Source organism: Chromobacterium sp. INPA-IVC (genome assembly GCF_059047085.1).
In genome coordinates this window covers 56,686-112,839 of record NZ_JBTNLS010000001.1, presented here as the reverse complement: position 1 = coordinate 112,839, position 56,154 = coordinate 56,686, and the positions used below count along the sequence as shown (strand labels likewise).

Annotated in this window: 53 protein-coding genes (2 of these 53 cut by a window edge); 24 read left to right on the top strand and 29 right to left on the bottom strand. The window is 65.8% G+C overall.

Going from position 1 to position 56,154, the window contains the following annotated elements; genetic code table 11:
• From ACX17K_RS00530 to ACX17K_RS00515, 4 genes are all read right to left on the bottom strand, one after another.
• On the bottom strand, window positions 1-922 hold the 5' portion of the coding sequence (locus ACX17K_RS00530) for a GGDEF domain-containing protein (protein ID WP_493773240.1). Its footprint begins 131 nt before the window's first position; 922 of the gene's 1,053 nt are visible here — the first part of the coding sequence; it begins with the start codon at window positions 920-922; its stop codon lies off the left edge, out of view.
• A gap of 272 nt (window positions 923-1,194) precedes the next feature.
• Complete coding sequence (locus ACX17K_RS00525; protein WP_347372221.1) at window positions 1,195-3,144, bottom strand: helicase-related protein; 1,950 nt, start codon at window positions 3,142-3,144, stop codon at window positions 1,195-1,197.
• Between the two features lie 168 nt (window positions 3,145-3,312).
• Window positions 3,313-4,497 (bottom strand): acetyl-CoA C-acyltransferase, encoded by a 1,185-nt coding sequence (locus ACX17K_RS00520; RefSeq protein WP_493773239.1) that lies wholly within the window; start codon window positions 4,495-4,497, stop codon window positions 3,313-3,315.
• A complete protein-coding gene (locus tag ACX17K_RS00515; protein ID WP_070978159.1) occupies window positions 4,497-4,904 on the bottom strand; it encodes a MerR family transcriptional regulator in 408 nt (135 codons plus the stop codon). The genes ACX17K_RS00520 and ACX17K_RS00515 overlap by 1 nt, the downstream gene beginning before the upstream one ends.
• A gap of 135 nt (window positions 4,905-5,039) precedes the next feature.
• On the opposite strand from ACX17K_RS00515, the gene ACX17K_RS00510 reads away from it, so the two are divergent.
• From ACX17K_RS00510 to ACX17K_RS00480, 7 genes are all read left to right on the top strand, one after another.
• A complete protein-coding gene (locus ACX17K_RS00510; RefSeq protein WP_493773238.1) occupies window positions 5,040-5,888 on the top strand; it encodes a 3-hydroxybutyryl-CoA dehydrogenase in 849 nt (282 codons plus the stop codon).
• A 40-nt stretch (window positions 5,889-5,928) separates the two neighbouring features.
• Window positions 5,929-7,431 carry a CoA-acylating methylmalonate-semialdehyde dehydrogenase gene (locus tag ACX17K_RS00505; RefSeq protein ID WP_493773237.1) on the top strand — a complete coding sequence of 501 codons (1,503 nt, stop codon included), beginning with the start codon at window positions 5,929-5,931 and terminating at the stop codon, window positions 7,429-7,431.
• A 53-nt stretch (window positions 7,432-7,484) separates the two neighbouring features.
• Window positions 7,485-8,645, top strand: coding sequence for an acyl-CoA dehydrogenase family protein (locus ACX17K_RS00500; RefSeq protein WP_493773236.1), 1,161 nt, complete (start codon window positions 7,485-7,487; stop codon window positions 8,643-8,645).
• A gap of 82 nt (window positions 8,646-8,727) precedes the next feature.
• The gene (locus ACX17K_RS00495) at window positions 8,728-9,510 is read left to right on the top strand and encodes an enoyl-CoA hydratase (RefSeq protein WP_046166478.1); all 783 of its coding nucleotides are present in this window, start codon (window positions 8,728-8,730) and stop codon (window positions 9,508-9,510) included.
• 28 nt (window positions 9,511-9,538) lie between these two features.
• The gene (locus ACX17K_RS00490; RefSeq protein ID WP_493773235.1) at window positions 9,539-10,657 is read left to right on the top strand and encodes an enoyl-CoA hydratase/isomerase family protein; all 1,119 of its coding nucleotides are present in this window, start codon (window positions 9,539-9,541) and stop codon (window positions 10,655-10,657) included.
• 28 nt (window positions 10,658-10,685) lie between these two features.
• The gene (gene mmsB / locus ACX17K_RS00485; RefSeq protein ID WP_493773234.1) at window positions 10,686-11,576 is read left to right on the top strand and encodes a 3-hydroxyisobutyrate dehydrogenase; all 891 of its coding nucleotides are present in this window, start codon (window positions 10,686-10,688) and stop codon (window positions 11,574-11,576) included.
• A 127-nt stretch (window positions 11,577-11,703) separates the two neighbouring features.
• A complete protein-coding gene (locus tag ACX17K_RS00480) occupies window positions 11,704-14,229 on the top strand; it encodes an alpha/beta hydrolase family protein (protein ID WP_493773233.1) in 2,526 nt (841 codons plus the stop codon).
• 57 nt (window positions 14,230-14,286) lie between these two features.
• On the opposite strand, the gene rsgA is transcribed toward ACX17K_RS00480, so the two are convergent.
• Window positions 14,287-15,312 (bottom strand): ribosome small subunit-dependent GTPase A, encoded by a 1,026-nt coding sequence (gene rsgA, locus ACX17K_RS00475; RefSeq protein ID WP_493773232.1) that lies wholly within the window; start codon window positions 15,310-15,312, stop codon window positions 14,287-14,289.
• Between the two features lie 423 nt (window positions 15,313-15,735).
• Here rsgA and ACX17K_RS00470 point away from each other — a divergent pair, with 423 nt between their 5' ends.
• On the top strand, window positions 15,736-16,089 hold the full coding sequence (locus tag ACX17K_RS00470) for a hypothetical protein (RefSeq protein WP_493773231.1): 354 nt from the start codon (window positions 15,736-15,738) through the stop codon (window positions 16,087-16,089).
• A 42-nt stretch (window positions 16,090-16,131) separates the two neighbouring features.
• Here ACX17K_RS00470 and ACX17K_RS00465 read toward each other — a convergent pair whose 3' ends face one another.
• The 20 genes from ACX17K_RS00465 to rpoE all read right to left on the bottom strand — a co-directional run bounded on the left by ACX17K_RS00465 (window position 16,132) and on the right by rpoE (window position 31,795).
• Window positions 16,132-16,980, bottom strand: coding sequence for a carcinine hydrolase/isopenicillin-N N-acyltransferase family protein (locus tag ACX17K_RS00465; protein WP_493773230.1), 849 nt, complete (start codon window positions 16,978-16,980; stop codon window positions 16,132-16,134).
• A gap of 99 nt (window positions 16,981-17,079) precedes the next feature.
• Window positions 17,080-17,547, bottom strand: a complete 468-nt coding sequence (locus ACX17K_RS00460; protein ID WP_493773229.1) for a GNAT family N-acetyltransferase — start codon at window positions 17,545-17,547, stop codon at window positions 17,080-17,082.
• 206 nt (window positions 17,548-17,753) lie between these two features.
• A complete protein-coding gene (locus tag ACX17K_RS00455; RefSeq protein WP_493773228.1) occupies window positions 17,754-18,521 on the bottom strand; it encodes a competence/damage-inducible protein A in 768 nt (255 codons plus the stop codon).
• A 4-nt stretch (window positions 18,522-18,525) separates the two neighbouring features.
• Entirely contained in the window at window positions 18,526-19,002 is a 477-nt protein-coding gene (locus ACX17K_RS00450) for a hypothetical protein (protein WP_231162149.1), read from the bottom strand.
• A 1-nt stretch (window position 19,003) separates the two neighbouring features.
• Entirely contained in the window at window positions 19,004-20,092 is a 1,089-nt protein-coding gene (gene nagZ, locus ACX17K_RS00445; protein ID WP_493773227.1) for a beta-N-acetylhexosaminidase, read from the bottom strand.
• Window positions 20,093-20,202: 110 nt separating this feature from the next.
• Window positions 20,203-20,580: a holo-ACP synthase gene (gene acpS, locus ACX17K_RS00440; RefSeq protein WP_046156340.1), complete on the bottom strand. Its 378-nt coding sequence runs from the start codon at window positions 20,578-20,580 to the stop codon at window positions 20,203-20,205.
• The gene (locus tag ACX17K_RS00435; protein ID WP_231153882.1) at window positions 20,577-21,140 is read right to left on the bottom strand and encodes a metal-dependent hydrolase; all 564 of its coding nucleotides are present in this window, start codon (window positions 21,138-21,140) and stop codon (window positions 20,577-20,579) included. Before ACX17K_RS00435 ends, acpS begins: the two co-directional genes overlap by 4 nt.
• Window positions 21,140-21,868 carry a pyridoxine 5'-phosphate synthase gene (pdxJ, locus tag ACX17K_RS00430; protein WP_493773226.1) on the bottom strand — a complete coding sequence of 243 codons (729 nt, stop codon included), beginning with the start codon at window positions 21,866-21,868 and terminating at the stop codon, window positions 21,140-21,142. The genes ACX17K_RS00435 and pdxJ overlap by 1 nt, the downstream gene beginning before the upstream one ends.
• A gap of 27 nt (window positions 21,869-21,895) precedes the next feature.
• Window positions 21,896-22,633 (bottom strand): DNA repair protein RecO, encoded by a 738-nt coding sequence (recO, locus tag ACX17K_RS00425; RefSeq protein ID WP_231153880.1) that lies wholly within the window; start codon window positions 22,631-22,633, stop codon window positions 21,896-21,898.
• A complete protein-coding gene (locus tag ACX17K_RS00420) occupies window positions 22,630-22,905 on the bottom strand; it encodes an antibiotic biosynthesis monooxygenase family protein (RefSeq protein ID WP_166440775.1) in 276 nt (91 codons plus the stop codon). The genes recO and ACX17K_RS00420 overlap by 4 nt, the downstream gene beginning before the upstream one ends.
• Window positions 22,905-23,798, bottom strand: a complete 894-nt coding sequence (gene era, locus ACX17K_RS00415; protein WP_021478027.1) for a GTPase Era — start codon at window positions 23,796-23,798, stop codon at window positions 22,905-22,907. The genes ACX17K_RS00420 and era overlap by 1 nt, the downstream gene beginning before the upstream one ends.
• On the bottom strand, window positions 23,795-24,505 hold the full coding sequence (gene rnc, locus ACX17K_RS00410; protein ID WP_186009472.1) for a ribonuclease III: 711 nt from the start codon (window positions 24,503-24,505) through the stop codon (window positions 23,795-23,797). The genes era and rnc overlap by 4 nt, the downstream gene beginning before the upstream one ends.
• A gap of 7 nt (window positions 24,506-24,512) precedes the next feature.
• On the bottom strand, window positions 24,513-24,872 hold the full coding sequence (locus ACX17K_RS00405; RefSeq protein ID WP_046167077.1) for a DUF4845 domain-containing protein: 360 nt from the start codon (window positions 24,870-24,872) through the stop codon (window positions 24,513-24,515).
• Between the two features lie 40 nt (window positions 24,873-24,912).
• Window positions 24,913-25,884: a signal peptidase I gene (gene lepB, locus ACX17K_RS00400; protein WP_046167078.1), complete on the bottom strand. Its 972-nt coding sequence runs from the start codon at window positions 25,882-25,884 to the stop codon at window positions 24,913-24,915.
• On the bottom strand, window positions 25,885-27,678 hold the full coding sequence (gene lepA, locus ACX17K_RS00395; RefSeq protein ID WP_493773225.1) for a translation elongation factor 4: 1,794 nt from the start codon (window positions 27,676-27,678) through the stop codon (window positions 25,885-25,887).
• Between the two features lie 156 nt (window positions 27,679-27,834).
• Window positions 27,835-28,074 carry a glutaredoxin family protein gene (locus ACX17K_RS00390; RefSeq protein WP_021478032.1) on the bottom strand — a complete coding sequence of 80 codons (240 nt, stop codon included), beginning with the start codon at window positions 28,072-28,074 and terminating at the stop codon, window positions 27,835-27,837.
• Window positions 28,071-29,483 (bottom strand): DegQ family serine endoprotease, encoded by a 1,413-nt coding sequence (locus ACX17K_RS00385; protein ID WP_493773224.1) that lies wholly within the window; start codon window positions 29,481-29,483, stop codon window positions 28,071-28,073. Before ACX17K_RS00385 ends, ACX17K_RS00390 begins: the two co-directional genes overlap by 4 nt.
• 262 nt (window positions 29,484-29,745) lie before the next feature.
• Window positions 29,746-30,642: a MucB/RseB C-terminal domain-containing protein gene (locus ACX17K_RS00380; protein WP_493773223.1), complete on the bottom strand. Its 897-nt coding sequence runs from the start codon at window positions 30,640-30,642 to the stop codon at window positions 29,746-29,748.
• A 68-nt stretch (window positions 30,643-30,710) separates the two neighbouring features.
• Window positions 30,711-31,193 (bottom strand): sigma-E factor negative regulatory protein, encoded by a 483-nt coding sequence (locus ACX17K_RS00375; protein ID WP_493773222.1) that lies wholly within the window; start codon window positions 31,191-31,193, stop codon window positions 30,711-30,713.
• Window positions 31,194-31,195: 2 nt separating this feature from the next.
• Complete coding sequence (gene rpoE, locus ACX17K_RS00370) at window positions 31,196-31,795, bottom strand: RNA polymerase sigma factor RpoE (RefSeq protein WP_021478036.1); 600 nt, start codon at window positions 31,793-31,795, stop codon at window positions 31,196-31,198.
• 244 nt (window positions 31,796-32,039) lie between these two features.
• On the opposite strand from rpoE, the gene prpB reads away from it, so the two are divergent.
• The 6 genes from prpB to ACX17K_RS00340 all read left to right on the top strand — a co-directional run bounded on the left by prpB (window position 32,040) and on the right by ACX17K_RS00340 (window position 39,154).
• On the top strand, window positions 32,040-32,918 hold the full coding sequence (gene prpB, locus ACX17K_RS00365) for a methylisocitrate lyase (RefSeq protein WP_493773221.1): 879 nt from the start codon (window positions 32,040-32,042) through the stop codon (window positions 32,916-32,918).
• Between the two features lie 49 nt (window positions 32,919-32,967).
• The gene (gene prpC / locus ACX17K_RS00360; protein WP_493773220.1) at window positions 32,968-34,116 is read left to right on the top strand and encodes a bifunctional 2-methylcitrate synthase/citrate synthase; all 1,149 of its coding nucleotides are present in this window, start codon (window positions 32,968-32,970) and stop codon (window positions 34,114-34,116) included.
• 55 nt (window positions 34,117-34,171) lie between these two features.
• Entirely contained in the window at window positions 34,172-34,738 is a 567-nt protein-coding gene (locus tag ACX17K_RS00355; RefSeq protein WP_347372240.1) for a putative glycolipid-binding domain-containing protein, read from the top strand.
• A 13-nt stretch (window positions 34,739-34,751) separates the two neighbouring features.
• Complete coding sequence (acnD, locus tag ACX17K_RS00350) at window positions 34,752-37,355, top strand: Fe/S-dependent 2-methylisocitrate dehydratase AcnD (RefSeq protein WP_493773219.1); 2,604 nt, start codon at window positions 34,752-34,754, stop codon at window positions 37,353-37,355.
• A gap of 56 nt (window positions 37,356-37,411) precedes the next feature.
• Window positions 37,412-38,602, top strand: a complete 1,191-nt coding sequence (prpF, locus tag ACX17K_RS00345; protein WP_493773218.1) for a 2-methylaconitate cis-trans isomerase PrpF — start codon at window positions 37,412-37,414, stop codon at window positions 38,600-38,602.
• A gap of 201 nt (window positions 38,603-38,803) precedes the next feature.
• Window positions 38,804-39,154: a cupin domain-containing protein gene (locus ACX17K_RS00340; protein ID WP_493773217.1), complete on the top strand. Its 351-nt coding sequence runs from the start codon at window positions 38,804-38,806 to the stop codon at window positions 39,152-39,154.
• A 22-nt stretch (window positions 39,155-39,176) separates the two neighbouring features.
• On the opposite strand, the gene ACX17K_RS00335 is transcribed toward ACX17K_RS00340, so the two are convergent.
• On the bottom strand, window positions 39,177-40,253 hold the full coding sequence (locus ACX17K_RS00335) for an NAD(P)-dependent alcohol dehydrogenase (RefSeq protein ID WP_493773216.1): 1,077 nt from the start codon (window positions 40,251-40,253) through the stop codon (window positions 39,177-39,179).
• 285 nt (window positions 40,254-40,538) lie between these two features.
• Here ACX17K_RS00335 and ACX17K_RS00330 point away from each other — a divergent pair, with 285 nt between their 5' ends.
• The 3 genes from ACX17K_RS00330 (at window position 40,539) to dapA (ending at window position 42,841) form a co-directional block, all read left to right on the top strand.
• On the top strand, window positions 40,539-41,396 hold the full coding sequence (locus tag ACX17K_RS00330) for a DMT family transporter (protein WP_493773215.1): 858 nt from the start codon (window positions 40,539-40,541) through the stop codon (window positions 41,394-41,396).
• Between the two features lie 78 nt (window positions 41,397-41,474).
• On the top strand, window positions 41,475-41,861 hold the full coding sequence (locus ACX17K_RS00325; RefSeq protein ID WP_493773214.1) for a lysozyme inhibitor LprI family protein: 387 nt from the start codon (window positions 41,475-41,477) through the stop codon (window positions 41,859-41,861).
• Window positions 41,862-41,938: 77 nt separating this feature from the next.
• Entirely contained in the window at window positions 41,939-42,841 is a 903-nt protein-coding gene (gene dapA / locus ACX17K_RS00320; RefSeq protein ID WP_493773213.1) for a 4-hydroxy-tetrahydrodipicolinate synthase, read from the top strand.
• 79 nt (window positions 42,842-42,920) lie between these two features.
• On the opposite strand, the gene ACX17K_RS00315 is transcribed toward dapA, so the two are convergent.
• A complete protein-coding gene (locus ACX17K_RS00315) occupies window positions 42,921-43,421 on the bottom strand; it encodes a YajQ family cyclic di-GMP-binding protein (RefSeq protein ID WP_021478047.1) in 501 nt (166 codons plus the stop codon).
• Window positions 43,422-43,551: 130 nt separating this feature from the next.
• Here ACX17K_RS00315 and ACX17K_RS00310 point away from each other — a divergent pair, with 130 nt between their 5' ends.
• Window positions 43,552-44,187: a LysE family translocator gene (locus tag ACX17K_RS00310; RefSeq protein WP_493773212.1), complete on the top strand. Its 636-nt coding sequence runs from the start codon at window positions 43,552-43,554 to the stop codon at window positions 44,185-44,187.
• A 55-nt stretch (window positions 44,188-44,242) separates the two neighbouring features.
• Here ACX17K_RS00310 and ACX17K_RS00305 read toward each other — a convergent pair whose 3' ends face one another.
• Window positions 44,243-44,581: a P-II family nitrogen regulator gene (locus ACX17K_RS00305; RefSeq protein WP_011135593.1), complete on the bottom strand. Its 339-nt coding sequence runs from the start codon at window positions 44,579-44,581 to the stop codon at window positions 44,243-44,245.
• Window positions 44,582-44,728: 147 nt separating this feature from the next.
• On the opposite strand from ACX17K_RS00305, the gene purL reads away from it, so the two are divergent.
• Both purL and ACX17K_RS00295 read left to right on the top strand, forming a co-directional pair.
• Entirely contained in the window at window positions 44,729-48,688 is a 3,960-nt protein-coding gene (gene purL / locus ACX17K_RS00300) for a phosphoribosylformylglycinamidine synthase (RefSeq protein ID WP_231153822.1), read from the top strand.
• Between the two features lie 126 nt (window positions 48,689-48,814).
• On the top strand, window positions 48,815-49,792 hold the full coding sequence (locus tag ACX17K_RS00295) for an alpha/beta hydrolase family protein (protein ID WP_493773211.1): 978 nt from the start codon (window positions 48,815-48,817) through the stop codon (window positions 49,790-49,792).
• A 19-nt stretch (window positions 49,793-49,811) separates the two neighbouring features.
• Here ACX17K_RS00295 and ACX17K_RS00290 read toward each other — a convergent pair whose 3' ends face one another.
• Window positions 49,812-50,816 (bottom strand): NAD(P)H-quinone oxidoreductase, encoded by a 1,005-nt coding sequence (locus ACX17K_RS00290; RefSeq protein ID WP_493773210.1) that lies wholly within the window; start codon window positions 50,814-50,816, stop codon window positions 49,812-49,814.
• A gap of 143 nt (window positions 50,817-50,959) precedes the next feature.
• Here ACX17K_RS00290 and ACX17K_RS00285 point away from each other — a divergent pair, with 143 nt between their 5' ends.
• From ACX17K_RS00285 to ACX17K_RS00270, 4 genes are all read left to right on the top strand, one after another.
• Window positions 50,960-53,386, top strand: coding sequence for a heavy metal translocating P-type ATPase (locus ACX17K_RS00285; protein ID WP_493773209.1), 2,427 nt, complete (start codon window positions 50,960-50,962; stop codon window positions 53,384-53,386).
• A complete protein-coding gene (gene ccoS, locus ACX17K_RS00280) occupies window positions 53,386-53,556 on the top strand; it encodes a cbb3-type cytochrome oxidase assembly protein CcoS (RefSeq protein WP_021478053.1) in 171 nt (56 codons plus the stop codon). The genes ACX17K_RS00285 and ccoS overlap by 1 nt, the downstream gene beginning before the upstream one ends.
• Window positions 53,557-53,744: 188 nt before the next feature.
• On the top strand, window positions 53,745-55,046 hold the full coding sequence (locus tag ACX17K_RS00275; RefSeq protein ID WP_493773208.1) for a NupC/NupG family nucleoside CNT transporter: 1,302 nt from the start codon (window positions 53,745-53,747) through the stop codon (window positions 55,044-55,046).
• 72 nt (window positions 55,047-55,118) lie between these two features.
• Window positions 55,119-56,154, top strand: the 5' portion of a protein-coding gene (locus tag ACX17K_RS00270) for an MFS transporter (protein WP_493773207.1). Its footprint extends 278 nt past the window's final position; only the first 1,036 of its 1,314 coding nucleotides appear in the window; it begins with the start codon at window positions 55,119-55,121; its stop codon lies off the right edge, out of view.

Here is a 56,154-nt window from a genome sequence, read left to right as displayed (position 1 = left end):
CCGCGCCGATGCTGGCCGATAACGTCAAATCAGCTTGATCCGTAGCCAATGGAGACTGCAGCACGACATCCAGAATGGACTGCGCCCTTTCCTGGGCATCTGCCAAACTCAAGCCCGGCAATATCACCATGAACTCGTCACCGCCATACCTGACGACCGAGTCGTATGGCCTGAGGCCAGCTCGAATGCGCTTGGCGAACTCGATCAAGGCCAGGTCGCCGCAGGGATGGCCGAATTTATCGTTTATCTGCTTGAAATAATCCAAATCCACCATCAGCAGCGACAAGTTGCTCGCCTCCCGCTCCGCGCGAGCGATCTCTCGCCGCAGGATCTCCATGCCGGCTTCCCGGTTCCAGACATTCAACATCGCATCCAGCATGGATTTCCGGCGCACCTGATCCAGCTCCGTGATGACCTCAAGCTGCGAGCCGCTCAGTTGGCGATTGTGGAATGCCAGCTCCACCAGGCAGCCCAGGTCATGCAACATCGCTTGGTCCTCTTCCGAGAATGCTCTTGGATGATGGTCCACCAGGCAAAGGGTGCCCACGCGATAGCCTTCGGCATTCTTGAGCGAGCGGCCGGCATAAAAAATGACCGGCGGGCTCCCGGTGACAACCGGATTATCGGAAAACCGCTCATCCTTTCGCGCGTCCGGAATAATCAGCTGCCGGTCGCTCAGGATCGCATGCGAGCAAAACGAAGTATTGCGATCCGTTTCCCGCACAGGCATGCCGATGCAGGATTTGAACCACTGGCTATTCTCGTCCAGCAGGGAAATCAACGCGATGGGCGTATTGAATATCCGCCTGGCGATCCGCACGATGCGATCGAAAACCTCCTCGTCCGGAGTGGAAAGCAATTGCATGCGGCGCAATGAGGCCACGCGCTCATTCTCATCGGCAGGCAACGGGGCGATCTGCATAGCCATCTCCTTGCAATCAAATTCCTGCGGCAGCCTGCCCCGGCATCTCGCAGAACCGCTTAGGATCAAATGACATAACCTGAAACCTGCCATGCTCCAAACCCGCCGAGGGAGGCCTCCCGGCTCGCCATGGACTCGGGGAAACAGAATCAAATCGGCATTCTATTGCCTGGAGATCAGCCCGCCACCTGCGCTATCGGCTAGATAGGCTGCGCCTTGCCTCAAACAAGCAAACCGGCATCGAATGGATGCCGGCTGCCAAGTGCTTCCATTCAGCGCTGGCGCCCCGCCCCGGATTTACGCCTCATCGGTTCGCGCCCTCCCCGGCTCTTTCTCTTTTGCGCGTTCTGAGCCTGCAGCAGCGCATCGATGCGCTCGGATGTGCTCTGCATCAGCAGCTGCGCCATTTCGCCGTCCGGGAAGGTGTCCGGCATGCGGTAGCCCAGCCAGGCATAAGCAGCGTACAACTTGCAGCTGTCTTCCAGGTATTGCAGCTCGTTGCGGCCGCCGGTTCCCATCATCCGCAACAGCGGCGCGGTCTTGCTTCGCGCGCGCTGCTCGGCCCAGTCATGCAGCGCGTTGTCCAGCATCGGAATCTTGGTCGATACCGGGCACAGGCTGAAAGTGAAGCGGTCCGCCAGGCTCAGAGGCAGGCTATCCAGCCATTCCGCCTTCTCCATCTGGTCGGACAAATTAGCCGGCAGGAAGAATTCATCGTGCACATTGATGTGTTTGGCGAACAAGCCCAGCAGGGGCTTGAGCTTGGCCTCTCCGGTCGCCTGGGAAATGGCTTGCAGATACTTGAGGCTGGGCGCGACGAAGAAGCCATTGTTGGGCAACGGCTCCGCTTTCTGGCGCAGCAGCGCTCCTATGGTCTTGTGGGTCAGGCCGTCGAAACCAGCGACGTAACCGGTTTCATGCTTACCGAATCGGCCGGCGCGGCCGGCGATCTGCTTGGCCAGCGGCGCGGCGACGATGCCTTCCGCGTAGCCGTCCCACTTGCTGGCGGTTGTGAAGATGATGCGCCGGGCCGGGGTGTTCAAACCCATGCCGATGGCGTCGGTGGCCACCACCACCTGGGTTTCGCCGGCGACGAAGCGCTCGGCCTGCGCCTGCCGCACCTCGGGCGACAGGTTGCCGTAGATAGCCGACACGGTCAGCCCTTGCTCGATCACCTTGTCGCGCCAGTTCAGCACCTCGCGCCGGGAGAAGGCGATCAACACATCCCCCGGCTGCAAATTCTTCAGCGACAGCAGCGGCGCCTTGTCCATCTGCAGCGCGGTCTTGCGCTCCAACGTCCGCACTTCCAGCGTGCCGCCCACGCGCGCAACCAGCGATTCAATCGCCTCGCGCGACTCCGGCGCGCCGACCAGATAAATGGTCTGCGCCGGCACGCCGCACACCGCCGCGGTCCAGGCCGCGCCGCGGTCCGGGTCGTCCAGCAGCTGGATCTCGTCGATCACCGCCACTTCCACCTGCCGCTCCGGGTTCAACATCTCCACCGTGCTGGCGACGTGGGTGGCCTCGGGGTGCAGCTTGCGCTGCTCGCCGGTGATCAGGCTGACGGCGACGCCGGCCTGCTGCAGACGGGTGTAGTTCTCCAGCGCCAGCAGACGCAAGGGCGCGAGATAAACGCCGCTCTTGGCTTTCTGCAGATGCTCCATCGCCGCGTGGGTCTTGCCGGAGTTGGTCGGCCCCAATACCGCGATGAAGTGGCGCTGCATCGCGTAGGCGGTGGCGAACGATTCCGGATAGCGCGACAGGTTGACCGCGTCGCGGGTCTTGGCGGCGGCCTTGTCGGCGCTCTGCCGGCTCCGGGCGGCGGCCACCCGGTCCAGCGCGATATTGCAGCGCACCTTGGCGCGCTCGTACTTGGCCATGAAGGCGCTGAGCGCGCGCAGCGGATCTATGCCATCCACCGCGAACACTTCGCGCGCGCAGGCGGCGAGCTGGCCTTCCAGCTTCAGCCGCGCGGCGTCGTTCCAGCGCTCCCGCACCAGCGCCAGTTTCGCCGCTCCGTCCAGCTTGCGCCATTTGCCGCTCTTGCCGAGAAAGCCCTCGTCCGGCACCAGGTGATACGGGACGCGATGGCCATCCAGATCCAGTTCGCCATGCACCGATACCGCATGGCTGCCCTCGGTGGTGACGATGGTGGCGTTATGCTCGGCCAGGTAATCGTCCAGCTGGATCTCGGGCGGCAATGCTTCAAGGGTATCGTTCATGGCGGCTTTCGTTACGGTGCTAAAGGCGGGCGATGATAAAGCAGCCGGCGGCGACGCGCCAGCATGGCACGACTCTATCAAAATCCGCCATCGCCGACGACAAGGCAAGTTCCAAAACAAACGGGCCGCGGGGATGCCCGGCGGCCCGTCGGTCAGCGCGGCAGTCGCTTAGATCAGCTCGACCGCCAGCGCCGTGGCCTCGCCGCCGCCGATGCACAGACTGGCCACGCCGCGCTTGCCGCCACGCTGTTTCAGGGCGGACAGCAGCGAGATCACGATGCGGGCGCCGGACGCGCCGATCGGGTGGCCCAGCGCGCAGGCGCCGCCGTGCACGTTCACCTTTTCATGCGGCAACTTCAGGTCATGCATCGCCGCCATCGTCACCACCGCGAAGGCTTCGTTGATCTCGTACAAATCCACCTCGCCGGCCTTCCAGCCGGTCTTGGACAGCAGCTTCTCGATGGCGTGCACCGGAGCGGTGGTGAACCAGCCCGGCTCGTGGGCGTGGCTGCTGTGGCCGACGATGCGGGCGATAGGCTGCAAACCGCGCTTGGCCGCCTCGGCCGCCGTCATCAGCACCAGCGCCGCGCCGCCGTCAGAGATGGAACTGGAGTTGGCCGGAGTCACGGTGCCGTCCTTCTTGAATGCCGGCTTCAGCGTCGGAATCTTGTCCAGATTGGCCTTCAGCGGCTGCTCGTCGGTATCCACCACGGTGTCGCCGCCGCGGCCCGGGACCGTGACAGCTGCAATCTCGTTCTTGAACAGGCCGCCGTTGATCGCCTGCTGCGCGCGGGTCAGCGAGGCGATGGCGAATTCATCCTGGTCCTGCCGGCTGAAGCCGTATTTCTCGGCGCACTGCTCGGCGAACACGCCCATCAGCGTGCCCTTCTGGTACGCGTCTTCCAGGCCGTCCAGGAACATATGGTCCTTGATTTCGCCATGGCCCAGACGCAAGCCGCCGCGGGCCTTGGGCATCAGATAGGGCGCGTTGCTCATGCTTTCCATGCCGCCGGCCACCACCACGCCGCCGTTGCCGGCCAGCAATTGGTCGTGGGCCATCATCACGGCCTTCATGCCGGAGCCGCACATCTTGTTGATGGTGGTGCACGGCGTGGCCTGCGGCAGGCCGCCGCCCAGCGCCGCCTGGCGCGCCGGCGCCTGGCCCTGGCCGGCCGGCAGCACGCAGCCCATGATCACTTCGTCCACGTCGCCGGCGGCGACCCCGGCGCGCTCCACCGCGGCGCGGATCGCGGCGGCGCCCAGCTGGCTGGCGGTCAAACCGGACAGCGCGCCCTGGAAGCCGCCCATGGCGGTGCGCGCCATGCCCACGATCACGATTTCCTGTTGTTGCATCACAGCTCCTTTGCTTGGTTGTGGCCGTTGGCGCGCTTGCCCAGCGCCTTTTCGCACTGGCCGCGCAACTGGCCGATTTCGGTCAGCACCACCTTGATGTCTTCCATCTGCGTAAGGAGTTGCAGCTCCTTGCGCTCCAGAATGCGGATGAATTCCTGCAGCTGCGGCGCGTCGTCGTGCGCCGCGTCGTACAGCGCGAACAGCTCGCGTATCTCCTGCAAGGACAAGCCTATGCGCTTGCCGCGCAGGATCAGCATCAGCCGCACGCGGTCGCGCCGGTTGTAAATGCGGCGCTGCCCCGCCCGCTCCGGCTCCAGCAGGCCCTGGTCCTCGTAGAAGCGGATGGCGCGGGTGGTGATGTCGAACTCCTGCGCGAGTTCGGTGATGTTGAAAATCTGTTCGCCCATGCGTCTGTCCCTTTATCTTCCCGCTGCGGCCACGCGCGCCACAGTCAGGTGCTTTTGTGTTCATTGTCTGTTGACGTTGACGTAAACGTCAAGTTATCGTGATCAAAAGTAGAGCAAACAGTCCAGGAGAAACAGATGAGCCAGAAAATCGGCGTGGTGGGCGCGGGCACGATGGGCAACGGCATCGCCCAGGTCTTCGCGATGAAGGGATTCGACGTGGTATTGGCCGACGTCAGCGACGCGGCGCTGGTCAAGGGCGTGGCCAACATCAACATCAGCCTGCAGCGGATGGCCAAGAAGGAGCTGATCGCCGAGGCCAACATCCCCGGCATCGTCGCCCACATCCGCGCCACCACCAAACTGGCCGATCTGGCCGGCTGCGACGTGGTGGTGGAAGCCGCCACCGAAAATGCCGAGATCAAGGAGCGGATCTTCCGCGAACTGGACGCCGCCGTCGGCGAGAAATGCGTGCTGGCCTCCAACACCTCGTCCATTTCCCTCACCCGCATCGCCAGCTGGGTCAGCCATCCGGAACGGGTGGTGGGCATGCACTTCATGAACCCGGTGCCGCTGATGGAGCTGGTGGAGATCATCCGCGCGCTGCAGACCGGCGACGAAGCCTACAACACCGTATTCCATCTATCCCAGGCGCTGGGCAAGACCCCGGTGACGGTGAAGGACGGCGCCGGTTTCGTCTCCAACCGCGTGCTGATGCCGATGATCAACGAAGCCGCCTTCGCGCTGTACGAAAACCTGGCCACTGCCGAGGACATCGACACCGTGATGAAGCTGGGCATGAACCACCCGATCGGCCCGCTGGCCCTGGCCGACCTGATCGGCCTGGACACCTGCCTGTCCATCATGGACATCCTTCACCGCGAGTTCCGCGACAGCAAATACCGCGCCTGCCCGCTGCTGGTCCAGCTGGTGCAGGCCGGACACCTGGGCCGCAAGAGCGGCAAGGGTTTCTACAGCTACAACTGAGCAGCGCCATCAGCCCGAACAATATAGAGGAGGCAGTGCCATGAGCCAGTCGGTACCCAACATCAAGCTGTTGATAGGCGGCGAATTCGTCGAGTCCAAAACCACGGAATGGCGCGACATCGTCAATCCGGCCACCCAGGAAGTGCTGGCGCGCGTGCCGCTGGCCACCGCCGACGAGGTGAACACCGCCGTCGCCGCCGCCAAGGAAGCGTTCAAGACCTGGAAGAAGACGCCGATCGGCGCCCGCGCGCGCATCTTCCTGAAATACCAGCAGCTGATCCGCGACAATATGAAGGAATTGGCCGCCATTCTCACCGCCGAACAGGGCAAGACCCTGGCCGACGCCGAGGGCGACATCTTCCGCGGCCTGGAAGTGGTGGAGCACGCCGCCAATATCGGCACGCTGCAGATGGGCGAATACGCCGAGAACGTCGCCGGCGGCGTGGACACCTACACCGTGCAGCAACCGCTGGGCGTGTGCGCCGGCATCACCCCGTTCAACTTCCCGGCCATGATCCCGCTGTGGATGTTCCCGATGGCCATCGCCACTGGCAACACCTTCGTGCTCAAGCCGTCCGAGCAGGACCCGATGGTGACGATGCGCCTGGTCGAGCTGGCGCTGGAAGCCGGCATTCCCAAAGGCGTGCTCAACGTGGTGCACGGCGCGGCATCGGTCGTCGACGCCATCTGCGACCACCCCGACATCAAGGCGGTGTCCTTCGTCGGCTCCACCAAGGTCGGTACCCACGTCTACCAGCGCGCCACCCTGTCCGGCAAGCGCGCCCAGTGCATGATGGGCGCCAAGAACCACGCCATCGTACTGGCCGACGCCAACAAGGAACAAGCGCTGAACCAACTGACCGGCGCGGCCTTCGGCGCCGCCGGCCAGCGCTGCATGGCGCTCAGCGTGGCGGTGCTGGTGGGCGAGGCGCAGCAATGGATTCCGGATCTGGTGGCCAAGGCCAAGGGGCTGAAAGTAGGCCCCGGCAAGGACAATCCGGACCTCGGCCCGGTGATCTCCTGCGCCGCGCTGGACCGCGTCAAGAGCCTGATCGCCCGCGGCGTCGAGGAAGGCGCCAAGCTGGAGCTGGACGGCCGCGGCGTGAAAGTCGCCGGTTTCGACAATGGCAACTTCGTCGGCCCCACCATCTTCTCCGGCGTCAAACCCGAGATGGCGATCTACCACCAGGAAGTCTTCGGCCCGGTGCTGTGCCTGATGGCCGCCGACACGCTGGACGAAGCCATCGCCATCATCAACGCCAACCCCAACGGCAACGGCACCGCGGTGTTCACCCAGAGCGGCGCGGCGGCGCGCAAGTTCCAGGAAGAGATCGACGTCGGCCAGGTGGGCATCAACGTGCCAATCCCGGTGCCGGTGCCGCTGTTCAGCTTCACCGGCAGCCGCGCGTCCAAACTGGGCGACCTGGGCCCTTACGGCAAGCAGGTGGTGGCTTTCTACACCCAGACCAAGACCGTCACCAGCCGCTGGTTCGACGACGAGGCCAGCAGCGGCAAGGTGCACACCACCATCTCGCTGCGTTGACTTTCCGCAGGGCGGACACGCATGTCCGCCCTGCTACCGATTGGGAATGGAATATGAATTTCGAACTGAACGAAGACCAGATCGCTTTCCAGCAGAGCGCGCGCGATTTCGCCGAGCGCGAGCTGGCCCCGCACGCCGCTGAATGGGACGCCGAATCCATCTTCCCGCTGGACGTGATCCGCAAGAGCGGCGACATGGGCTTTCTCGGCCTGTACACGCCGGAAGCCTATGGCGGCCTGGGCCTGTCGCGGCTGGACTCCGCCATCGTGTTCGAGGAGCTGGCCGCCGGCTGCACCTCCACCGCCGCCTACCTGACCATCCACAATATGGTCAGCTGGATGATCGCCAGCTTCGGCGGCAAGCAGCTTGCCGAGCAGTGGGTGCCGAAAATGGTGACCGGCGAAGTCTTGGGCAGCTACTGTCTGACCGAGCCGGGCGCCGGCTCCGACGCCGCCTCGCTGAAGACCCGCGCCGAGAAAAAAGGCGAAGTCTATGTGCTGAACGGCGGCAAGATGTTCATCTCCGGCGCCGGCAGCACCCAGGTGCTGGTGGTGATGGCCCGCACTGGCGGCCCCGGTCCCAAAGGCATCTCCGCCTTCGTGGTGCCGGCCGACGCCCCCGGCGTCAGCTATGGCAAAAAGGAAAAGAAGATGGGCTGGAACAGCCAGCCCACCCGCGCCATCACCTTCGACAATGTCGAAATCCCGGTGGAGAATCGTCTGGGCGAGGAAGGCCAGGGTTTCGCCTTCGCGATGAAGGGGCTGGATGGCGGCCGCATCAATATCGCCACCTGCGCCGTCGGCACCGCCCAGGCCGCGCTCAACGCCGCGCAGCGCTACGTGCAGGAACGCCAGCAATTCGGCCATCCGCTGGCCGAACTGCAAACCGTGCAATTCCGCCTGGCCGACATGGTGACCGAGCTAGTGGCTGCGCGCCAGATGGTGCGTCTGGCCGCCTGGAAGCTGGACAACGCCAGCGCCGACGCCTCCGCTTATTGCGCGATGGCAAAGCGCCTGGCCACCGATCTGAGTTTCAATATCGCCAACAACGCGCTGCAGTTGTTCGGCGGCTACGGCTATCTGCAGGATTTCCCGCTGGAGCGCCACGTGCGCGACCTGCGCGTGCACCAGATTCTGGAAGGCACCAACGAAGTGATGCGGATGATCGTGGCCCGCAAGCTGCTGCAGGACGGCGCGCTGGAAACGTTGCGCTGAGCAAGGCCGGCAACATTCCGGAGGCTGGGTTGCGCCGGCTTGTCTCAGCCGCTTCGAAATAGAATTCATAAAGGCATTGAATATGAACAGCTACGCCCACCTGAACGTCGAGAAACGCGGCCACACCGCCGTGGTCACCATCGACAACCCGCCGGCCAACACCTGGAACCGCGCCAGCCTGTCCGCCTTGAAGCAACTGGTTGCCGACCTCAACGCCGACCGCGACATCTACGCGCTGGTGATCACCGGCCAGGGCGAAAAGTTTTTCTCGGCCGGCGCCGACCTGAACATGTTCGCCGACGGCGACAAGAAAGTCGCCACCGAGATGACCATGCTGTTCGGCGAGGCTTTCGAGGCGCTGTCCGGCTTCCGCGGCGTCAGCATCGCCGCCGTCAACGGCTACGCGATGGGCGGCGGCCTGGAGTGCGCGCTGGCCTGCGACATCCGCATCGCCGAAGAGCAGGCGCAGATGGCGCTGCCGGAAGCCGGCGTCGGCCTTTTGCCCTGCGCCGGCGGCACCCAGAACCTGCCGTGGCTGGTGGGCGAAGGTTGGGCCAAGCGGATGATTCTGTGCGGCGAGCGCGTCAACGCCGCCACCGCCGAGCGCATCGGCCTGGTCGAGCAGGTGGTGGCCAAGGGCGAGGCGCTGGAAACCGCCATCAAACTGGCCGAGGGCGTGGCCAAGCAATCGCCGTCGTCGGTGGGCGTGTGCAAGCAGCTGGTTCAAGCCGCCCGCCTGCAACCGCCCGCCTGGAACCTGATCAAGGAGCGAGAAGCCTTCATCAAACTGTTCGACACCCACGACCAGGGCGAAGGCACCCGCGCCTTCCTGGAAAAGCGCGCGCCGAACTGGAAGAACGCCTGATCAACCTTTTCCCGAACGAGGTCCCGCCATGCAAGATGTGGTGCTGTTTGACGAACTGACTACCGGCGACGGCCACCGCATCGCCATCGCCACCCTCAACGCCGAAAAATCGCTGAATGCGCTGACGCTGGACATGATCCAGCTGCTCGACGCCCGCCTCACCATCTGGGAGCGCGACCAGGGCATCGCCGCCGTGGTGCTGCGCGGCGCTGGCGAGCGCGCCTTCTGCGCCGGCGGCGACGTCCGCAGCCTGCGCGAAAAGCTGGTCAGCGAACCGCACTATCCCAACCCCCATGCGGTGGCCTTCTTCACCGAGGAGTACACGCTCGACTACCGCATCCACCGCTACAAGAAGCCGCTGATCGTCTGGGGCGGCGGCATCGTGATGGGCGGCGGCCTGGGCTTGATGGCGGGCGCCAGCCATCGCGTGGCCACCCCGGCCACCCGCATCGCCATGCCTGAAATCACCATCGGCCTGTATCCGGACGTCGGCGGCAGCTGGTTCCTGCAGCGGATGCCGGCTCACCTGGGCCTGTTCCTGGCGCTGACCGGCGCGCCGCTGAACGCCCACGACGCGCTGATCGCCAACCTGGCCGACCACGTGCTGGCCGCCGACGCCTACCCGGCGCTGCTGGAAGCCTTGCAGGCGGCAAGCTGGGGCGACGACGCCCATGCGCGCCCGGCCCTGGTCAGCGCGCTGCTGAACCAGCTGGAGGGCCAGCTGGGCGACGCGCTGCCGGCGTCCAACGTCGAACGCAATCTGCTGGCGGTGCACCGGCTGATGAACCGCGGCGACCTCGCCGCCGTCGCCGCCGCGCTGAACGAAACCGCGTTCGAGGACCCGTGGCTCTCCGACGCCGCCAAGAACTTCCGCCACGGCTGCCCTACTTCCGCCGCCGTCAGCTGGGAAATCCTCAATCGCTCCAAACACATGTCGCTGGCGGAGGCGCTGCGGATGGAGCTGGCGCTGTCGGTCAACTTCTGCGCCCGCTCCGACTTCCCGGAAGGCGTGCGCGCGCTGCTGGTGGACAAGGACCGCAATCCGCATTGGAGCCGGCAGCTGGCCGACATCGACCAGGCCTGGGTGGACGGGCATTTCGAGTCGCCGTGGCGCGAAGCCGACCACCCGCTGGCGGGATTGAAATAACACCAACAAGCATAAAGAGGAGAACAGCATGGAAAACATCGCCTTCATCGGCCTGGGCAATATGGGCGGGCCGATGGCCGTCAACCTGCTGAACAAGGGCTTCAAGGTCAGCGCCTTCGACCTGTCGGCCGACGCGCTGGCCAAGGTGGCCGCCGCCGGCGGCCGGGCCGCGTCCAGCGCCGCCGACGCGGCGAAAGACGCCCACGTGGTGATTTCCATGCTGCCGGCCGGCAAGCATGTGGCAGGGCTGTACCTGGGCGATGGCGGCCTGTTCGCCAGGCTGCCCAAAGGCACGCTGGTGATCGATTGCAGCACCATAGACGCCGGCACCGCGCGCAAAGTGGCGGAAGGCGCTCAGGAAAAAGGCCTGTCCATGCTGGACGCGCCGGTATCCGGCGGCACGGCCGGCGCGACCGCCGGCACGCTGACCTTCATCGTCGGCGGCGCGGCGGAGGACCTGGCCCGCGCCCGTCCGGCGCTGGAGGCGATGGGCAAGAACATCTTCCATGCCGGCGGCGCCGGCGCCGGCCAGACCGCCAAGATCTGCAACAACATGCTGCTGGGCATCCTGATGGCCGGCACCGCCGAGGCGCTGGCGCTGGGCGTCAAGAACGGCCTGGATCCAAAAGTGCTGTCCGAGATCATCGGCAAAAGCTCCGGCCGCAACTGGGCGACCGAGCTGTACAACCCCTGGCCCGGCGTCATGGACAACACGCCGGCCAGCCGCGGCTACGCCGGCGGCTTCATGTCCGAGCTGATGCTGAAGGACCTGGGCCTGGCCGAGGAAACCGCGCTGCAGAGCCACGCCGCCAATCCGCTGGGCGCGCTGGCGCGCAATCTGTACGAAGAGCACGTGCACCAGGGCAACGGCAAGCTGGATTTCTCCAGCATCGTCAAACACTTCCATTCGGTGGATTGAGACGCATCAAGACGGTCGGCACAAAACATATGACATGTGATAGATTCGTCATCATGTCTTTCAGACGGGAGGCCGCGCGAGCGCCCTCCCGTCTGGCCTTACAGATCAAACGGCAACAAGGATGAACATGTCTCAACCGCACGCCCTGAAGGGCATCGCCGCCGCCACGCTGGCGGCTTGCGCCCTGCTGCCCTCCACCGCCTCCGCCGCCGGCTACCAGCAACCGCCGGCCAACATCCTCAAAGTGATGCGCGCGCCGTCGCTGCCCGGCCCCAGCCTCAGCCCGACCAAGGACAATATGCTGCTGGTCGCCTGGCAGGAATATCCGTCCATCGCGCGCGTGGCCGCGCCTTACCTGAAGCTGGCCGGCACCCGCATCGAGCCCGCCAACCGCAGCAAGCACGACACGCCGGGCGGCTACGGCATCGCCCCCTGCGCGGAAAGCTTCAAGCTGGTGAGCGTCCCTGCCGGCAAGGAAACGTCGATCGCGCTGCCGGCCGGCGCCTGCCCGGACGCGCCGCTCTGGTCCGCCGACGGCAAGCGTTTCGCCTTCGCCAACACCACCAAGGACGCCGTCGAGGTATGGGTGGGCGACGCCGCCAGCGGCAAGATCCGCAAGATTCCCGGCATCCGCCTCAATCCGATGCTGAACGATGAGCTGCAATGGATGCCGGATCAGAAGACCCTGCTGGTCAAGGCCGTGCCGGCCAAGCTGGGCGCGGCGCCCGCGCAGGCCAACTCGCAGGACGGCCCCAGCGTGCAGGACAGCGGCGGCGGCCAAGGCGAAAGCAGCACCTACGAAACCCGCGACACGCTGTCCAGCCCGCACGACGAGGCCTTGTTCGATTATTACGGCGCGTCGCAGCTGACGCTGGTGGACGCGGCCAGCGGCAAGGCGACGCCGCTTGGCCAGCCGGCCATCTACGACGGCGTCGGCCCGGCGCCGGACGGCAAACACATCCTGGTGTCCAGCGTGCGCAAGCCCTACTCCTACGTCACCACCTACGAGCGCTTCCCGCATGAAGTGGAAGTCTGGAACATCGCCAATCCCGGCCGAATCGCCACCCACTCCGTCGCCTCGCTGCCGCTGGCCGACCGCGTGCCGGTGCATGGCGAGCCGCTGGGCCCGCGCGACTTCTTCTGGCGCGCTACTGACCCCGCCACGCTGCTGTGGGCCGAGGCGCTGGACGGCGGAGACTGGAAAAACACCGTGGCCGCGCGCGACAAGGTGATGATGCAAAAAGCGCCGTTCACCGCGGCGCCGGCGGAAATCCTGCGCACCGCGCAGCGCTTCGCCGGCATAAATTGGACCGAACGCGCCGACACCGCGCTGGTCAACGAAATCGATCTGAACAAACACTGGGGCCAAACCCGCGTCGTCAACGTCGACCAGCCGCAGCAAGCCGGCAAGCTGCTGTGGGACCTGTCCTACGACGACAAATACGCCGATCCGGGCAGCCCGGTGCGCCGCGCCCTGCCCAGCGGAGAACGGGTGATCCAACTGGACGGCGACGCCATCTACCTGTCCGGCGGCGGCGCGTCGCCGCAGGGCAACCGCCCCTTCCTAGACAAGCTGAACCTGAAGACCGGCGAAAGCCAACGCCTGTTCCGCAGCGACAAATCCGCTTACGAGCGCTTCATCGGCCTGTCGGCCAAGGGCAGCGGCAGCTTCCTCACCTGGCGCCAGACGCCGGCCGAGGCGCCGAACGCCTTCCTGCGCACGCTGGGCGCGCCGATCATCGCCGACAAGGGCGAAGCCGCCTTCGCCTCTACCGAAACCGCGGTCACCCATATCGTCGACCCGACGCCGGAGCTGCGCCAGATCAAGAAGCGGCTGGTGAAATACAAGCGCGCCGACGGCCTGGACCTGTCGTTCACGTTGTACACGCCGCCGGGTTACCAGGAAGGCACCCGCGTGCCCGCCATCCTCAACGCCTACCCGCTGGACTACGCCGACGCGGCCAGCGCTGGCCAGATCAGCGGCTCGCAACAGACCTTCACCCGCCTGTACCAATACAAATACCTGCTGCTGGCCGGCTACGCCGTGATCGACCAGGCATCGTTCCCGGTGGTGGGCAACCCCAAGGCCGCCTACGACAGCTATCTGGACCAGCTGAAGATGGACGCCGAAGCGGCGGTGGGCGAGGCAGTGAAGCTGGGCGTAGTCGATCCGGACCGCGTGGCGGTCACCGGCCATAGCCACGGCGCGCTGATGACGGCCAACCTGCTGGCTCACACCGACCTGTTCCGCGCCGGCGCGGCCACCAGCGGCTCGTACAACAAGACGCTGACGCCGTTCGGCTTCCAGAGCGAGCGACGCTCGGTATGGGAAGCGCCGGACGTCTACCGCAAGGTGTCCACCTTCTTCTACGCCGACAAGCTGAAGACGCCGATCCTGATCATGCACGGCAGCGACGACGCCAACCCCGGCACCACGCCGCTGCAGGCCAGCAAGTTCTACGAGGCGATCCGCGGCAACGGCGGCACCGCCCGCCTGGTGATGCTGCCGCATGAGCCGCACTGGTACGCGGCCCGCGAATCGAACGAGCAACTGGTGTACGAGATGCTGAACTGGTTCGACAAGTACGTGAAGAACGCGCCGCCGCGCGTAGTGAAGAGCGCGCAGAGCCAGCCGGTGCCGGCCCAGCCCTAAGCGCCCTGCGCGCCCAATCGAACGCCCCGCGCCGCGGGGCGTTTTCGCTGCCATTCTCTAACGCTGCCGCGCCGCCTTGTTGCGGACCTTCCACTCGCGCCGCTGCTGTTGCCGCTGCAGCGCGGTCTGCTCGTGGCGCTCCATCTCGCGCCGCAACTTGTGGTAGTTGCGCAGCCGATCGCCATCCACGCCAGCCCTCACCGCGCAACCCGGCTCCTCTAGGTGGCTGCAGTCGCGGAACTGGCAGCGGCCGGCCAGCTCCTCGATGTCGGCGAAGCTGCCAGCCAGCGCGCCGGCGTCCGGCGGGGCCTGCAAGGTGCGCACGCCCGGCGTGTCGATGATGCAGCCGCCATCCGGGCACTTCAGCAGCGTGCGCGCGGTGGTGGTATGGCGGCCGCGGCTGTCATCCGCCCTCACCCCGCCCACCGCCTGCGCCTCCTCGCCCAGCAAGGTATTGCTGAGCGTGGACTTGCCTGCGCCGGACGAGCCCAGCAGCACCAGCGTCTGGCCAGCGCCCAGCCAGGGCCGCAAAACGTCGCGGCAGGCCGGATCGGTGCCGTTCAGCAACAGAATGGGCGGCAGCGGCCGCAACCGCTGCTCCAGCTCGGCCAACCTGGCTTCAGCGTCCGGGCACAGGTCAGCCTTGCTCAGCGCCACCACCGGCGCCACGCCCGCCGCCGCGGCCAGGCCCAGATAGCGCTCCAACCGCCGCGGGTTGTAATCGCCGTCCAGCCCCATCACCAGCAAGGCGGTATCGACATTGCTGGCGTACGCTTGCCGCGCGCCTTCATCGTTGACACGGGCCAGCTGGTTGAATGGCTCCAGACGCTCAAGCAAGCGCCAGGGTTCATGCTCCCGCGGCTGGCATAGCGCCCAATCGCCCACCGCCAACTCGGCATGAACGCCGGGCAAGGCATGGGCCGGATGCTCGTCCTCTCCGTCATGCACCCACGCGCAGTCGCGCTGCACGCGGCATACGCGCGCCAGTTGCCACGCCTCGTCGCCGGCCTTGGCCAGCGCCTGTTGCAGCAATACCGGCGTCAGGCCGATGGCGGCCAGACGCGGAAAATCGAAATTCAGCATTGAAACTCCCGCGAACGCTCGCAAGCCAACGCCGCCAGGCGTAGCCAGGCTCGATCAAGCATTCGGAAATGGATGGGGAAAACGCGCCTGATGGACAGGCTTAGCCACCGCGCGTATGCGGTGAAAGGAACATGCCGGGGAACGGCCGCCGAGCGGCGCCGCTTACAACAGAAAAACTATCAGGAAATGAAACGATCGGGGCGACGGTTCAAACGGCATGCCCTTGAAGTTGGGTATCGCGGCTCATTGGATTCTCCTTTTAGCTATTGGGGATGAAAGAATATTATGCCAATTGAAAATATCCTCCGCAAGCGGAATCATGCTCGCGCGGCATCGTCCCTGGGAAAAGTTCTATAGATAGTAAGACGCTGCCGGAGAGGCGCGCATATCGGGCATCCGCCCTCATCTGGGAGACATGAAGCGATGAAAACCCTGCCGCTATTGATCGCCGCCGCCATCGGCGCCGCTGCCTTGACCGCCTGCGCCAGCCCGGAGGAAATCCACGCGATGGACCAGCGCACCTGCTCCGGCTACGGCTTTCAACCAGGAACCGACACTTACGCCAACTGCATGATGAAGCAAGCGGACAAACGCGATCAGGACATGCGGGCCCGCATGGCGCCGCCCGTCCAGCCCGCTGCCGCGCCGGCCGCCACCGTCATCGTCATTCCCGCTGAGAGCAAGCCCAAGCTGCCGGACTGCCGGATGCAGGACCCTGGCGTCACGCTCAATATGGACGGCAAATGGGAAGGCCCCAACTGTACGCCAGCGCGCTGACCCAGCCTCTCTTCAAACCCGGCAGGCAAAACGCCACTCGTCTTACGGCAACAGCGTTCGCGCCGGCTGCGACCAAAACGCCGCGTCCAGCGCATAGTCCCGCTCCAGCGTTTGTTCTCCCGGATTGGCCAGCACCAGGTGCAGCCTGGGCTCCGCGCCCGCTGGCAGCGCCATCTGCCAGCCGGCCAGGGTGTGCTCGCGGCCGTCTCGCCACAGGCTGTTGTCCGGGCCGTCATGATGGTCCTGGCTTAATCGCTCGAACTCCGCGAGCGCATGCGACGGGCGCTGATCCAGCAAAAACTGGATGCGGGCGAGCCGAGCCTTGCTGCTGGGGCCGATTTTCTGCGCCCCGTCCAGCAAGGACAGATTGGAATAATGGTTGGTGTGCGCCAGCGTGCCATTCCGCTGGCGGCTGAGCTGGTAGCGCCCATGCTGGCCGATTTCCACCTGCATCAGGCCGCTGGCGTCGGCCAGCAGCAGAAACACCGGGCGCGTTTGCGGAAACAGCTTGTCCGCGGCGGCGGCCACCTCGTCCAGCGAGCCGTAATCGCGCAACAAGCGCGTCAAAACGCCATGGCGCGCGCTGTCGGCCCGCAGTTCGCGCGGCAGGCTGCTGGCCTCGGCGCCAACCACCGCCAGCCCCTTCTCGTTGACGCCGGCCTTGATGCCCGGCTCGCGGCCATTGTCGGCGTACAGCCCCAGATAGGCGTAGCCGCGCCCGGGATGGCGCAGCCGCAACGATTGGACATGATCGGGCTTCCAGTCGCGGTTCTTGGCCAGCAAAGTGCCATCCACGCTGGCCGCGCCCGCCGCGCCCCACAAGGTGCAGGCCGCGACGGGCCAATGAATCAGGGCAAGCCATCCCGCCGCAGCCAACCATGAAGCGCGCATGACGATCTCCCGCGTGGCGAATGAAGCGATTCTGCCATGGCCGCGCGCCAGAATCGCCATCAAGCTTGCAAACAGATGTTGGGCGGAGACGTAGGCGCGTCAGATGGTTTCGGCCGGAAAGACATACTCCAGCATCTCATCTCCGTACTTGTCCACCTCGCCGGTGGAAGCCCAACCGAGATAGCGGTAAAAGCCATGGGAACGCGCCGCCGGATCGCTGCTGCAGCCCAGAAACAGCCGTTGATGGCCCGCATCCCGCAACATGGCCATGACCTGCGCCAGCAGAGCCTTGCCCACGCCGATGCCTTCGCAATCGGGCAGCAGGGCCAGCACCACGATCTCGCCGCTTGCAGCGTCGCCGAAACAGTAGCCGACGATGCATCCATCCGCCTCCGCCACCACGCCGGGCAATTCGCCCGCGCGCACGCTTTGCGCCCAGCTCTCCCGAGTGATGCCCAGCTCGTTCAGCCTGGCTTCCGAAATGGCGTTTTCACGGGTTTGGCCGCGGATGACGACGCAGGCCGGCACGTCTTCCGGACGCGCGGCGCGATAGATGATGGCGCTCATGTATTTTCTCTTTAAAGAACGATGGATGTTCAAATCGGACCTGGCCGCGCTCAAAAAGGTTCGCAATAAAGCCTGCAAATCGCGCTGGACATCGATCCTGTCAACCCAAACAACAAACCGCGTGAACCGTTTCCAGTTCCCGCGGGCTGTTTTCGGCCAGGGCGGCCGGTATATCCGCATCGAAATTCGAAATGAATTTTTGGGCGTTAGCGCTCCGCTCGCGGATTTTTGGCCCACACTTCATAGCCCAGCGCCTGCAACGCCTTCACCCATTCGTCGATGGCGATCTCCACCAACGCTGGCTGGCCGGCGAAGCCGAATTCGATGTGCATCTCAGGAATCTCCTCGCTGCCGAAATTGGGCAGGCAGGACAGCCTCAGGGCCGGATAGCGGACGGTGAAGTCCTGCATCAGACCGATCAGGTCTCCCTCCCGGGCTTTGATCGCGATGCAGGATTGCTCGACATCCGGCTGATCGTTGAACAGATGACGGCAATGGGTGTCCAGCACCCACTCCGCCATCGGCCAGGCCATGCTGGGAAAACCGGGCAGGAAATGGACGCTGCCGCAGGAGAAGCCTGCGATCTGGTTGACCGGATTGGGAATGATGGCGGCGCCTTGCGGAAAATGGCCCATCAAGATGCGGTGCGGGTAGGCGTCGGCGCCGAAACGCCCCTCGATCAGCGCCTTGGCCTCCGGATGCAGTTCCAGCGGCATGCCCAGCGCGCGGGCGGCGCAGGCTCGGGTATGGTCGTCAGGCGTGGCGCCGATGCCGCCGAAGCTGAACACCAGGTCGCCGCCGGCGAAGGCGCGGCGCAAGGCCGCTTCGATGCGGGCGGGATCGTCGCCCAGATATTCCGCCCAGGCCAGCTTCATGCCGCGCGCGGCCAGGATGCGGATCAAGGCCTGCATATGCTTGTCCTGGCGTTTGCCCGACAGCAGTTCGTCGCCGATGATCAATGCGCCGGCGTGCATGGCTCTACTCCTTCCCGCCCTGCTCCAGCATGCGCCGGCAGACAGCGTAGCAATCGTCGATATGGCTGTTGCCGACATAGCGCATGGCGGCGAACCCTATCGCCGCGTTGGCCGCCCAGCCCAGCACCGGCACCAGTTTCAACGCCTGCTTGCCGGCCCAGCGGCCGGCGGCGCGCCTGGCCACCGCAGCCAGCAGCGTACGGGTGACTTCCAGCCCCAACAGCGCGCTGCCGGCGCGGCGGATCAGCTGATACAACATCTGCTTGCGCGCCGCGTCGTAGCCGGCGATCTGCTCCGGCGCCACGCCGAAGCGCTGATTGATCGCCGGGATCAGCTGCAGCAGGATGGCGACATCGGCGGCGATATCGACGCCGGGAGCCGGCAACGCCGACGCGCCGGCGGACAACGCCGCCCGGCCGTTGACCATCGCCCGGCACTGGTCGCGGATGGCGTCGAGTTCCCGCAAGCTGGCGGGCAGCATCTCAGTGCGCCTCGCCTACCTGCGGGCCGGCCAGCGCGTCCTTGGGCATCGCCAATTGCTTCACCACGGCCTGGGCGGCGGCGAAGTCCGGCGTGGCGATCAGCCGCTGCCAATCCTCGGCGCGGCTCTTGCCCGCCATCCGCTCCAGGCGTTCGGCCAGCTTGGGCTGCGGCGGCGGAACCAGCGCCGCCAACATCGTGTCGGCCTCTTCCGGCTGATTGCAGACCAGCACCATGTCGCAGCCGGCCGCCAGCGCCGCGTCGGCGCGCTGCACATAAGTCCCGGCGCCGGCCGCGCCGGCCATGTCCAGCGCATCGGAGAAGATCACGCCGTCGAAGCCGATCTTGCCGCGCAGGATGTCGGTCAGCCAAACCTTGGAGAAACCGGCCGGCTGGCTGTCCACGGAGGGATACAACACGTGCGCCGGCATCACCGCGCCCATGCCGGCATCGGCCAGGCGGGCGAACGGCACCAGGTCGTCGCGTTCGATCTCGGCCAGGCTGCGGTCGTCCTGCGGCATCAGGTGGTGGCTGTCGCCCTCCACATAGCCGTGGCCGGGGTAATGCTTGCCGCAGCTCATCATGCCGCCGCGGCCCAGGCCCTGCTGCAAGGCTTCGGCCAGCTCGGCCACCGCTTCCGGATCGCGGTGGAAGGCTCGGTTGCCGATCACGGCGCAGCGCTCCCAGTCCAGGTCCAGCACCGGGGTGAAGGATAGGTCGATGCCGCAGGCCGACAATTCGGCGGCCAGCACATACCCCACCGTTTCAGCCAGCTTGCGCGCCTCGTCCTGATTCTGGTCCCAGGCCTCGCCCAGCACGTTCATCGGCGGCAGACGGGTGAAACCGTCCAGGAAGCGCTGCACGCGCCCTCCCTCGTGATCGACGGCGATCAACAGATGCGGGCTGCGCAAGGCGCGGATCTCGGCGGTCAACGCGCGCAACTGCTGGATGTTCTGGAAATTGCGGCGGAACAGAATGATGCCGCCCACCAGCGGATGGGACAGCCGGGCGCGTTCCGCCTCGGTCAACGAGAAGCCGGCGACGTCCACCATCACCGGGCCGCGCGGAAGATTCAAAGTCGTTTGGGTCATGGTTCGTCCTCGACCATTGCGGGGCGCGCATAGCCGCCCCGGATATTGCACAGACAGGCGCGGAGCGCCAACCGTTCCCGCGCCTGTCGCGCGAGAGGCGGTCTCCCGCCTTACGATTCAAGCACGACGAAGGCCAGCGCGTGGCCGCGTTCGTCGCTGATGGACAGATGCATGCGCGCGACGCCGCGGGCGGCGACGAAAGCGGCCAGCTCGTCGGACAGCGCCAGCAAGGGCTTGCCGAGCGAGTCGTGGGCCACGCCTATCGCCGTCAGCAAGGCCGGCGCCACCACGCCGGTGCCCAGCGCCTTGGCGAAAGCTTCCTTGGCGGCGAAGCGCTTGGCGAGAAAGCGCGCCGGCTCGGCATGGGCGGCGAACTCGGCCTGCTCGGCCGCGGTCAGCAGCCGCCGTCCCGCCTTGTCGCCCCAGCGCCGGCACCAGGCCTCCATCCTGGCGATTTCCACCAGATCGGTGCCTATGCCGTAAATCATGCGCTCGCCTCGCCGGCGCGGCGCAACGATAGCCATCGTCCAGCCCACAGCGCCATGCAGGGCAGCCAGACATAGACGAATTCGGTCTGGACCACTCGCTCGCCCTTGGGGCCGAACCAGCGTTTCAGACCGATCGGCGCGCCTTCTATCGGCTTCCAGCCGCTGAGGTAGCGATGATCGGACCAGGGCATGAACAGCGCCGGGCCGAAGCTGGCGTCGCAGATCATGTCCAGCGCGGCGTGCGAAGCCACCGCCAGAAACAGCAACAACGCCGCCGACGCGGCGCTCAGGCCCACCCGCAGCCAAAGCGGGCGGCACAGCCAGGCCAGCAGGCCGGCGCAGACCGCAGCGGCCGCCAGCGAATGCGAAAAGCCGCGGTGCCCCCACGGGCTGGCGTAGGGAATGCCCAGTTTGAAGGTGACCACGTCCAGGTCCGGCAGCATCGCGGCCGCGCCGCACAGCGCCAGCCACGGCAACATGCCGGGCGTGGAGACTGGCTTGCGGCTGGCCAGGGCAACCAAGGTGGCGCCGGCCAGCGCGTGGGTGACGACGGTGGGCATCAGCGGACGCGCGCGCTTTCCATCAGCGCCTTCATCTCTCGCACCGCCTGCGGGAAGCCGACGAACAGCGCATGGGCGACGATGGCGTGGCCGATGTTCAGCTCGGCGATCTGCGGGATGGCCGCGATGGGCTTCACATTATGGTAGTTGAGACCGTGGCCGGCGTTGACCACCATGCCGAGGCTGGCGCCGAATTCGGCGGCGGCGCGGATGCGGACCAGCTCGGCCTCGCGCTCCTTGGCGTGCGGCGCGTCGGCGTAGGCGCCGGTGTGCAGTTCGATCACGCGCGCGCCGGCGTCGTAGGCCTTCTGGATCTGCTCGCGGTCGGGATCGATGAAGATGGACACGCGGATGCCGGCCTCGGCCAGCTTGCCGGTGTAATGCTTGACGTCGGCGTAGTGGCCGCGCACGTCCAGGCCGCCCTCGGTGGTCACCTCTTCGCGCTTCTCCGGCACCAGGCATACGTCTTCCGGGGCGACTTCCAGCGCATGCGCCAGCATCTCCGGCGTCATCGCCATTTCCAGGTTCATCCGGGTCTTCAGCACCGGACGCATGGCTTTCACGTCCGCGTCCTGGATGTGGCGGCGGTCTTCGCGCAAATGCAGCGTGATCAGGTCGGCGCCGCTGGATTCAGCCACCAGCGCGGCCTCCACCGGGCTCGGATAGCGGGTGCCGCGCGCCTGGCGCAGCGTGGCGACGTGATCGATGTTTACGCCCAACAGAATCATTTCGTTTCTCCTCAGCTTTTATGCCGCCTAGTCCGACAGGGACTGGATGGCCTGCAATAATTGGCGCGACGCCAGCGGCTCGTCGCCCAGCAGCGCGGACAGCCATACCCGGCTGAGCTGGCGCGCGTGGCCGCGGGTATCCGGCTGGGCATAGTCGTCGGCGTCTATCGCCAGCAAGGCCTCGCCCGGCAACCTGACCGCGCGGCCGACCGGCGCCAGTTCCGGATGCTCGTCCGGCTCCGGCATCGCCGCGTCGCGGCACAGATAATGGCGATCGGCGGCGATGGCCTCGCCGCGGCTGTCGCGGCCGAGCGCCGGCGCATAACCCAGCACCTGGGCCAGCCGCAGTTCGTAGCGGCGCAAGGCCGTCGACAGCGGCGCGGCGCCGGCCAGCTCCCGCACCGCCCGGTCATAAACGGAAAAAGCCCGCGGCTCGGGATCGTCCCGCGCCGTGAGCTTCATCATCAATTCGTTCAAATAAAAACCGCAGACCAGCGGCAAGCCGGTCAGCGCCCGCACCCCGCCGTCCCAATCTGCCGCGTGCAGCGTGCGCAGCTCGCTCTTGCCGAACCACGACAAGGTCAAGGGCTGGAACGGCAGCAGCACGCCGCGCAGATCGGAGCGGGGCCTGCGCGCGCTGCGCGCCACCAGGCTGAAACGGCCATGGTCGCGGGTCAACACTTCCAGCAGCAGGCTGGTCTCGCGATACGGCTGGGTATGCAGGATATAACCCGGCTGCTTGTCCACCCTGCCCGGCTGGCTCATGCCGTCACGCCCCGCCGGCTCACCTGGATGGAAACGGTCTCGGCACCGCGCCCCAGCCGCTGGCGGGCCAACAGCTCCACCCGCGCGCGCCAGGCGGCGATGGCCTCCACGCTGTCCCAATACGTGACCCGGTCCTCCGCGGTCACGCCCAGGCAACCCGGCTGGCTTTCCGCCAGCCTCAGCGCACAGCGCGACAGCTCTGCCGCCGCGCCGTCGCCGGAAAGGTTCGCCGCCCAGCAATCCTGCGCCGGCGGCCTGTCCAATACCGTCATCAGTTCAAACCGAACTCGCGCAGGAAGCGGACATCGTCGGCCCAGCCGGACTTCACCTTCACCCAGACCTGCAGGAACACCTTGCCGTCGAACAGCTTTTCCATGTCTAGGCGCGCCTCGGTGGAAATCTTCTTCAGCTTCTCTCCGGCCTTGCCGATCACGATGGGCTTCTGGTGTTCCTTGTCGACCAGCACCGCGATGTGGATGCGGCGCAGCGCGCCGTCCATCTCGAACATTTCCACTTCCACGTTCATTTCGTACGGCAGCTCTTCGCCCAGATAGCGGAACAGTTTTTCGCGGACGATCTCGGCGGCCAGGAAACGTTCGTTCTTGTCGGTGACCATGTCCTCCGGATAGAGGGGCATCGACTCCGGCAGGTGCGGGCGCACCTGGTCCAACAGTTCAGCCAGGCGCTGGCCGTGCTTGGCGCTGACCACTTCGACGCCGGCGAATTCGAACTCGGCGGTCACTTCGTCGATGAAGGCCTGCAGGGTCAGCTTGTCCTTGGCCTTGTCCAGCTTGTTCACCACCAGGATGACCGGGGTCTTCTTGGGCAGCAGCGCCATCACTTCCTTGTCTGCGGAAGTGAAACGCATCGCCTCCAGCAGGAACAGCACGCAGTCAACGCTGCCGAGCGAGTCTTTCACGCTCTTGTTCAAAGCCTCGTTCAGCGCGCCCTTGTGATAGGTCTGGAAGCCCGGCGTGTCGACGAACACGAACTGCGCCGTGTCCTCGGTATGGATGCCGGTCACGCGATGGCGCGTAGTCTGCGATTTCTTCGAGGTGATGCTGATCTTCTGGCCGATCAGGTGGTTCATCAACGTGGACTTGCCCACGTTGGGACGGCCGACGATGGCGACGAAGCCGCAGTGGAATTGGGGAGTATCGGTCATGATTTCTTCTTGCCTGCGGCGAGTTTCTGTTCCAGCAGGACCAACGCCGCTTCGGCGGCCTGCTGTTCGGCGGCGCGGCGGCTGCCGCCGTCGCCGGTGGAGATCAGGGCCAGCTCGCCCAGATCGCACTCCACCTTGAACCATTGTTCGTGGGCCTCGCCGCTCTGCGACAGGATGCGGTACTTGGGCAGCGCCAGCTTGCGCGCCTGCAGCGCTTCCTGCAAGCGGGTCTTGGCGTCCTTGGCCTGGCGCGTGGTGTCGATGTTGGCGACGCGCTGGCTGTACAAGCGGCGCACCACCTGCTCGGCCGCGGCGAAGTCGGCGTCGAAGCTGACGGCGGCGAAAGTGGCTTCCAGCGCGTCGGCCAGGATGGACGGACGGTTGAATCCGCCGCTCTTGAGCTCGCCCTCGCCCAGGTACAGGTAATCGCCCAGCGCCAGTTCCTGGGCGATTTCCGCCAGCGTGTTCTGGTTGACCAGGTTGGCGCGCAGACGGGACAGCTCGCCCTCGGTCAGCTGCGGAAACTGGTCATACAGCATGCGGGCCACGGTGTAATTGAGGATGCTGTCGCCGACGAATTCGAAGCGCTCGTTGTTCGTGCTGCTGAAGCTGCGGTGCGTCAGCGCCTGGCGCAGCAGTTCCGGTTTTTGAAATGCGTAATCCAGCGCCTGGGACAGGCGCCGGAATCGATTGTCTATCTGGGTCACGGTATGGTTATTGCGCAGGCGGTTGACCCGCCTGGGTATCGAAATGGAAAAGCAGACTGACATTGCCGAACAGCGGCACCTCGCGCTGGTACTTCGCTCGCAAATAATTGCTGCCGGCTCCGGCCACCACCATCAGATTCTCTCCCTTGACGGAAGTGACTCCGGAGACGTTGGCCCTGCCGTCGAACTCCTGCCGCAGCGTCTGCTCGCCGACATTGGTCTCGGTGGACAGGGCCGTCAGCGCGTTCTTGACATCGCCGTACTCGGTGTAGACCGGCACGATCTTGAACACCAGCATCAATCCGGCGCCGACGAGGGCCAGGACCAACAAAATCGCAATTACCGACAAGCCTTGCTGCTTCTTCATGCGTTTCTCCAGGTCATGGCCGCTCGTGGCCTGATTGTTTTTACTGAATCCGGGTGCCGATGCGCGACAGCTGGCTGAAGTTCATCCAGATCATGAAGGCCTTGCCCACCATCAGCTTGTCGTCGACGAAGCCCCAATAGCGGCCGTCGGAGCTGTTGTCGCGGTTGTCGCCCATCATGAAGTAATTGCCCTGCGGCACCTTGCAGACGAAACCGTCGTCATCGTAGCGGCAATTGTCGCGGTAGGGGAAGTCCTGCACCTGGCTCAGCGCCACCACCGGCGCTTCGACGTTGTTCAATACATGGTAGGACTTGCCGCCCTGGTTTTCCCGGAAACGCTGCGCGGTTATCTGGGCCAAGCCTTGCTCGATGTAGTCGTAAGTGCCGTCGGCGACATCGGTCACCTGCTTGCCGTTGACGGTCAGGCGCTTGTTGCGGTATTCGACGGTGTCGCCCGGCAGGCCGATCACGCGCTTGATGTAATTCACCTTGGGGTTGGGCGGATAGTTGAACACCACCACGTCGCCGTGATTGACCTTGTTGACCGGCACCAGCACGTTGTTCAGCACCGGCACGCGGACGCCGTAGGTAAACTTGTTCACCAGGATGAAATCGCCGACCACCAGGCCCGGCCGCATCGAGCTGGACGGGATCTGGAACGGCTCCACCAGGAAGGAGCGCAGCACGAACACCACCAGGATCACCGGGAAGAAGCCGCGCGAATAATCGACGAAATGGCCGGGCTGCGCGCCGCTGGCGGCGCGCTTCCTGGCCAGCATCCACTTGTCCAGCGCCCACACCACGCCGGTGATCACGACGAACACCAGCATCACCGCGGTGAAGCTCATGTAGTCGGACAGCAGGCCGAAGCCGCCGATCACCAGGGCCAGATAGCCCCACTGCACCGATTGCGGCCAATCCTTGGCGCCTTCCTGCTTCTTGCCGCCCAGCAAAATCAGCAACACGCCGACCACGACCGCGGCCGAGAACACCCAGAACAAGTTTGCGCCCACTTATTTGTCCCCTACTTGAAGAATCGCCAGGAAAGCCTCTTGCGGGATTTCCACGTTGCCGACCTGCTTCATCCGCTTCTTGCCGGCCTTCTGTTTTTCCAGCAGCTTTTTCTTACGGGTGATGTCGCCGCCGTAGCACTTGGCCAGCACGTTCTTGCGCAGCGCCTTCACCGTTTCGCGGGCGATGATGTGGCCGCCGATGGCCGCCTGCACCGCGATGTCGAACATCTGGCGCGGAATCAGCTCGCGCATCTTCGACACCAGCTCGCGGCCGCGATACACGCTGGAGGCGCGGTGGACGATCAGGCTCAGCGCATCGACCTTCTCGCCGTTGACCAGCACGTCCAGCTTGACCAGGTCGGCGCTCTGGAATTCCTTGAACTCGTAATCCAGCGAGGCGTAGCCGCGGCTGGTGGACTTCAGCTTGTCGAAGAAGTCCATCACCACTTCGTTCATCGGCAGATCGTAGGTGAGCATCACCTGGCGGCCCATGTATTGCATGTTGCGCTGCACGCCGCGCTTCTGGTTGCACAGCGTCATCACCGCGCCCACATAGTCCTGCGGCACCAGGATGGTGGAGGTGATGATGGGTTCGCGCAGGTCTTCATACTTGCCGGAATCCGGCATGCGCGACGGGTTGGACACCACTTCCACCGTGCCGTCCTTCATCACCACTTCGTAGTTCACCGTGGGCGCGGTGGTGATCAGGTCCATGTCGAACTCGCGCTCCAGCCGCTCCTGGACGATCTCCAGGTGCAGGAGACCGAGGAAGCCGCAGCGGAAGCCGAAGCCCAGCGCCTGCGACACTTCCGGCTCGTACTTCAGCGAGGCGTCGTTCAGCTGCAGCTTTTCCAGCGCGTCGCGCAGCGCTTCGTAATCGTGGCTTTCCACCGGATACAGGCCGGCGAACACCTGCGACTGCACGTCCTTGAAGCCCGGCAGCGCCTCGGCGGCCGGCTTGGACACCAGGGTGATGGTGTCGCCCACCTTGGCCGATTTCAATTCCTTGATGCCGGCGATGACGAAACCCACCTCGCCCGCGTTCAGGCTCTGACGCTGAACCGACTTGGGCGTGAACACGCCCACCTGTTCGCACAGGTGCTCGGCGCCGGTGGCCATGAACTTGATCTTGTCCTTGGGCTTCAGCGAGCCGTCGATCACGCGCACCAGCATCACCACGCCGACGTAGTTGTCGAACCAGGAGTCGACGATCAGCGCCTTCAGCGGGCCATCCGGGTCGCCCTTAGGCGCCGGGATCTTGCTGACCACTTCTTCCAGGATGTCTTCGATGCCGATGCCGGACTTGGCCGAGGCGCGCACCGCTTCGACGGCCTCGATGCCGATGATGTCTTCGATCTCCTGCGAGATGCGCTCGGGATCGGCGGCCGGCAGGTCGATCTTGTTCAGCACCGGCACCACTTCCACGCCCAGCTCGATGGCGGTGTAGCAGTTGGCGACCGTTTGGGCTTCCACGCCCTGCGACGCGTCCACCACCAGCAGCGCGCCCTCGCAGGCGGACAGCGAGCGCGACACTTCGTAGCTGAAGTCAACGTGTCCCGGGGTGTCGATCAGGTTGAGGTTGTACACCTGGCCGTCGCGGGCCTTGTAGGTCAAGGCGGCGGTCTGCGCCTTGATGGTGATGCCGCGCTCCTTCTCGATGTCCATGGAGTCGAGCACCTGAGCGCTCATCTCGCGCAATTCCAAACCGCCGCAGAACTGAATGAAGCGGTCGGCCAGGGTCGATTTACCGTGGTCGATATGGGCAATGATCGAAAAATTTCGGATGTTCTTCATCGGTTTCCAGCAAAAGATAAGGGCACGCTAGCGTGCCCGGGGCTGCTGACGGATAGCCCTTCCGGGGATCCTGCGGATCCGGCGGCGGCCGGAAGCCGATCAGCAAGCGGGGGCGCGACCCGCGCGCCCCCGGTTTTACTCACACTGGCGCGGATTTTAGCCGATTTCGCCCAAGTGTGCAGCCAATCTCGCGCCGTCCAGATGCCAATGGCAGATTTCGGTCTCGCCATCCATCAGCACCGGCACCAGCTCGTTGAAGCGGGCTTCCAGCGCCGGATCGGCGTCGACGTCCACCACCTCGAGCTCGAAACCGTGGCGCTCGCGCCAAGGGCCGAGCTCGGCCAACATCTGATGGCACAGGCTGCAGTATTCGCGAAAATAGAGCGTCAGCTTCACTTGGCTTCGTCCACGGTCAGCGGCACGAACATCGTCACGCCCTGGCGCATCACCTGCAAGGCGACCGCGCTGCCCTTCTTGGCCTGATTCAGCGCGCCCTTCAGCTGGGCGAAGCTCTTCAGCGGATCGCTGCCGATGCCGACGATGATGTCGCCCTGCTGGATGCCGGCGCGCATCGCCGCGCCGTTGGCGCCGCGCACCAGCAAGCCGTAGTCGATGCCGGCGCGCTGCAACTGGACCGGATTCAGTTCTTGCAGGCGCAGGCCGATCTGGGCCAGGCTTTGCTCGCCCTCCGCGCCCGGCTTGCGGTACTCGCGCTTGGCGACGCGGGCATCCTCTTCCACCAGTTCGTCAGGCACCACGCGGACGCTGGTCTGCGCGCGGCCGCGCCAGACGTCCAGCGAAATGGCCTTGCCCGGCGGCAGGTCGCTGATCAGGCGCTGCATGTCGCCGCCGTTCTCTATCGCCTGGCCGTTGATGCGCAGCACGATGTCGCCGGCCTTCAGGCCCGCCTTCTGCGCCGGTCCCTTGGGATCGAGCGCGTTGATCAGCACGCCGCTGGGCTTGGCCAGACCGAAGGACGCGGCCAGCTCCTTGCTCAGCTCCTGCACCACCACGCCGATGCGGCTGCGGGTCACCTTGCCCTTGGTCTTCAGCTGATCGGCCACATTCATCGCGGTGTCGATGGGAATGGCGAAGGAGATGCCCATGAAACCGCCGGAACGGCTGTAGATCTGCGAATTGACGCCGACCACTTCGCCGTTCAGGTTGAACAACGGACCGCCGGAGTTGCCGGGATTCACCGCCGCGTCGGTCTGGATGAACTGCACGGCGCTCTCGTCCGGCAGCATGCGGTTCTTGCCGGAAACGATGCCGGAGGTGGCGGTGTTTTCAAACCCGAACGGCGAGCCGATGGCCAGCACCCACTGCCCGACCTTCAGGTTTTTCGGATCGCCCATCCGCACCACCGGCAGATTCTGGGCGTCGATCTTGAGCAAGGCCACATCGGAGCGGGCGTCGGAGCCGATCACCCGCGCCTGGAATTCCCGCTTGTCGTTCAGCTTGACCGTGATCTTGTCCGCGCGGGCCACCACGTGGGCATTGGTCAGCACATAGCCGTCCTTCGAGATGATGAAGCCCGAGCCCAGCGAGCTCTCCTGGTGCTCGCGCTGCTGCGGCGGCGCGAAGCGGCGGAAGAATTCGAAGAACGGATCCCCCTCCATGCCCTCCGGCAGACCGGAAACCGTCTCCTTGACCGTGGACGTGGTGCTGATATTGACCACCGCCTTGCCCTCGGCCTCGACGATCTGGGCGAAGTCCGGCAGCTCGGCCGCCATGGCGACGGGAACCGCCGCAGTCAGAATAGATGCCGACAGCATTGCGGAAACAATCAGTTTTTTGACCGACATGTGCGCTCCATCTTTGGAATGTTGTGGACTGAATGAGCCGGCGGACGCCGGCCGTGCAACCATCGGATCGGGAAGCGGCGCCTTGCCGCGCCCCTCACGCTCCCTGGCGACGCCCCCTGCGGATGCGTCACGCAAAACTGGCCACTTCCGCATGCTTTCGATGGGAAATGGCCAGTCAAACCTTCATCGGCCGGAGGAAAGCCTCGCGCTAGCGGCGATCCCGCCGCCGGCAGCGAAGCTTTTCAGCCTGCCCGGCACGAGCTCACTCCCCCTTGCCGTTGACATGCAAACCCTTGAGCAGGGCCATCATCGCGGTTTGCGGCATATCGCCCACCGCAGTCAGCTGCATATCGTTCTGGTAGCTGGTGGCCATGTTGATCGCTCCGTGCAAGTTGCCCACCTTTTCCAGGCGGGCATGCTCCGGCGGAGGCGGCTCCACGAACACCGACAACATCACCAGACCATCGCTCAGCACCATGTGCCGGACCGGCTTTCCGCCCTGTCCGGGCAGCACGCGCTGGACCGAACGCAGCACGCGGAAGCCCTGCGGCAGTCCGGTCAGCTCGCTCTGCGGCGCGGCCGCTTCCTCGCTGCCCCCAGATGCGCTGGAACGCAACTGGAAACGCTGCGACAGCTTGGAGACATACGCCCGCTTATCCTTGGCCCCGCCCAGCTCCACATCAGTGAAGGTGAACTGCTCGACCGCGTCGCCGCGCGGCGACAAGGTCATCACTTTCAAGGGGAGATAGGTTGCCGGCTCGATGCACATCCGCATCGTGTAGCGCTGCGCGTCCCGGGGCTGCAGATCCAGCCACTGGCAGTCGCGCTTGGCCACGCGGTCGTGGCCGGTGCGCTTGAGGACATAGGAACGGGTGATATCGTCCAGATCGTCGGGCAGCAAGGCGGGGAACAACCGCATCGCGCTGATCTTGCACGCCATCAAGGCGCGCTTGTCGGGCGCGAAGCAGGTCAGCCCCCTGCCCTTGCGAACCACCTCCCGCGTCGGGCCATCGAGCGACGTGCGCTTTTCGCGCACATTGTCGCCCTGACCCTGGCGAACGATGCGGAAGGTTTCCAGCGTGCCATTCATCTGATGCAGATAGGTGCCATCCAGCGGCTGCTGCCTGCCGGCGTTGCCGACATTACGCAGCAGCTGCATGTCATCCTCCGCATGGGCCGCGCACGCGGCCCCGAGCATCAAAACACCAATCAGAGGAACGACACGCATCAGTGGCGAGCTCCGTTTCCGTAGGACACGCGCATCACACTCTGGTCGGCGGTCACCTCCTGGTGCGCCAGCACATAGGGATCATCCTGATCCAAGGCCACGGCAGGCTTGGCGATCTGCACCGGCACGCCGCGATCGGCGATGGCCGACGGCGGAGCGTTTCGGTGGGACAGCTGCTGCCAACCCACGACGGCGGCGAAGCTGACGCTCGCGGCCAGCGCCACCGCGCTCGCGGTGCGCGCCTTGCGCGGACGCGTCCAGCGACGCGGCGCCAGGACCGTCGGCTCGTCCGCCAGGCGCGCAGCCACCCTGGCCCTCACATTCAGCGAGGACAGGCGGTTGGCGCGCATGGCGTCGCCGATCAGATGGTACCCTTCCCAGGCATCATCCAGGTCCTTGTCTCCGGCGATGGCGGCGATTGCCTTGTCGGCATCGGGCCCGTCCAGTTCACCGTCCATCAGTGCGGATATCGTTTCTTTCATACTTACCACCTTCTGTTCTTGGCCGTATCCAGCAGAGGCCTGAGCTCAGCAGCAATCGCCTCGCGTGCGCGGAAAATCCGCGAACGCACGGTACCTATCGGACAATCCATCACCCTGGCGATCTCGTCGTAGGACAGCCCCTCCATCTCCCGAAGGGAAATGGCGGTGCGAAGCTCCTCCGGCAAGGCCTCCACGGCGGCATTGACCGTAGCCAGAATCTCCTTGTTCATCAGCTCGGTTTCGGGCGTGTTCATGTCGGGAATTTGCGACGCCATGTCGAAACTCTCGCCATCCTCGTCCTCTATCTCGCTGTTCACCACCGGGCGTCGCCCGTTGGCGCTGAGGAAATTCTTGGCCGTATTGATGCCGATCCTATACAGCCACGTGTAAAACGCGCTCTCACCCCGAAACGATGGCAAAGCGCGATACGCTTTGATAAACGCCTCCTGCGTCACATCCTCGATGTCAGAACCGTCGCGTATGAAACGCGACAACAGCCTGGCGAGACGTCGCTGATACTTTGCAACAAGCAGATCGAAAGCTCTTTTTTCACCTCGCTGGGCACGTTCCACCAACTGTTGATCGATGTCCCGATCACTCATAGTCGTTGTTATGCTCCCTGGTTTGCCCACTGTTCTATGTGGTCGTTACGTGGACTGTGTTCTAGACCACGGTTTAAAGCCCGAGTTCCCACTGGCGAGGACGTTGCGAAACATATCACTCCCGGCGCAAAACTTGAACATCCCATTATCAACTATTGCCAGCATTTTCTAGAGCCTTTACACTCCAACCAAGCACTTGCTTGAATGACAGGCAATTAATCCAATCCACCGTCAGGAGCATTTCATGAGCACTCCCGGGCAGCGTTTCCGCCAGGCCGTGGCCGCCGAAAAACCGTTGCAAGTGGTGGGGGCGATCAACGCCTACGCTGCACGTTTGGCCGAACACTCGGGTTTCAAGGCCCTGTACTTGTCCGGCGGCGGCGTCGCCGCCTCGTCCTGCGGCATCCCCGACCTTGGCATCACCACGCTGGAAGACGTGCTGATCGACGCCCGCCGCATCACCGACATCACCGATCTGCCGCTGCTGGTGGACATCGATACCGGCTGGGGCGGCGCCTTCAACATCGCCCGCGCCGTGCGCAGCCTGGAGAAGGCCGGCGTCGCCGCCGTCCATATCGAGGACCAGGTCCAGCAGAAGCGCTGCGGCCACCGCCCGAACAAGGCCATCGTTCCGCAGGACGAAATGATCGACCGCATCAAGGCGGCCACCGACGCCCGCCGCGACGACAGCTTCGTCATCATGGCGCGCACCGACGCGCTGGCGGTGGAGGGCCTGGACGCCGCCATCGAGCGCGCCGTCGCCTGCGTCGAAGCCGGCGCCGACATGATCTTCCCGGAAGCGATGACCGATCTGGCCATGTACAAGCGCTTCGCCGACACGGTGAAGGTGCCGGTGCTGGCCAACATCACCGAATTCGGCGCCACGCCGCTCTACACCGCGGAAGAGCTGGCCGCCAACGGTGTCGCCTTGATGCTGTATCCGCTCTCCGCCTTCCGCGCCATGAGCCAGGCCGCGCTGGAAGTGTACAGCGCCATCCGCCGCGACGGCACCCAGCAAGCCGTGGTCGACAAGATGCAGACCCGGATGGATCTGTACGACCACCTGGGTTACCACGAATACGAAAAGAAACTGGACCAGCTGTTCGCCGCCGGCAAGCAATAACAATTCAAGGGCTGCGGCATCGCCCCAAGTCTGACAAAGGAGAAATTGCATGACTGAAGTGGTTCTGACCGGCAAACCGAAGAAATCCGTCGCACTATCCGGCGTCGCCGCCGGCAACACCGCGCTGTGCACCGTCGGCCGCAGCGGCAACGACCTGCACTACCGCGGCTACGACATCCTGGATCTGGCCGACAAGGCCGAGTTCGAAGAAGTGGCCTACCTGCTGGTGCACGGCAAGCTGCCGAACCAGGCGGAACTGGCCGGCTACAAGAAGAAGCTGAAATCGCTGCGCGGCCTGCCGGCCTCGGTGAAGGCGGTGCTGGAGGCGCTGCCGGCCGGCGCCCACCCGATGGACGTGATGCGCAGCGGCGCATCCGCCTTGGGTTGCGCGCTGCCGGAGAAGGACGACCACAACCTGGCCGGCGCGCGCGACATCGCCGACCGGCTGATGGCCTCCTTCGGCTCCATCCTGCTCTACTGGTACCACTACAGCCACAACGGCAAGCGCATCGACGTCGAAACCGACGACGACAGCATCGGCGGCCATTTCCTGCACCTGCTGCACGGCGTCAAGCCGCCGGCCGAATGGGTGCGCGCGATGCACACCTCGCTGAACCTGTACGCCGAGCATGAATTCAACGCCTCCACCTTCGCCGCCCGCGTCATCGCCGGCACCGGCTCCGACATGCACAGCGCCATCACCGGCGCCATCGGCGCGCTGCGCGGCCCGAAGCACGGCGGCGCCAACGAGGTGGCGTTCGAAATCCAGCAGCGCTACGAAAGCCCGGACGAGGCCGAAGCCGACATCCGCGCCCGCGTGGAGCGCAAGGAGGTGGTAATCGGCTTCGGCCACCCGGTGTATACCATCTCCGACCCGCGCAACAAGGTGATCAAGGAAGTCGCGCGCGAACTGTCCAAGAGCAATAGCGACATGAAGATGTTCGACATCGCCGAACGCCTGGAAAGCGTGATGTGGGACGTCAAGAGAATGTTCCCCAATCTCGACTGGTTCTCCGCCGTCAGCTACCACGCGATGGGCGTGCCGACCGCGATGTTCACCCCGCTGTTCGTGATTTCGCGCACCAGCGGCTGGAGCGCGCACGTGATCGAGCAACGCCAGGACGGCAAGATCATCCGCCCGTCGGCCAACTACATCGGCCCGGAAGACCAGGCCTACATTCCGCTGGAAAAACGCTGAGGCAAGCAGCAAGCGACGCGGCCGCCCGGCCGCGTCGGCCATACTGGAGCAGTAAATGAAGCAAATGTTGTTCTGGCAGCGCCTGGACTGCCCGGGACTGGAGCAGGCGGAAATCGAAACCGGCGCCGGCCTCTCCTTGTCCGCCAGCGGCAGCCTGCTGCATGCCGACACCGGCGCCAGCCTGCGTTACCGGATGCAGCTGGACCACCACGGCAGGCTCAGCCATGCCCACATCGATGTTTCCGCGCCCGAGCCCAGGCAGCTGACGCTGCAACACACCGAAAGCGGCCGCTGGCTGGTCAACGGCCAGGCACAGCCGGCCTGGGATGGCTGCCAGGAGCTGGACCTGCAATCCTGCGGCCTGACCAACGCCTTCCCCATCCGCCGGCTGAAACTGGGCATCGGCGACAGCGTCGAGCTGTCGATGCTGTTCGTGCGCCTGCCGGCATTGACGCCGGCCATCTGCCCGCAGCGCTACACCCGCCTGCCGGACCATGACGGCATGCCCTGCTACCGCTACGAATCCCCGGGCTTCGCCGCCGACATCATCGTCGACGAGCAAGGCTTCACCCTGCATTACAGCGACTTTCTGCAACGGCTGCCCGACAGCGGCCGCGACTGAGCGAAAGACAGACATGAACCGCCAATACCGCACCGCCCTGCCCGGCTCCGGACTCGACTACTTCGACGCCCGCGCCGCCGTCAACGCCATCCAGCCCGGAGCCTGGGACAAGCTGTCCTACACCGCCCGCATCCACGCCGAAAACCTGGTCCGCCGCTGCGAGCCGGCCGTTTTGACCGAATGCCTGAAGCAGATCGTCCACCGCAAGCGCGAGCGCGACTTCCCCTGGTTTCCGGCGCGCGTGGTCTGCCATGACATTCTGGGACAGACCGCGCTGGTGGATCTGGCCGGCCTGCGCGACGCCATCGCAGACCAGGGCGGCGACCCGGCTCAGGTCAACCCGGTGGTGCCGGTGCAACTGATCGTCGACCACTCGCTGGCGGTGGAGTGCGGCGGCTTCGATCCGCAGGCCTTCGCCAAAAACCGCGCGATCGAGGACCGGCGCAACGAGGACCGCTTCCATTTCATCGAATGGACCAAGACCGCCTTCGACAATGTGGACGTGATCCCCGCCGGCAACGGCATCATGCACCAGATCAATCTGGAGCGGATGAGTCCGGTGGTCCACGCCGACAACGGCGTCGCCTACCCCGACACCTGCGTCGGCACCGACAGCCACACCCCGCACGTAGACGCGCTGGGCGTGATCGCCGTCGGCGTCGGCGGCCTGGAGGCGGAAAACGTGATGTTGGGCCGCGCCTCGTGGATGCGGCTGCCGGACATCGTCGGCGTGGAACTGGCCGGCAAGCCGGCCGCCGGCATCACCGCCACCGACGTGGTGCTGGCGCTGACCGAATTCCTGCGCCAGCAGAAGGTCGTCGGCGCCTACCTGGAATTCTACGGCGAAGGCGCCGCCGCGCTGACGCTGGGCGACCGCGCCACCATATCGAACATGGCCCCGGAATACGGCGCCACCGCCGCGCTGTTCTTCATCGACGCGCAGACCATCGCCTATCTGAGGCTGACCGGCCGCAGCGACGAGCAAGTCAAGCTGGTGGAGACTTACGCCAAGACCGCCGGCCTGTGGGCGGACAGCCTGAAAACGGCAGAATACGAGCGGGTGCTGCGCTTCGACCTGTCCAGCGTCACCCGCAACCTGGCCGGCCCGTCCAACCCGCACAAACGGCTGCCGGTCTCTCTGCTTGCCGAGCGCGGCATCGCCGCCAACCTCGCCGAGGCCCGCGCGCAGGAAGCGCAGGGCCTGCTGCCGGACGGCGCCGTCATCATCGCCGCCATCACCAGCTGCACCAACACCTCCAACCCGCGCAACGTGATCGCCGCCGGCCTGTTGGCGCGCAACGCCAACAAGCTGGGCCTGGCGCGCAAGGCGTGGGTGAAATCTTCGCTGGCGCCTGGCTCCAAGGCGGTGGAGCTGTATCTGAAGGAAGCCGGCCTGCTGTCCGAGCTGGAGCAGCTGGGCTTCGGCATCGTCGCCTTCGCCTGCACCACCTGCAACGGCATGTCCGGCGCGCTGGACCCGAAGATCCAGCAAGAGATCGTCGACCGCGACCTGTACGCGACCGCGGTGCTGTCCGGCAACCGCAACTTCGACGGCCGCATCCACCCCTACGCCAAGCAGGCCTTCCTCGCCTCCCCGCCGCTGGTGATCGCCTACGCCATCGCCGGCACCATGCGCTTCGACATCGAGAAAGACGTGCTGGGCCTCGCCGACGGCAAGGAAATCCGCCTGCGGGACATCTGGCCGTCCGACGAAGAGATAGACGCGGTGCTGAAGCAGGCGGTGAAGCCCGAGCATTTCCGCCAAGTGTACGAACCGATGTTCGCCATCCGCCAAAGCAGCGGCGAGAAAGTCAGCCCGCTGTACGCCTGGCGGCCGCAGTCCACCTATATCCGCCGCCCGCCGTATTGGGAAGGCGCGCTGGCCGGCGAGCGCACGCTCAAGGGCATGCGGCCGCTGGCGCTGCTGCCGGACAACATCACCACCGACCACCTGTCGCCGTCCAACGCCATTCTGGCCAGCTCCGCCGCCGGCGAGTACCTGGCCAAGATGGGCCTGCCGGAAGAGGACTTCAATTCCTACGCCACCCACCGCGGCGACCACCTGACCGCGCAGCGCGCCACCTTCGCCAATCCGCAGCTGGTCAACGAGATGGCGGTGGTGGACGGCGAAGTGAAGAAGGGCTCGCTGGCCCGCGTGGAGCCGGAGGGCAAGGTGATGCGGATGTGGGAGGCCATCGAAACCTATATGGAGCGCAGGCAGCCGCTGATCATCGTCGCCGGCGCCGACTACGGCCAGGGCAGCTCGCGCGACTGGGCCGCCAAGGGCGTGCGCCTGGCGGGCGTCGAAGCCATCGTCGCAGAGGGTTTCGAGCGCATCCACCGGACTAACTTGATTGGAATGGGCGTGCTGCCGCTGGAATTCAAGCCCGGCACCAATCGCAAAACGCTGGCGCTCGACGGCACCGAGACCTACGACGTGATCGGCCAGCGCGAGCCGCGCGCCGAATTGACGCTGGTGATCCACCGACGCGGCGGCGAAACCATCCAGGCGCCGGTGACCTGTAGGCTGGATACCGCCGAGGAAGTGTCGATTTACGAGGCCGGCGGCGTATTGCAGCGCTTCGCGCAGGATTTCCTGGCGGCAGCGCAAGCCTGATCAACCATTTCAGCCGGCCACCGCCGGCTGCTCAACACAGAAACAGGATGGACAGCATGGCTCACCCGGCCCAGATCCGAATCCCCGCCACCTATATGCGCGGCGGCACCAGCAAAGGCGTGTTCTTCCGGCTGCAGGACCTGCCGGAAGCCGCCCGCCAGCCCGGCGCGGCCCGGGACAAGCTGCTGCTGCGCGTGATCGGCAGCCCGGACCCGTACGGCAAGCAGATAGACGGCATGGGCGGCGCGACGTCCAGCACCAGCAAAACCGTCATCGTGTCCAAGTCCGCGCGGCCAGACCATGACGTCGACTACCTGTTCGGCCAGGTGGCCATCGACAAGGCCTTCGTAGACTGGACCGGCAACTGCGGCAACCTGTCCGCAGCCGTCGGCCCCTTCGCCATCGCCGGCGGCCTGATCGACCCGGCGCGCGTGCCGGACAACGGCGTCTGCACCGTGCGCATCTGGCAAGCCAATATCGGCAAGACCATCATCGCCCACGTGCCGGTCACGCATGGCCAGCCGCAGGAAACCGGCGATTTCGAGTTGGACGGCGTCACCTTCCCCGCCGCCGAAGTGCAGCTGGAATTCCTGGACCCGGCCGACGAAGGCGACGGCGATGGCGGCGCGATGTTTCCCACCGGCAAGCTGGTGGACACGCTGGAAGTGCCAGGCGTCGGCGCCTTCCCGGCCACGCTGATCAACGCCGGCATCCCCACCATCTTCGTCAACGCCGCCGACATCGGCTACACCGGCACCGAGCTGCAGGACGCGATCAATTCCGACCCGGCGGCGCTGGCCCGCTTCGAAACCATCCGCGCCCACGGCGCGCTGAGGATGGGGCTGATCAAGAGCCTGGACGAGATCGCCACCCGGCAGCACACGCCCAAGATCGCCTTCGTCGCGCCGCCGGCCGACTACACCGCGTCCAGCGGCAAGCCGGTGAAAGCGTCCGACATCGACGTGCTGGCGCGGGCGATGTCGATGGGAAAACTGCATCACGCGATGATGGGCACGGCGGCGGTGGCCATCGGCACCGCCGCGGCCATTCCCGGCACGCTAGTCAACCTGGCCGCCGGCGGCGGCAAACGCCAGGCGGTACGCTTCGGCCACCCGTCCGGCACGCTGCGCGTGGGCGCGCAAGCCCGCGAGGAGCGCGGCGAATGGGTGGTGACCAAGGCCATCATGAGCCGCAGCGCCCGGGTGCTGATGGAAGGCTGGGTGCGGGTGCCGGGAGACGCGTGCTAGAAGAAACCGTCAGCCACCAGCAGGAAAAATGGCGGGGATGCGCAAAGCATCCCCGTTTTCACATCAGGATGGCGATATTGCCGGCAGTTTCTTGCAAGATTTCGTGGGATAATGACAATCAGCCGGCGCGACATCGACGAGCATCCCAAAATCATCGCCATCCGCGCAGGCCCGATCGAACACCAAACGGAACCCGCCGACATGAGCACCCCTGCCCCGATACTGACCGCCTCCACCGATTGGCACTGGAGTCCCACGCCCTATCCCGGCGTGGACTTCACCTGGTTGCGCCGCAACCCGGACGGAGGCGGCTCCGCCTTGCTGAAGCTGGCCAAGGGCGCGAAGCTGCCACTGCACCAGCACCCGGGCACGGAACAGGTTTTCGTCACCGCCGGCCGACTCAAGGTGGGCGAGCATGTGCTGAACAAGGGCGACCACCTGTTCATCGACGCCCATGTCCCGCACGCGGTGGAGGCCTTGCAATCCGCGGTTTATCTGACGCTGTCGGAGAGCGATGGCGTGGAGCTGCTGGAGCCGGACCAGGCGCGCTGATCCGGCCTGCCAGGCGGAAGAGTCAGAACGGCTTGATCGCCACCTTCAGCACGCCGTCTCGCTGATGCGAGAACAGGTCATAGGCTTCGACGATCTGATCCAGCTTGTAGCGGTGGGTGACCAGCGGCGACAGGTCCAGCCGGTCGCTCTCCAGCACATTCATCAGCCGCCGCATCCTCTCCTTGCCGCCCGGGCATAGCGAAGACACGATCCTCTTGTCGCCCAGGCCGGCGTTGAACGCGTCCAGCGGGATTTTCAGATCAGTGGAATACACGCCCAGACTGGACAGCGTGCCGCCCGGCTTCAATATCCGCAGCGCGGACTCGAAGGTGCCCTGGGTGCCCAGCGCCTCGATGGCCGAATCGACGCCGCGTCCGCCGGTCAACTTCAGGATTTCCGAGACCACGTCCACCTGGCGGAAATTCAGCGTCACATCGGCGCCCAGCCGCCGCGAAATCGCCAGCCGGTCGTCTATCCCGTCCACCGCGATGATGCACGACGCGCCACGCAAGCGCGCGCCCGCCACCGCGCACAAGCCTATCGGCCCCTGCGCGAACACCGCCACCACGTCGCCAATCTTGATATTGGCCGCCTCGGCGCCGGAAAAGCCGGTGGACATGATGTCGGGGCACATCAGCACCTGCTCGTCGCTGAGCCCGTCCGGAATCGGAGCCAGATTGGCCTGGGCATCCGGCACCAGCACATACTCGGCCTGGGTGCCGTCTATGGTGTTGCCGAAGCGCCAGCCGCCCATCGGCTTGTAGCCGTGGCATTCGCAGCCGCCGTCCTGCGACGGATAGCCGTCCTGGCAGCCGTAGGAGGTGAAGCTGGGGCAGATCGCGCCGGCGATCACCCGCTGCCCCTCGCGATAACCCTTGACGTCCGCGCCCAGCTTCTCGATCACGCCCACCGGCTCGTGGCCTATGGTCAGGCCGGACGCCACCGGATACTCGCCCTTGAGGATGTGCACATCGGTGCCGCAGATGGTGGTGGTGGTGATCCGCACCAGCGCGTCGCCCGGCCCCACCGCCGGGATCGGTTTCTCCCGCAGCTCGATCTTGCCGGGCGCGACGAATACCGCTGCCTTCATGCTGTTCATGGCTTGCCTCCTGTCGTGGCGGAGCCCGCCCGGCCATGGCTCGAGGCCGGCTCCAGGATGGAAACGGAACTGATCCTCCACTAGGCCGCAATACCGCGCCGCGGACAACTGCCCGATCGGTCCAAAGCATGGACTCATGATCTGGATCAAACGCCCTGTGGCCGCGCGGCCATGCCTGCGCGCCGCCGCAAGCGGAGAAAACAGGGCCATTTGATGTAACAACTGGTTTACACTTCACCGTTCCACTTAAAATATCTCCACATAAAACAAATACGAGAGACATCGATGAATCAAGCGATGCTGTACGCGCTCACCGCGATCGCCATGTGGGCGTCCGTCGCCACGCTCAGCGCCCTCACCCATGCCCTGCCGCCGTTCTTCGTCGCCGGCGTCGGGTTGCTGCTGGGCAGCCTGCTGACCGTGCGCCGCATCGGCGAATGGAAAGTGCCGTCGAAGAATTTCGCCAACGGGGTCTACGGCATCTTCGGCTTCTACTTTTTCCTGTTCAACGCCTACCGGCTGGCGCCGGTGATGGACGCCACTGTGCTCAGCTACGTCTGGCCGCTGCTGATGGTGCTGCTGTCGCCGCTGTTGGTGCCCGGCACCCGGCTGGGCGCCAACCACATCCTGGGCAGCCTGATCGGCTTCGCCGGCGCGGCGCTGATCGTCACCGGCGGCAAGCTGTCGCTGTCGATGGCCGCGCTGCCCGGCTACCTGATGGCGCTGGGCGCGGCCGTGGTGTGGGCCACCTACAGCCTGTTCACCCGCCGCCTGCCCGCCACGTCGGACAACGCGGTGGGCGGCTACTGCTTCGCCTCCGGCCTGCTGGCGCTGGGCCTGCATTTCGCCACCGAGCCCGCCGCTCATCCGTCGGCCGTCCAATGGCTGATGATCGCCGTGTTGGGCCTGCTGCCGATGGGCGCGGCCTTCCTGTGCTGGAACCGCGCGATGCAGCTGGGCGACCCGCGCCAGACCGGCGCGCTGGGCAACGCCACCCCGCTGCTGTCCACGCTGATGCTGGTCGCCTCCGGCCAGGCCGCGCTCAACGGCTCCGCCGCGTTGGCCATCGCCATGATTGTCGGCGGCGCCGCGCTGGGCACCTTGCCGGCGGAGCGCTTGCTGCCAAACTGGCTGCGCGCCTGAACTAGGGTACCGGCGGACGCAACGCGCCCGCCGGCCGGGGCTATAATCGCAAACCTTCACCACACAAGGAATTCCGCGATGAAGCCCTGCCTCCTCGCCCTGCTGGCGCTGTTCGCCAGCCATGCCGCGCTGGCCGAAGACGATCCCTGCCAGAACGCCAACAGCACGCTGGAAATCAACGACTGCAAGCAAAAGCAGTTCGACGGCCGCGACAAGGCGCTCAACGGGCGCTACCGCGAGCTGCTGAAAAAACTGCGCGCCGACGAAGCCCAGAGCGGCGCCAAGGACAAGCCGTCCGCGCTGCTGATCCAGGCCCAGCGCAAATGGATCGGCTTCCGCGACGCCGACTGCAACACCAAGTACCAGATCTACATCGACGGCAGCATCCGCAACGCCGTCTTCCTCGACTGCAAGATCGAACGCACCGAACAACGCATCAAGGAGCTGGACCCCAAGCTCTGGTGATCCGCTCGGGTTTCCCAGCCCGGGGCCGAGGAGTATCATCCCGGCCTGTCTTCACGCAAAAATAAAAAGGGGCTGACATGGCAAAACACTGGGGCAAGGTGCTGACCGCGATGGTGACGCCGTTCGACGGCGATGGCCGGCTGAACCTCGACATGGCCTGTACGCTGGCGCGCCATTTGGCGGACACCGGGAGCGACGCGCTGGTGCTGGCCGCCACCACTGGCGAGGCGCCGACGCTCTCCGACGCCGAACGCTTCGACCTGATCCGCGCGGTCAGCGAGGCGGTGACCATCCCGGTGCTGGCAGGCACCGGCAGCAACGACACCCGCCATGCGCTGGACATGACAGCCAAGGCGGAAGCGGCTGGCGCCGCCGGCGTATTCCTGGTGTCGCCGTATTACAACCGTCCGCCGCAGGCCGGCATCGAGGCGCATTTCCGCGCGCTGGCCGCCGCCACCCGGCTGCCGGTGATGCTGTACGACGTGCCCGGCCGCACCGGCCGCCGCATCGCCCGCGACGTGCTGCTGCGGCTGTTCCGCGAGGTGGACAATATCGTCGCCTTCAAGGACGCCACCGGCGATCCGGCCGCCGCCGCGCGGCTGGTGGCCGAGGCCGGCGGCCATTTCGAGCTCTATTCCGGCGACGACGCGCTGACCCTGCCCCTGCTGGCCGTCGGCGCGGTCGGCGTGGTGGGCACCTCCACCCACTGGACCGGGCCGGAATTCGCCGCGATGATCACCGCTTTCGAACAGGGCGACGTGCGCCGCGCCCGCGAGATCAACGCCGCTCTGCTGCCGTCCTACGCCTACTCGAATACCGACGACTCGGTGTACTCGATGTCGGTGAAGGCGATGCTGCGCAGCCAGGGCCTGGCCGTCGGCGAATGCCGGCTGCCGCTGCCGGCCGCGCCGGCAGGCGTGGAAGCGCGGGCCGCCGAGGTGTGGAGCGGGCTGCAAGCCTGGCGCGCCGGACCGCGCTGAGAGCCTGCTCAGCCGTAGGCAATGAAAAAGGAGACCCTGGGGTCTCCTTTTTCGTGGCTGACGCGCCTCGCGGCGGGAATCAGTCGCGGAAGTTGTTGAACTGCAGCGGCGCGCCGTTTTCCAGGTCGGCAGCGATGTCCTGCTTCAGCAGCGCGATGGCGTCCTGCAGCACGTCGCGCTTGGCGCCGGACACGCGCACCGCCTCGCCCTGGATGCTGGCCTGCACCTTCATCTTGGAATCCTTCAGCAGCTTGACGATCTTCTTCGCCAGGTCGCTGTCCAGGCCTTCCTTGATCTTCAGCACCTTCTTCACCTTGTTGCCGGACACTTTCTCCAGCTTGCCGTAGTCCAGGCTGCGCACGTCGACGCTGCGCTTGGCCAGTTTGGCCACCATGATTTCATTGACCTGGTCCAGCTGGAATTCGGTATCGGCGAACAGCGTCACTTCCTTGTCGTTGAATTCGATGCGGGCGTCGCTGCCCTTGAAATCGTAACGGGTAGACACTTCCTTGTTGGACTGGTCCAGCGCGTTGCGCACTTCCACCTTGTTTACTTCGGAAACGACATCAAAAGACGGCATAAAACAATCCTCGCTAATAACCTGCCGCATTCTAGTAGCGGCGTTGCCGCTTGTCACCCGTCATGCCATTGCCAAGGCCCTCCGGAAATGGTTTTATCGACGACAGTCAAACAAATTCCGGAAATCCGCCATGCTCGTCACCCTGCCGCAACTGGCCGCTTTTCTCGCCGCCGCCATGCTGATCACCATCACCCCCGGCCCCGACAACCTGATGGTGCTGAGCCAGGGCATCTCGCGCGGCCGCCGCCAGGGCATGGCCTTCGGCCTGGGCTGCGCGCTGGGCTGCCTGAACCACACCTTGCTGGCGGCGCTGGGCGTCAGCGCGCTGATCGCCGCCTCGCCGCTCGCCTTCGCCGCCCTCAAGATCGCCGGCGGCGCCTATCTGGTCTATCTGGGCTGGGGCGCGATCCGCAGCTCTGGCGCCAGCTTCGACGCCGATGCCCAGGCCAGCGGCCCCCGGGGATCGCTGGCCGCCACCTTCCGCCGCGGCCTGATCGCCAACGCGATCAATCCCAAGGTGGTGCTGTTCTTCCTCGCCTTCCTGCCGCAGTTCGTCAATCCGGCGCAAGGGCCGGTCGGCCTGCAGACCGCCATCCTCGGCGCGCTGTTCACGCTGCAGGGCGCGCTGATCTTCGGCGCGCTCGGCTACTTCTCCGGCCACGTCGGCCAATGGCTGGCCAAGAGCCGGAAGGCCAGCCAGTGGCTGGACCGCATAGCCGGCGCCGTCTTCATCGGGCTGGGCCTGCGCCTGATCCTGGCGCGCTGAGCGCGCAAAAAAGGCGGCCTTGCAGGGCCGCCTTTTTCATGCGATCCGAACTGGGTCAGATCGCCTGCTCGTTGGTTTCGCCGGTGCGGATGCGCACCACCTGCTCCACCGGCACCACGAAGATCTTGCCGTCGCCGATCTTGCCGGTGCGCGCGGTTTCGACGATGGTTTCGATCGCGCGCTCGACCAGATCGTCCGGCAGCACCACCTCGATCTTCACCTTGGGCAGAAAATCCACCACATACTCGGCGCCGCGGTACAGCTCGGTATGGCCTTTCTGGCGGCCGAAACCCTTGACCTCGGACACGGTCAGGCCGTTGATGCCGATCTCCGACAAGGCCTCGCGCACCTCGTCCAGCTTGAACGGCTTGATGATGGCTTCGACCTTTTTCATTGCGCAATGCTCCCGAATAAAACCAATGACATTAGAGTAAAAAGCAAAAAATGCCGCGCGGCGGCGGTATCTTCCGCTGACGCCTTAAATGCAGCGATGTTTTGCTGTATTATGACGCCCTTTCCTGGTACTTGTCGCGGGTGTCTAATGTCTTACATTACCAAGCTGCGCGGTGGCGTTGCCCTGTCACCGTTTCGTCTCGAAAAACTGCAGGCGGCAGCGGCCGATGCCGGGCTGAAGGATATCGTCCTGACGGCCGAGCACTGGCATTTTGCGGAAAGCGACGGCGAGCTCTCGCTGGAGGAAATCGGCGTGCTGGGCCAGTTGCTCAGCTACGGCGAAGCGCCGCTGAACACTGAGCCTGAAGGCGAACTGTTCCTGGTCACGCCGCGAATCGGCACCCTGTCGCCATGGGCGTCAAAGGCAACCGACATCGCCCGGCATTGCGGATTGCCGAATATCCGGCGGATCGAACGCGGCACCGCTTTCCGAATCAAGTCCGCCGCAAAATCTTTAAGTGAAGAGGCTCGCCATACCCTGGCGGGCCTCTTGCACGATAGGATGACGGAAACCGTGCTGTCCTCGCTGGACGACGCGGAAAAACTGTTCACCCACATCGACCCGCAGCCGATGGCCAGCGTCGACATCCTCGCCGGCGGCCGCGCCGCGCTGGAGGCCGCCAACGTCCAGCTGGGCCTGGCCTTGTCCGACGATGAGGTGGAGTATCTGGTCGAGAACTTCATCAAGATGAAGCGCAACCCCAGCGACGTCGAGCTGATGATGTTCGCCCAGGCCAACTCCGAACACTGCCGCCACAAGATCTTCAACGCCCAATTCATCATCGACGGCGTCGAGCAAGGCAAATCGCTGTTCCGCATGATCCGCGACACCCACGACGCCCACCCGCAGGGCACGCTGGTGGCCTACAAGGACAATGCCTCGGTGATAGAAGGCGCCTTCATCGAGCGCTTCTACCCTCAGCCGGGCAGCCACCAGTACGCATACACCAGCGAACCCACCGACATCCTGATGAAGGTGGAGACGCACAACCACCCGACCGCGATCTCGCCCTTCGCCGGCGCGTCCACCGGCAACGGCGGCGAAATCCGCGACGAAGGCGCCACCGGCCGCGGCTCCCGCCCCAAGGCCGGCCTCACCGGCTTTACCGTCTCCAACCTGAACATCCCCGGCTTCAAGCAGCCGTGGGAAGTGCACAGCGAGCAGCACGCCGAGTACGGCAAACCGGGCCGCATCGCCTCGGCGCTGCAGATCATGCTGGAAGGCCCGATCGGCGGCGCGGCGTTCAACAACGAATTCGGCCGCCCCAACCTGACCGGCTACTTCCGCGCCTTCGAGGAAGAATTCAACGGCGAGATGCGCGGCTACCACAAGCCCATCATGCTGGCCGGCGGCCTGGGCAGCATCCAGCAGCAGCAGATCCACAAGAACGAGATTCCGGAAGGCGCGCTGCTGATCCAGCTGGGCGGACCCGGCCTGCTGATCGGCCTGGGCGGCGGCGCGGCGTCGTCGATGGATACCGGCGCCAACAGCGAAAACCTGGACTTCGATTCGGTGCAGCGCGGCAACCCGGAAATCGAGCGCCGCTGCCAGGAAGTGATCGACCGCTGCTGGCAACAGGGCGAAGCCAACCCCATCGTCTCCATCCATGACGTGGGCGCCGGCGGCCTGTCCAACGCCTTCCCCGAGCTGGTCAATGACGCCGGCCGCGGCGCGATCTTCCATCTGCGCAAGGTGAACCTGGAAGAAAAAGGCATGACGCCGATGCAGATCTGGTCCAACGAGGCGCAAGAGCGCTACGTGATGGCCATCCTGCCGGAAGACCTGGACCGCTTCACCGCGCTGTGCGAGCGCGAGCGCTGCCCGTTCGCGGTGCTGGGCGTGGCCACCGACGACGGCCACCTGCAAGTGCGCGACGACCACTTCGGCAACAATCCGGTGGACATGCCGCTGGAAGTGCTGCTGGGCAAGCCGCCGCGGATGACCCGCGACGCCAAGACGCTGGAAATCGCGCCGCAGACCTTCGACGCGTCCAAGTACCCGCTGCGCGAAACCGCCTACCGCGTGCTGCGCCACCCGACCGTGGCAGACAAGTCCTTCCTGATCACCATCGGCGACCGCACCGTCGGCGGCATGACCGCGCGCGACCAGATGGTGGGCCGCTGGCAGGTGCCGGTGGCCGACGTGGCCGTCACCACCATGGGCTTCAACACCTATCGCGGCGAAGCGATGGCGATGGGCGAACGCACGCCGGCCGCGCTGTTCGACGGCCCGGCCTCCGGCCGCATGGCCATCGGCGAGGCGCTGACCAATATCGCCGCCGCCTTCGTCGGCCACCTGGGCAACGTCAAGCTGTCCGCCAACTGGATGGCCCCGGCCGGCCACCCCGGCGAAGACGCCAACCTGTACCGCACCGTGCAGGCCGTCTCCGAGCTGAGCCAGAGCCTGGGCGTCAGCATTCCGGTGGGCAAGGATTCGCTGTCGATGAAGACGGTATGGCAGGAAGACGGCGAGCAAAAAGCCGTCACCGCGCCGATGTCGGTGGTGATTTCCGCCTTCTCGCCGGTGGACGACGTGCGCAAGACCGTCACTCCGGACCTGAAGGACATCAAGGACAGCGACCTGATCCTGATCGACCTCGGCTACGGCCGCTGCCGCCTGGGCGGCTCGATCTACGGCCAGGTGTGGAAAGACATGAAGGGCCGCGCGCCGGATGTGGAAAGCCCGCTGCAGCTGGGCGCCTTCTTCGGCGTGGTGCAGTCGCTGTTGCGCGACGACAAGCTGCTGGCCTACCACGACCGCTCCGACGGCGGCCTGTTCGCCGCGCTGGCGGAAATGATGTTCGCCGGCCACGTCGGCGCCAGCATCGATCTGCAAGAGCTGGTGATCGAGCGCCAGAACACCCAGCGCATCATCGACGACTACGTGCAGCCGACGCTGGAAGCCGCCACCCACGGCCGCATCATGCGCGTGCTGTTCAACGAGGAGCTGGGCGCGGTGCTGCAGGTGAAGAAGGCCGACACGCCGGAAGTGATCTCCCGCTTCATGAAGGCCGGCATCGGCCGCGAGCTGTTCGTCATCGGCCGCACCAACAGCCACGACCGCCTGGTGATCAAGCACAAGGGCAAGGACCTGTTCAGCGAGAGCCGCAGCGAGCTGTTCTGCGCCTGGTCCGAAACCAGCGCCCGCATGCAGCGCCTGCGCGACAACCCGGCCTGCGCCGACAGCGAGCAACTGCTGCGCAGCCACGCCAAGCCGCGCGGCCTGTTCGCCCAGCTGTCCTTCGATGTGCACGGCGACCCCGCCGCGCCCTACATCGGCACCGGCAAGCGCCCGCGCATGGCCATCCTGCGCGAGCAGGGCGTCAACGGCCAGCTGGAGATGGCCGCGGCGTTCGACCGCGCCGGCTTCGACGCGGTGGACGTGCACATGAGCGACATCATCGCCGGCCGCGTGCAGCTGGCCGACTTCAAGGGCCTGGCGGCCTGCGGCGGCTTCAGCTACGGCGACGTGCTGGGCGCCGGCGAAGGCTGGGCCAAGAGCATCCTGTTCAACCCGCGGGCCCGCGAACAGTTCGAGGCCTTCTTCGGCCGCGGCGACACCTTCGCCCTGGGCGTGTGCAACGGCTGCCAGATGATGTCCAATCTGTCGTCCATCATCCCGGGCGCCGAGCACTGGCCTAAGTTCCATCGCAACGCGTCGGAACAGTTCGAGGCCCGCTTCGCGATGGTGGAAGTCACCGCGTCGCCGTCCATCTTCCTGTCCGACATGGTGGGCAGCCGCCTGCCGGTGGTGGTCAGCCACGGCGAGGGCCGCGCGGTGTTCGCGCCGGGCGCGCAAGACCAGGCGCTGGCCGCGCTGCGCTACATCGACTTCGACGGCCGCGCCACCGAGACCTACCCGCTGAACCCCAACGGCTCGCCCGCGGGCATCACCGGCGTCACCACGGCCGACGGCCGCTTCACCATCATGATGCCGCACCCGGAACGCGTGTTCCGCGCCGTGCAAAACAGCTGGCACCCGGCGGAATGGGGCGAGAACGGCGGCTGGTACCGGATGTTCGCCTCGGCTCGCCGCTGGGTGGGTTGATATCCACGTCCGCCATCGGCGCAAAACCAACGGAAGCCCTCGGGCTTCCGTTTTTTCATGCGCGCGGCTTGTTTCCATGCCAAGCAAATGGAATGATGATGCTTTGCGATGCCGGGAGGCGGGATCATGCGATTGGCGAAAGCGTTGCGGCCATGCCTGGCGGGCTTGCTGTCCTTGCTGGCGGCTCACTCTCCGGCCGCCGGGCTGCGGTTGGTAGACATCCCGGCCACCGCCTCCATGCCGGCCCTGAAGGCCGCGGTCTGGTCGCCCTGCGCCCGGCCCGCAGAGACGAAACGGGCGATGGCTTTCCTGATTCATGCCAGCCCGAACTGTCCGATCGAAGGCGGGAAACTGCCGCTGATCGTGATCTCGCATGGCTATGCCGGCAGCCTTTACGGCCACCACGACACCGCGGAGGCGCTGGCCGACCACGGCTTTCTGGCGGTGTCGCTGAATCACGAGGGCGACAGTGGCGCAAGCATGAAATACCCATGGGAAATGCGCGCGTTCGAACAGCGCCCGGTCGAGATCCGGCGGGTCATAGACTACATGCTGGGCGAAGCGCCGGAAGCCTCGCGCATCGACCCGTCGCGGATAGGCGTGTTCGGCTTCTCTCGCGGCGGCTTCACCGCGCTGGTGGCGGCAGGCGGCGAGCCGGATTTCGCCCGCTCGGGGCTGAGCTGCCCCAAGGAGCGGCCGCAATGCCGACAGCTCGAGGCCGAGGCGGACATCCCGCGCGCCTGGACCCATGATGGCCGGATCAAGGCCGCGGCGGCGGTTGATCCGTTGAACGCCTTTCCGGACGCGGCTAGCCTGCGCGGCATCCGCATCCCGATATTTCTATGGATTTCCGAAAGAGGCGGCGATGGCGTGGAGCCCGCGGCCGGAGTCCGGCTGCGGGGATGGCTGCCCACCTTGCGGAATTACCGCGTAGCCGCGAATGCCGGCCACTTCGCCTTCCTGGCGCCCTGCAACGAGGCCGCGGCGCGGGAAGCGCCGGAAATCTGCCAAGACGCGCCCGGCTTCGACCGCGCGGCCTTTCACCAGACGATGAACGCCGAGCTGCTGCGCTTCTTCGACCAGGCCTTCGGCATCAAGCCGTAACGCCGCGCCGGACTTATCGCTAGCCGTCGCCTCCGGCCATCACCGGAAACAGCGTCAGCACCACTTTCCCCAGATTGCGGTTGTCGGCGACGTAAGCGTGCGCGTCCCGCACCTGGGTCCATGGATAGCTGCTGTCCACCACCGTGCGCGCCCTGCCTTCCAGCAAGGCCGGCAGGATCAGGTCGCGTAGCGCGGCGGCCAGCTCCGCCTTCACCTTGAGGGGTTGCGGACGCAACGTGGAGCCGATCAGGCTGATGCGCTTCATCAGCAAGCGGCCGAAGTCGAGCTCGGCCTTCACGCCGCCCATCAGGCCGATGTTGACCAGCCTGCCATCCGGATTCAGCGCCTGCAGGTTTTCCGCCAGATGGCTGGCGCCCACCGGGTCCAGCACCGCGTCGGCGCCACCCCACTCCCGCACCCGCGCGGCGAAAGCCGGCGTCTCGTGGTAATTGAACACCTGGCTCGCGCCCAGCTCGCGGCAGAAGGCCAGCTTCTCGGCGCTGCCGGCGCTGGCGAAAGCTTCCGCGCCCAGGAAACGCGCCAACTGGATCGCCGCGACGCCGACGCCGCTGGCGCCGGCATGGATCAGCGCCCGCTCGCCGGCCTTGAGTCCGGCCTTCGCCACCAGATTGAACCACGCCGTCATCCAGGCTTCCGGCAGGCTGGCCGCCTCCACCCATGACAGCTGATCCGGCTTGGCGATGGCCAGCGGCTCATCCAGCAGAACGTATTCGGCGTAGCCGCCGCCGTCCACCAGGCCGAACACCGCGTCGCCCGGCTGGAAGGCGGAATCGCCCGCCACCTCTTCCACCACGCCTGCCACCTCCAGCCCCATCAGCGGGCTGGCGCCCGGCGGCGGCGGATAGCGGCCCTCGCGCTGCATCAGGTCGGCGCGGTTGACGCCGGCCGCCATCACCCGCACCAGCAATTTGCCCGGCACCGCGCGCGGTTTGTCCCACTCCCCCATTTCCATCGTTTCGACGCCGCCCGGCGCCTGCTGCACGATGGCCAACATCTTGTCCATTCGGCCTTCCCCCTTGATTGATATCCGACAAATGCGGACGGATGCCCCAGCCACAAGCTCCGCGCGGAAATAATCCGCATTGAAAAACACTGCCATGCGCTGGATCAAGCATTGCGCGCCGGCTTTGATTACAATCCTACGTCATGAGCGAAAACTGTTTCCATTGCGGTTTGCCGGTGCCCGCCGGCGCCAGCTTCCCCATCCGCTACCGCCAGCGCGAAGAGCCCGCCTGCTGCGCCGGCTGCCAGGCGGTGGCGGCCACCATCATCGAATCCGGCCTGTCCGACTACTACAAGCACCGCACCGAGGGCGCGGCCCGCGCCGAGGCGCTGCCGCAGGCGCTGCTGGAGCAGATCAAGCTGTACGACAGCGAGGAGCTGCAACGCAGCTTCGTCCGCGTCGAAGATGAAAACGTCCGCGAGGCCGCGCTGATGCTGGAAGGCATCACCTGCGCCGCCTGCATCTGGCTGAACGAACAACATATCCGCCGCCTGCCCGGCGTGCTGGGCGTGGACATCAATTACAGCACCCAACGCGCCCGCGTGCGCTGGGACAACGGCCGGGTGCAGCTGTCCGCCATCCTGGAAGCGGTGGCGGCGATAGGCTACCGCGCCCATCCCTACGACGCCGACCGCCAGGAAAAGCTGCAGCAGAAGGAGCGCAAGCAGGCGCTGACCCGGCTGTGGGTGGCCGGCCTGTCGATGATGCAGGTGATGATGTACGCGGTGCCGGTCTACCTGGCGCCGGACGGCGACATCGCGCCCGACTTCCTGTGGCTGCTGCACTGGTCCAGCTTCATCCTGACGCTGCCGGTGCTGCTGTACTCGGCCTTACCCTTCTACCGCAACACCTGGCGCGACCTGAAAACCGGCCGCGTCGGCATGGATACGCCGGTCAGCATCGGCATCCTCACCGCATTTGTCGCCAGCTTCTGGGCGCTGATCCACAAGGTGGAGCACGGCATCTACTTCGACTCGGTGTCGATGTTCGTGTTCCTGCTCTTGGGCGGCCGCTATCTGGAAAGCATCGCCCGCCGCAAGGCCGGCGCCGCCAGCGAGAGCCTGGTCAAGCTGGTGCCGGCCTTCGCCCACCGGCTGGACGGCTGGCCGCAAAGCCGGGACAGCCGCGAGGCCACGGTGGCCGGCCTGAGCCCCGGCGACGTGATCCTGGTCCGCCCCGGCGAGACCATTCCCGCCGACGGCGTGGTGCTGGACGGCCGCAGCGCCAGCAACGAATCGCTGCTCACCGGCGAGAGCCGCCCCATCGCCAAAGCGCCGGGCGACGCGGTGATCGCCGGCAGCGTCAACACGTCCAGCCCGCTGGTGCTGCGCGTCGATCAAGTAGGCCAGTCCACCCGGCTGGCCGGCATCGTGCGGCTGCTGGACCAGGCGCTGGCCGAAAAACCCCGGCTGGCGGTGTTGGCTGACCGCTTCGCCAGCTGGTTCGTCGCGTTGCTGCTGCTGGCCGCCGCCGGCAGCTATCTGGCCTGGCATTTCATAGATCCGGAGCGCGCGCTGTGGATCATGGTGGCGGTGCTGGTGATCTCCTGCCCCTGCGCGTTGTCGCTGGCCACCCCGGCCGCGCTCACTGCCGCCAGCGGCCGGCTGGCCTCGCAGGGCGTGCTGACCACCCGCGGCCACGCGCTGGAAACGCTGGCCAAGGCCGACGACGCGGTATTCGACAAAACTGGCACCCTCACCCACGGCCAGATGCGGCTGCTGGAAACGCGCGGCCCGCTGGACGCGCCTCGCGCGCTGGCCGTCGCCGCCGCGCTGGAGCAGGGATCCGAGCATCCGCTGGCGCAGGCCATCCTGGCCGCCGCGCCCGCGGACAGGCCGCAAGCCGGCGAGCTGCGCAACCATCCCGGCGGCGGCGTGGCCGGCGTCGTCGATGGCCGCGAATGGCGGCTGGGCTCTGCGCCCTTCATCGCCGCCTGGCTGGGACGCGAGGTGGACGAAGATGCCGGCTGGCAGCCGGATTGCACCCAGGTGCTGCTAGCCGACGCCGACGGCCCGCAGGCCCGCTTCGCCATCGGCGACGCCTGCCGCGACGACGCGGCGGCGCTGGTGGCGGAGTTGGCCCGCCGCGGCCTGACGGTCCACCTGCTCAGCGGCGACGGCGAGGGCCCGGTGGCCGGCCTGGCCGCCAGGCTCGGCATCCCGCAATGGCGCTCGCGCGCGACGCCGGAAGACAAGCTCGCCTACGTCGCCGCGCTGCAGGCCAAGGGCCGGCGGGTACTGATGGTGGGCGACGGCGTCAACGACGCGCCGGTGCTGGCGCGCGCCGATGTGTCCATCGCCATGGGCGGCGGCACCGACGTCGCCCGCGCCAGCGGCGACATGGTGCTGATGGGCGACCGGCTGGGCCTGATCGGCGACGCGCTGCTGGTCAGCCGGCGCGCGCTAGCGGTGATCCGGCAGAACCTGATCTGGGCGGCCGGGTATAATATCGTCGCGCTGCCGCTGGCGATGCTGGGCCACGTCACGCCCTGGCTGGCCAGCCTGGGCATGGCCCTGAGCTCGCTGCTGGTGGTCGGCAACGCGCTGCGTCTCGTCAAACGGAATCCCTGATGGAAAGCCTCTACCTGCTCATCCCGCTCAGCCTGGTGCTGGTCTTCGTGATCGGCGCCATTTTCTGGTGGGCCACCCGCTCCGGCCAGTTCGACGACATGCAAGGCCCGGCCCACCGCATCCTGATGGACGACGACGCCACCCACGAAGACGACAAGCCGCCGCAGTAACCCGCGCAGCTTGGCCACCCCATCCGGGTAAAATGCGCCGCCGCGGGCCATTTCCCTTTCGAGGAGATGGCCTTTTGCTGTAAAATGCCGCGCCTTCAAGCATTAGCCAATCATGATTTGGCGCGGCGGAAGGCATCCTGGACATTCTGGGCGCCGAGACGCCGCCCATCGCTAGTCCAAGGGCCTCCGTGAATACCATCCAAGCACTGGCCGGCATGCTGCTTCTCGTCGCCGCCGCCTACCTGTTCTCGACCAACCGCCGCGCCGTCAACTGGCGCACCGTGCTGATCGGCCTCGCCATCCAGAACGGCCTGTTCCTGCTGATCAATTACGTGCCCGCCGTCCACCACGGCGTCTCCGCCTTCGGCGCCGGCTTCGCCAAGGTGCTGAGCTTCGCCGGCGACGGCGCGGGCTTCATCTTCGGCGATCTGGCCAAGCCCAGCGGCAAATTGGGCTTCCTGTTCGCCTTCACCGTGCTGCCGGTGATCATCTTTTTCTCCGCCTTCAGCGCCCTGCTCTACCATTTCGGCATCCTGCAGCGCGTGGTCGCCGGCCTAGCCTGGGCGATGAAGCGCAGCATGGGCATCTCCGGCCCGGAAAGCGTGGTCGCCGCCGCCAACATCTTCCTCGGCCAGACCGAGGCGCCGCTGCTGGTCCGCCCCTACATCCGCCACATGACCCGCTCCGAGCTGGCCTGCATCATGATCGCCGGCATGTCCACGCTGTCCGGCGGCGTGCTGGCGGCCTACGTCGCCTTCCTCGGCGGATCGGACACCGCGGAGCAGGCGCGCTTCGCCACCTATCTGCTGACCGCCTCCTGCATGAACGCGGCCGGCGCGGTGGTGTTCTGCAAGATCATGTTCCCGGAAACCACGCCCGAGGCGCTGTCCAGCAGCAAGCTGCAGTCGTCCAAGGAAAAGAGCGAGGGCAACTTCGTCAGCGCGGTGGTGACCGGCGCGCTGGACGGCATGAAGATGGCCGCCGCCGTCGCCACCATCCTGTTGGCCATCGTGGCGCTGATCGCGCTGGCCAACTTCCTGGTGAAGGACGGCCTGGGCGAGCTACTGGGCGTCAACGCCTCCATCCAGGCGTCCACCCACGGCATGTTCGACGGCCTGACGCTGCAATACCTGGTGGGCCAGGTGTTCCGCGTGTTCGCCTTCCTGATGGGCATCGGCTGGAACGAGACGCTGGGCGTCGGCAGCCTGCTGGGCCAGAAAATCGTGCTCAACGAGTTCATCGCCTACATGGACCTGGCCAAGATGAAAACCGCCGGCACGCTGTCGGCTCAAACGGTGATGATTTCCACTTTCGCGCTGGCGAGCTTCTCCAACCTGTCGTCGGTGGGCATCTGCGTGGCCGGCATCGGCGCGCTGGCGCCGGAGCGGCAGCAGGAACTGGCCCAGATCGGCATGCGCGCGCTGGCGGCATCCATCCTCACCGGCTTCATGACCGCGACCGCCAGCGGCCTGTGGCTGTCGCTGTTCTGATTTGAGCCGCGACTGACAGCGAGGCGGGAATCCGTTAGCATGCGGTTCCCGCCTTTTTCATAACCGGCCATCGTGAAAGCTGACTTCTCCTTCTTCGCCACCCGGCGCTTCCTGCCCTTGTTCGGCACCCAGTTCCTTGGCGCCTTCAACGACAATATGCTGAAAACCGCCATCGTGGTGCTGATCAGCTTTCATGGCCTGGAGATGCTGGGCATGCCGCCGCAGCAGCTGGTCAATCTGGCCGCCGGCATCTTCATCCTGCCCTTCTTCCTGTTTTCCGCCAGCGCCGGCAAGCTGACCGAGCGCTACGACAAGGCCCGCATCGCACGCATGATCAAGCTGGCCGAGATCGTCATCATGCTGGTGGCCGGCGCAGGCTTCCTGCTGCAGTCCGCCGCCATCCTGCTGTCCGCGCTGTTCCTGATGGGCGTGCACTCGGCCTTCTTCGGCCCGCTGAAATACTCGGTGCTGCCGCAATACCTGAAAGAGCATGAGCTGGTGGGCGGCACCGGCCTGATCGAGATGGGCACCTTCCTCGCCATCCTGCTGGGCCAGCTCAGCGGCAGCCTGCTCACCCACAGCGGCGCGCTGCTGATCGTCGGCGCGCTGCTCTTGGTCGCCATCCTCGGCTACTTCAGCAGCGCCACCATGCCTTCGGTCGCGCCCGGCGCGCCGCACCTGAAGCTGTCGTGGAATTTCCTCGGCGACTCAGTGCGGCTGATCCGCGAGGCCTGGCGCATCCACGACGTGCGCTGCTCGATACTCGGCATTTCCTGGTTCTGGCTGATGGGCGCGGTCTACACCACCCAATTGCCCACCTTCACCCGCCTGCACCTGGGCGGCGACGCCGACGTCTACACCCTGCTGCTGGCGCTGTTCTCCATCGGCATCGGCGCCGGCTCCATCGCCTGCGCCAAGCTGTCGCTTGGCAAGCTGCAGCTGGGCATCGTGCTGCTCGGCAGCGCCGGCATGACGGTGTTCGGCGGCGATCTGGCGCTGGGCGCGATGCCTTCCTACCACGGCCCGCTGGCCGCGCTGCCGGCGTTCCTGGCCAAGGCCGGCAGCTGGCGCGCCATCGTCGACGTGACGTTGCTGGGCTTCTTCGGCG

What these genes read in the sequence shown, in the direction of transcription:
- ACX17K_RS00525 (WP_347372221.1), bottom strand. Translation starts at nt 3,144, where the DNA reads ATGAACGATACCCTTGAAGCATTGCCGCCCGAGATCCAGCTGGACGAT.
- ACX17K_RS00520 (WP_493773239.1), bottom strand. Translation starts at nt 4,497, where the DNA reads ATGCAACAACAGGAAATCGTGATCGTGGGCATGGCGCGCACCGCCATG.
- ACX17K_RS00515 (WP_070978159.1), bottom strand. Translation starts at nt 4,904, where the DNA reads ATGGGCGAACAGATTTTCAACATCACCGAACTCGCGCAGGAGTTCGAC.
- ACX17K_RS00510 (WP_493773238.1), top strand. Translation starts at nt 5,040, where the DNA reads ATGAGCCAGAAAATCGGCGTGGTGGGCGCGGGCACGATGGGCAACGGC.
- ACX17K_RS00505 (WP_493773237.1), top strand. Translation starts at nt 5,929, where the DNA reads ATGAGCCAGTCGGTACCCAACATCAAGCTGTTGATAGGCGGCGAATTC.
- ACX17K_RS00500 (WP_493773236.1), top strand. Translation starts at nt 7,485, where the DNA reads ATGAATTTCGAACTGAACGAAGACCAGATCGCTTTCCAGCAGAGCGCG.
- ACX17K_RS00495 (WP_046166478.1), top strand. Translation starts at nt 8,728, where the DNA reads ATGAACAGCTACGCCCACCTGAACGTCGAGAAACGCGGCCACACCGCC.
- ACX17K_RS00490 (WP_493773235.1), top strand. Translation starts at nt 9,539, where the DNA reads ATGCAAGATGTGGTGCTGTTTGACGAACTGACTACCGGCGACGGCCAC.
- mmsB (WP_493773234.1), top strand. Translation starts at nt 10,686, where the DNA reads ATGGAAAACATCGCCTTCATCGGCCTGGGCAATATGGGCGGGCCGATG.
- ACX17K_RS00480 (WP_493773233.1), top strand. Translation starts at nt 11,704, where the DNA reads ATGTCTCAACCGCACGCCCTGAAGGGCATCGCCGCCGCCACGCTGGCG.
- rsgA (WP_493773232.1), bottom strand. Translation starts at nt 15,312, where the DNA reads ATGCTGAATTTCGATTTTCCGCGTCTGGCCGCCATCGGCCTGACGCCG.
- ACX17K_RS00470 (WP_493773231.1), top strand. Translation starts at nt 15,736, where the DNA reads ATGAAAACCCTGCCGCTATTGATCGCCGCCGCCATCGGCGCCGCTGCC.
- ACX17K_RS00465 (WP_493773230.1), bottom strand. Translation starts at nt 16,980, where the DNA reads ATGCGCGCTTCATGGTTGGCTGCGGCGGGATGGCTTGCCCTGATTCAT.
- ACX17K_RS00460 (WP_493773229.1), bottom strand. Translation starts at nt 17,547, where the DNA reads ATGAGCGCCATCATCTATCGCGCCGCGCGTCCGGAAGACGTGCCGGCC.
- ACX17K_RS00455 (WP_493773228.1), bottom strand. Translation starts at nt 18,521, where the DNA reads ATGCACGCCGGCGCATTGATCATCGGCGACGAACTGCTGTCGGGCAAA.
- ACX17K_RS00450 (WP_231162149.1), bottom strand. Translation starts at nt 19,002, where the DNA reads ATGCTGCCCGCCAGCTTGCGGGAACTCGACGCCATCCGCGACCAGTGC.
- nagZ (WP_493773227.1), bottom strand. Translation starts at nt 20,092, where the DNA reads ATGACCCAAACGACTTTGAATCTTCCGCGCGGCCCGGTGATGGTGGAC.
- acpS (WP_046156340.1), bottom strand. Translation starts at nt 20,580, where the DNA reads ATGATTTACGGCATAGGCACCGATCTGGTGGAAATCGCCAGGATGGAG.
- ACX17K_RS00435 (WP_231153882.1), bottom strand. Translation starts at nt 21,140, where the DNA reads ATGCCCACCGTCGTCACCCACGCGCTGGCCGGCGCCACCTTGGTTGCC.
- pdxJ (WP_493773226.1), bottom strand. Translation starts at nt 21,868, where the DNA reads ATGATTCTGTTGGGCGTAAACATCGATCACGTCGCCACGCTGCGCCAG.
- recO (WP_231153880.1), bottom strand. Translation starts at nt 22,633, where the DNA reads ATGAGCCAGCCGGGCAGGGTGGACAAGCAGCCGGGTTATATCCTGCAT.
- ACX17K_RS00420 (WP_166440775.1), bottom strand. Translation starts at nt 22,905, where the DNA reads ATGACGGTATTGGACAGGCCGCCGGCGCAGGATTGCTGGGCGGCGAAC.
- era (WP_021478027.1), bottom strand. Translation starts at nt 23,798, where the DNA reads ATGACCGATACTCCCCAATTCCACTGCGGCTTCGTCGCCATCGTCGGC.
- ACX17K_RS00405 (WP_046167077.1), bottom strand. Translation starts at nt 24,872, where the DNA reads ATGAAGAAGCAGCAAGGCTTGTCGGTAATTGCGATTTTGTTGGTCCTG.
- lepA (WP_493773225.1), bottom strand. Translation starts at nt 27,678, where the DNA reads ATGAAGAACATCCGAAATTTTTCGATCATTGCCCATATCGACCACGGT.
- ACX17K_RS00385 (WP_493773224.1), bottom strand. Translation starts at nt 29,483, where the DNA reads ATGTCGGTCAAAAAACTGATTGTTTCCGCAATGCTGTCGGCATCTATT.
- ACX17K_RS00380 (WP_493773223.1), bottom strand. Translation starts at nt 30,642, where the DNA reads ATGCAGCTGCTGCGTAATGTCGGCAACGCCGGCAGGCAGCAGCCGCTG.
- ACX17K_RS00375 (WP_493773222.1), bottom strand. Translation starts at nt 31,193, where the DNA reads ATGAAAGAAACGATATCCGCACTGATGGACGGTGAACTGGACGGGCCC.
- rpoE (WP_021478036.1), bottom strand. Translation starts at nt 31,795, where the DNA reads ATGAGTGATCGGGACATCGATCAACAGTTGGTGGAACGTGCCCAGCGA.
- prpB (WP_493773221.1), top strand. Translation starts at nt 32,040, where the DNA reads ATGAGCACTCCCGGGCAGCGTTTCCGCCAGGCCGTGGCCGCCGAAAAA.
- prpC (WP_493773220.1), top strand. Translation starts at nt 32,968, where the DNA reads ATGACTGAAGTGGTTCTGACCGGCAAACCGAAGAAATCCGTCGCACTA.
- ACX17K_RS00355 (WP_347372240.1), top strand. Translation starts at nt 34,172, where the DNA reads ATGAAGCAAATGTTGTTCTGGCAGCGCCTGGACTGCCCGGGACTGGAG.
- acnD (WP_493773219.1), top strand. Translation starts at nt 34,752, where the DNA reads ATGAACCGCCAATACCGCACCGCCCTGCCCGGCTCCGGACTCGACTAC.
- prpF (WP_493773218.1), top strand. Translation starts at nt 37,412, where the DNA reads ATGGCTCACCCGGCCCAGATCCGAATCCCCGCCACCTATATGCGCGGC.
- ACX17K_RS00340 (WP_493773217.1), top strand. Translation starts at nt 38,804, where the DNA reads ATGAGCACCCCTGCCCCGATACTGACCGCCTCCACCGATTGGCACTGG.
- ACX17K_RS00335 (WP_493773216.1), bottom strand. Translation starts at nt 40,253, where the DNA reads ATGAACAGCATGAAGGCAGCGGTATTCGTCGCGCCCGGCAAGATCGAG.
- ACX17K_RS00330 (WP_493773215.1), top strand. Translation starts at nt 40,539, where the DNA reads ATGAATCAAGCGATGCTGTACGCGCTCACCGCGATCGCCATGTGGGCG.
- ACX17K_RS00325 (WP_493773214.1), top strand. Translation starts at nt 41,475, where the DNA reads ATGAAGCCCTGCCTCCTCGCCCTGCTGGCGCTGTTCGCCAGCCATGCC.
- dapA (WP_493773213.1), top strand. Translation starts at nt 41,939, where the DNA reads ATGGCAAAACACTGGGGCAAGGTGCTGACCGCGATGGTGACGCCGTTC.
- ACX17K_RS00315 (WP_021478047.1), bottom strand. Translation starts at nt 43,421, where the DNA reads ATGCCGTCTTTTGATGTCGTTTCCGAAGTAAACAAGGTGGAAGTGCGC.
- ACX17K_RS00310 (WP_493773212.1), top strand. Translation starts at nt 43,552, where the DNA reads ATGCTCGTCACCCTGCCGCAACTGGCCGCTTTTCTCGCCGCCGCCATG.
- ACX17K_RS00305 (WP_011135593.1), bottom strand. Translation starts at nt 44,581, where the DNA reads ATGAAAAAGGTCGAAGCCATCATCAAGCCGTTCAAGCTGGACGAGGTG.
- purL (WP_231153822.1), top strand. Translation starts at nt 44,729, where the DNA reads ATGTCTTACATTACCAAGCTGCGCGGTGGCGTTGCCCTGTCACCGTTT.
- ACX17K_RS00295 (WP_493773211.1), top strand. Translation starts at nt 48,815, where the DNA reads ATGCGATTGGCGAAAGCGTTGCGGCCATGCCTGGCGGGCTTGCTGTCC.
- ACX17K_RS00290 (WP_493773210.1), bottom strand. Translation starts at nt 50,816, where the DNA reads ATGGACAAGATGTTGGCCATCGTGCAGCAGGCGCCGGGCGGCGTCGAA.
- ACX17K_RS00285 (WP_493773209.1), top strand. Translation starts at nt 50,960, where the DNA reads ATGAGCGAAAACTGTTTCCATTGCGGTTTGCCGGTGCCCGCCGGCGCC.
- ccoS (WP_021478053.1), top strand. Translation starts at nt 53,386, where the DNA reads ATGGAAAGCCTCTACCTGCTCATCCCGCTCAGCCTGGTGCTGGTCTTC.